Raw genomic sequence first — 54,975 nt, 5'->3', positions numbered from 1 at the left:
ACGACTGATCACCGCCTTCAGCTTCGAGACTCCGTACTGGCAGGGAGGCGAGGAACCCGACCTGCTGCTGCCCGCCCTCACAGCGGCGAACCTGACCGGTCCCCGGGCTGATCTTGACAGACATGACAACGAAGAGCGGATCGTGGAGGCAATCACCAGGTTCTTCCCCTTGCCCGAACTCCACATGCCTTGACCAAGGGGCCGGAGGGTACTCAGAGGCCGGATCGCCCGGAGGACTCTCACCCGCAGGCAACCCAGGTCTACTCGTCTGGTCGTGACCCGCACGCTCAGGCGCGGCGCGGAACCTGCCTGGCACAAGCAGGTCGTCGCCGCCTCTCTGACGCAGGAGCACGTGAACGAACGGCCCGGCGAGCCCGCGGACCCGTACAACTGCGCCGGCTTCCGATGACCGCCGACGAACGGCCCGAGCCGTGGAGCAGACGGGACCGCGGCATGTAGCCCTGCCGTGACAACACCCCGAGCAACCCGCCAAGCTGACGATCTCCCGCACATGTCCCGTTTCGGTGACGCTGTTCGGGGGGATCTTGCACACAGATGGATTTCTTGATCGGCGAGGCCATGGGGGAACGGAATGGGTGCGTTGGTGGGACTCTTCGTGGGGCTCGGGGTCGTTGCCGTGGGGCTGGTGGTCGTGGTGGCTCGTCGGGGACACCGTCGCCCGGCCGAGTACGGTGAGGGAGCACTCATCGAGCAGCAGGCGCGCCTTGAGTTGTCTCGGGTACGCAGCGAGGTGAGGTCACTGCGCACCCACGCGGGCTTGACCGGAAGCGTCAGCACGAGCCGTCTCACCCGCCGCCAGTGAAGGCTTCCCTGCTCGTCGGCGCTGGCGTCGCTGTGGCCGGTGGGGATCTACAGGACGTGGTGGGCTGGCCGCGACAGCTTGGGCTGCCAGGGGTGCGCGCCGACTGAGCCAGGCTGAGACCATGCCGAGGTCCAGCCGGTCCGGCTGTTCTACGAGCCCACGATGAGTGCGATGACGGGAAACAGAAGAGCGGCCGTGAGGGTGCCAGAGGCGATCAGGCAGCCAGTCCGTTTGTCCTTGTCGACGAAGAATGATGCGGCGATGGCGAAGACGGCTCCGAGGACGGCGATGAGCCAGATCGGCAGGAGGCCTGCGATGCCCATGGTGGACCTGCAATCTTCTTGTCGGCGGGGCCAAGTGAGGGAGGAGCCGAGGCGATTCAGAGGGCTCGCCTCCGGCGGGAATTACCGTTGGGCGTTCGGCGGGGCAGCGGTCACGCGTCGCAGGAGTTCGCGGGCCGTACAGGAGGAATCAGGATCCTCGACCAGACAGAGACTCAACCCCTTTTCATCGCGGAGCACGTGGGCTACAGCAAGCAAGCTCCCTCCCTGCTGTCAGCGATCAGGGCGATGGTGTCACCGCGGGTGGACGAGGCGTCGGCGATGACGGTGCCCGCCTCGTCCGCAGGGCCGTAGAAATCCCACCGCCCCGCGACGGAGCCTTGACAGGAGAATCCTCCTGGCATGGCAGCTTGCAGCCCGTTCCCGGCCATATGGCGGTCGGCTGCAAAGGCGAGGTGTGCTCCGCCAGGATTCGCCCACGTTCCCACCAGCGCCGACTCCTCAATCGCCACCGCCCGCCCGCGTCCGCACATCCGGCGCACACCGCCACGAGAACGGCCGCCAAGAGCACCCGCTTCCCTGTCGCCACCATCGAGCCCCTAATATTTGAACGCGTTCAGCATATCGGTGTGGTCGGGGTCCGCCGCAGCGGCTGCTCCGTTCTCCCTGCAGGGTGGGCCCCTCCGCCTGGACACCAACTGCTGGCGACCGACGGCTCCGGCCTGCTCTACGCCTACGCGGGCACCGGCCGGGCCAGCGACCCGTTCCGCACCCGGTACGTGATCGGGGGTGGCTGGCAGACGTACACCGCGCTCACCAAGCTCGCCCCCGTCACCGAAAGCCTCATCTACCGGTCCACCACGCCCGCGAGCGTCTACGCCGCGAACCCGGACGACCTCGTCGGACGCGACAGGGACGGCGTCCTGTGGTTCTACCAGCGAGATTTCCACCGGGCGGACATGTATGCGCCGCGCACCCGTGTCGGGGGTGGCTGGAACATCTACGACCAGCTGACGGGGGGCGGCGACCTCACCGCGGACGGCAAGGCTGACCTCGTGGCCCGCGACAAGGCCGGCGTCCTGTGGCTGTACCGCGGCACAGGAGGCCGCGCCCCGTTCGCCTCGCGCATCCGCATCGGCGGCGGGTGGAACGCCTACAACCTCCTCGCCGCCTCGGGGGACGTGACCGGGGACGGCACGCCAGACCTGACGGCCCGCGATGCTGCCGGGACTCTGTGGCTCTACACCAGCACCGGCAAGTACACCGCACCCTTTGCCACGCGCACGCGGATCGGCGGCGGCTGGAACGGCTACACGCAGATCTCTGTGGTGGGCGATGTCAACCGCGACGGCAACGCCGACCTGGTCGCTCGCGACTCCGCCGGCGTGCTGTGGCTCTACACCGCCACCGGCACGGCGAGCACACTGTTCGCCCCGCGTAAACGAATCGGGGGCGGCTGGAATACGTACACCCGCGTCCTGTGACAGCCGACCATCGTCCTGCCCTGCACGGCTGGAACTGTGGCTTCCATGGTCGTGTCATGGTGAGATCGCCGGATGCTCGGTTTCCTCCTTCGTCTCCTGCCCTTCTGGGTGCGCGAGCCGCTGCTCATCGCGGTCGGGTCCGCCCTCGGCGTGCGCCTCGGGTATCTCGCCGTCCGCGATCATGACCAGGGCGCGGCGGCTTTTGCTGTGGTGTTCCTGCTCTTCACCGCGATACGTGTCCACGTGGTCCTCCGGGCCCTGCGCGCACGCCGCAACACGCCTCCGGCGACCCCAGCCGAGGGGGCGGCGGCCGATGGTGGCGCCCAAGCCCAGGCGGCAGAGGGGCAGGTACTCGGCCCGGGCACTCCGCAGAAGGAGCCCCACGTCTGGGGGCAGGCCGTCGCGGCCGTGGCCGTGGTCGGGGCAATGGTGGCCGCGGTGTGGGTGGCTCCCCACGTCCTGCCGTCCTCCAACGGCAGCACAGCGCAGCCCGCCTCCTGCCCGGCCGGGGAACACAAGGAGCTGCCGCAGGCATACCAGCAGACGCCCCGGCCTGCGACCGGTGACGAGCTGTGCAAGGCGCTCAACCGGCCCGACCTGGCCCAGCTGCTGAGCACGCCCGGAGAGACCGCAACCACCGCCTCCGGGAGCAACAACACCGCTCCTCTGACGGGTGGGAAGGTCGCCCTGCCGGAGGCCGAAGTCAGGTTCGGCACGTACACCGTGCACCTTTCAGCCACCTACAACAAGCTGTCGACTGCCCAGTACGTGAAGCTGATGAAGTTCGGCAATGAGCAGGACATCAAGACCCTCACGGTCCTTGGCCGGCCAGCGATCATCGCCTCGGATCACACGATGAAGATCAACATCAGTCTCGGAACCAAGGGCGGATCGCCCAGACGAGTCGAGCAAGGCCCCCTGGCCAGGACACTGACCGTGGCTCTCGACCGAGAGGATCGAGGGGGCTACTACGAGATCACTGTCTGGAGCACGTCCGGCGCCCTCCCCGACGACAGCGTTCTCCTCGGCATCGCGGAAAGGGTTCTCCCGGCCATCGCCGACAGGCCTGCCCGGTGAGACACCAGGTCAACGCCTCCCCTGACGCTTGAACTCGCTCAAATATCAGGGAAGTCGCGACGGTGTGCAATTGCTTGCCACCTGCCCCACATCACCGCCGCGAGCCCAGGCTGGGAAGAGGACCTGATGCGCGGCCTGCACGCCCACGCAGGCAACTGCCGTAGTGCTGCTCCTCGGCAGGCGGCGTCTCGGCCAGCTGCGCCTCGTCCTGGGCTTGGCGTTCTTGCTGCCGTGTCCGAAGGTCCGCAGCGGCCTTCCTCGTACGGCGTGTCTCTTCCTGCTCGCGCAGCAAGTGTTGGCGCCGGAGCTCCTCGAGCCGTGCGTCTTCCATTTCGCGCGTCCTCTCGGGTGGGGTTTAGGGGGGCGGGCGCGGTGGTCAGCGCACGCCGACTCCGTCGGTCCGTGCAGCCTGCTGCGTTGCGCTGAGCCTCGTCCAACTCCCCGAGAATGGCGATGAGTTGCACGGCGCCGGTGCGGGCGGCGGCTGGTCGGGGTAGGGGTCCTCGCCCTCCCCCATGCCCTGGGTCGTGAAGGTGCCAGGCGGCCAGCGCGGCCGCCGGGACCGGAGCGCCGGGGGCCCCTTGCTGAGACGGGACATCCTGCGCCCGCTGCCCCGTGCGTATCCAGAATGGTCAAGCTCGGGACTCTGCCCCCTGCTGGATGGGACCTGTGTCCGGTTCCCGTGCCGCTCGGTCCCTCAGCGGGGGTTGTCAGCCGCCTCGTATGACTTCCCTGCCAACAGCAGCACCCAGAACCGCATCGCATCGAGACCCACCGTGACACGCACGCCGCTCCGCTCGTCTGCCGCGCCGGGACGAGGGGAGATGTCCATTCGGGCGCGCCGTCCCATCATGGCAGGACCGGGGCATTTCGGTGGCGGGCGGGGGCTTGTTTACCCATACCGTGTCCAAGTCGGTAAGGCGCAATTTGAAGCCTGGGCACGGCATGTGACGGGCCGTCGCAGAGGACACACGTGAGACCCGTGATCATCGCCGAGGCCGTCGGGCACCCCGACGCCTGGGCCCGGGGCCGGCTGGGACGCCCTGGTCGCGCTCGCCACCCTGGCTCTCGCCCTGGGCAGCGCGCCTCGCCTTGTACACCTCCCGCCTCGCCCGCGCCACGGTCGCGGATCAGCGGGCCCGGTCGCGCCCTGTCCCGCTGCCCATCACGAGTGATTTCGCGCGGCAGGGACCCGCCCTCGGAGGCCCTACCTGGTTGACGGTGAGCCAGCCGAGGGCCGCCGGATGCCTCAGGTGGGATGGCACGTAATAGAGCACCTCCACGGAGCCCCGGCGCCACGGAGCCCTGGCACCGCGGAGCCATGGCACCGCGTCCGAGGGCTGATCCCGGGTACTGGGCTGAGGTCACAGCATTCGGTCGACCAGCCCGTCAACGTAGTCCGGGGTGAGCTCCATGCCGAACAGGACGCGGATATACATCGGGGCCAGGATGTGGTCCAGCACGTCGAACGCGTCGGGTGCGCGTTCGCCGCGTTCGCGGGCGCGATCGAGCATGGACTGCAGTTGCCGGGTGCGTTCGGCGCGGAGGTCGTCACGGGCCTGCAGGCCCTGCTGACCGTTGCTGGACAGGGCGACGGCCAGGCGCACCAACAACAGGCCGTCGGGCCCGGTGATCTCGCGGGCTACGTTGGCCGCGTAAGTGCGCAGGTCGCCGGCCAGGCTTCCGGTGTCGGGCATCGGCGACCGCGCGTTGAGGCGGGTGAGCGCCACGTCGGTGAGCAGGGTTTCCAGGCCGCCCCACCGGCGGTAGATGCTGCTGTCGGCTACGCCCGCGCGGGCCGCGACCTCGCCGACGGTGAAGTTGCCGTAGCCGCGCTCATTGATCAGGTCGGTGACGGCCTGGTGCACCTGCGCGCCGACGCGGGCGCTGCGCCCGCCGGGCCGCCGGGCCCGCTCTCGCTCGTTCATACCTCCATCTTAACGCAGTCGTGACTTGCGTTTGCGTGGCAGCCCTTCTACAGTCGCCTAACGCAGCTAACGACTGCTTTAGAGTGCCCAGCGGCTGACCACGTCGGCCGTGGAGAGGCGCAACCAACCATTGAGAGGAAACCCATGACTGCATCGCCTGCGGCCGTAGGCAGTCGACCAAACCGGGCGGTGCTGCTCACGGTGACCTGCCTGGGCCAATTCATGGTCTTGCTCGACAACACGATTGTTGGAGCAGCGCTGCCCGATATGCAGCACCGGCTGCACACTCAGATGACCGGTCTGCAATGGATCGTCGACGCGTACGTACTGCTGGTCGCCATGCTGCTGCTGTCCGGCGGTATCTTCGCCGACCGGTTCGGCCGCAAGCGGGTGTACCTGACCGGCGTGGCGGTGTTCACCATCGCGTCGGTGCTGTGCAGCCTCGCGCCCTCGGTCGGCTGGCTGGTCGCCGGCCGAGTGCTGCAGGGCATCGGGGCCGCGGCGCTGAGCCCTGCCTCGCTCGCCCTGCTCGCCGCCGCCTATCCCGTGCCGCAAGAACGAATCAAGGCGATCGGGCTGTGGGCCGGACTCAGCGGAATCGGTCTGGCCGCAGGCCCCGTGGCCGGCGGCGTGCTGACAGAAGCCTTCGGCTGGCCCGCCATCTTCCTGGTCAATCTGCCCATCGGCGCACTCCTTCTGCTGGTCGGTCTGCGCAGCCTGGAAGAGACCCGCAATCCGAGCGCCCCCGCGATCGATATCCCGGGGACGGTGTTGTCCGTTCTGGGGGTGGGGGCGCTGACCTACGGGCTGATCGAAGGTGGTGCCCGCGGCTGGACGTCGCCGGTGATCCTGGGCAGCTTCACCGCCGCGGTGATCCTCCTCGCCGCCTTCGTCGCCGTCGAAGCGCGCCGTTCCGCTCCGATGCTGCCGCTGCGGCTGTTCCGGCAGCGCCTGTTCACCGTGTCCAACATCGCCATGGTCGTGGTGGGTTTCGCGCTCATGGGTTCGTCGTTCTTCTTCTCCCAGTTCTTCGTGTACGTCCAGGGCAGCTCGATCCTGCGCGCCGGCTTGCAGACCCTGCCGGTATCCCTCGCCATGGTGATCGTCAGCCCGTACGCGGGCCGGCTCGCCGCCCGGTACGGCTTCCGAATCGTGGTGACCACCGGCCTGGCCCTGGCCGGCTTGGGACTGCTGGCGCTCGGCATGGTGCACGCCGACACCGGCTACGGGAACGTGTGGTGGCGGCTGGGAGTCGTCGGCATCGGCTTCGCTCTGACCATGTCCCCCCTGACGGCGGCCGCCATCCAAGCAGTCAGCCCGCAGGAAGGCGGCCTCGCATCCGGCATCAGCAGCACCACGCGGCAGATCGGAGCGGTGCTCGGCGTGGCGGTACTCGGAGCCGTCGTCCGCACCCGGCAATCCGGCGGCGCCTCCTTCGAGGCCGGCCTCAACAGCGCCTTCCTCGCTGCCGGCGCCGTCACTTTGGCCACCGCCGTGTTCACCGGCCTATGGCTGGCGAGGTCCAAGCCCGCGGAAGGCCCCGCGGCGCCGCAACGTTCCACCGGCCCAGGTACGGTCACCACCTCGAACGCGGCATCCGCGAACAGCCGCTGACGCCGACACCGACCTTGGCCGGGAGGCGTCCCACCGAATCACCCCGGCGGGACACCTTCCGGCCAACAGGACGACGCTCCGCGCCTCTCACAAACGACCATCTGTGAGAGTTCTGAGAACGGCCCCCGGGTGATCACGTTTCCGCAGGTCGCCGTACGCAAAAGCCCCCTCAGAACCTGCGCGTTGCGCGGGGCACTTCTGAGAGGGCGTTCTGCGAGGTTCAGCGGTCCTGGTAAGTGCCGTGTACTACTACTCGGCCTGTGGCATGACGGGACTACCGAGACCATTCACGAGCTGCTGCGCTGTCCGGCCCGGGAGATGCGCCTCGCCCACAGCCACCCGCCACCGGCCCCATCCGCGCATCCACCGGCGCCGGTCGCCTACGTGCTGGTCCCGCCTACCGCGAGCAAGAGCAGCAGCTCCAAGCCCGCGCAGCCCCCGGCGGCGGCGAGCGGCAAGGCTCCCGGCCGCGAGGAGATCGTCGCTGAACTCGACCGGCTCGCCGAGCGCTGCACCTGTAAGCAGAACAAGAAGCAGTGGGGCCGGATCACCAACCAGCGCACTCCGGATCGGCAACCCGGTGGGCGCTCAGGCGCCGACCTCGAAGGAGCTGAAGGGCGAGCGGGATGCGGAGCTGAAGGCGAAGGCCATCCCCGGCAGTCCTCCTTGTACAGCGCAGAGCGTCAAAAGAGCCACTCACAACTCCACGCTGTCATGCCCGCACATCACGCCCTTGGTGTCGCGCTCCTCGACCAGCCGCGCCTCTCCCCCTCGTCGATCAGGCGTCGCCCCGCCGACCACAGCGATGATGACGCCTCCCCGATCACCGCCTTGCGGGCTCGCACATCGTCGGCGGTCACGCCCGGGGTGTGCCATGTGCCGCCGCGTGCCATCCAGTTGAGCAGCAGCGGCTGCAGCCGGTCCATGGCTTTGGCGAACCGTGCTTCGGGGGTGCGGCGCTCTTCGAATTCGTCCCAGAGGGCCCGCATACGCTCAGCTTGGTCCGCCGGCAGCAGGCTGAAGAGTTCCTCGGCCGCGACAACTTCCCGCTCCCGCTGGTCGATGCCCGCGGAGCTGTCGTACAGCGGCGTGTCGCCGGCGTAGATCTCCACGAGATCGTGCAGCAGGACGAGCTGAACGGTGTGCCCTACGTCGATGGGCTCATCGGAGTGTTCGGCGAGGATCACGACCATCATCGCCAGATGCCAGGAGTGTTCCGCGTCGTTCTCGCGACGGTCCGCTGCGGCGAGTGGTGACTGACGGAGGATCGTCTTGAGCTGATCCACCTCGACAAGAAAGGTGAGCTGCGCGCGCAATCTGTCGTCCAGATCGTCAGGGAAGGGCGTCTTCTCCGCGAGCAGGGTCCGGTGTTCGTCACTCATGCCTTCATCGTGGCACGCACGCACAGCCCCGGCCCCTGCCAGTTGGGCGTGATCGAAGAACCAGTTCATCATCGGGGACGGCGCCTTGGCGGTCGTCCCGATGCGCGAGCACGGCGAACGGAACCCGGCGGCCGGCCTGTGCGGGGCGTCCGCTTGGCTGACGTTCCGGGATTTTCAGCTGTTGCCACTTATGTCGCTGAGCACGATGGGCCTGGTGCGTCCGAGGAGCGCGAACAATGCTGGCGGCACCGGACCATCGGCTCGGTATGTCTCGTCGGGGCGAGTCCACAGAGTTGCGGCATCCAGTGGGTTGGTCAGAGCCTGGTACACCATCACCACCGTGTCCACCTGGTGGGCCGCGAACACCTGAGGAACTGGTGGGCAGAACTCGGACGGGCAAGTACGCGGGGGCGGCCGGGACCACTCCTCCGGGTGCGCGTGGGCGGCATGGAATGGATACTCGTAGTAAGTGCTGTCCCCACTTCCCCGGCCATGCGCACGGCGCACCGAAGCCGGAGCCGCCGCTCGCCGGGCCGGCGAACGTGGATGCGGTGAGGTGCGTTGCCCTGCGCGGCCGTCGCCCGGCTCATAGACCGCGACCGTGCGGCTCACCGCGGCGCCACTGTGTCTCCCGGTGATCAATGCCTCGGCGCGGTGCCTCGGGCACATCCCCGCGCATTCACACAAGATCACAAGAGCAACAGATGAGCAGGCGCTGCCGCCGCTCCTTCTCTCCGCGAGGTATCCCATGACCAGGACCCGTCGCCTCAACTGCATCATCCCCCCACACCTGCTCGAGAAGCTCCTGAGAAGTGACGACAGCGAGGTGCACCAGGCCGCCCTGGGCACGTTGCTGACCACCGCGGGACTACGCGGCGAGCGATCGGTCCGGGCGTCCTTCGCCGGCGCCGCCGCCCCCGCCAACGGCCGTCGCACCATCTTCGACTGCCAGAACGGCAGGTCACTGCCCCTTGCCGTACTGGCCCGGTCGGAGGACGGACCGCCGTCCGCGGATGACTCCGTCAACCGGGCGTTCGACGGACTCGGCACCACACACGACTTCTACCGCGAGGTGTTCGGTCGCGACTCGATCGACGACCGGGGAATGCGCCTGGACGGGCACGTCCACTTCAGCGCGAATTACAACAACGCGTTCTGGGACGGCCGGGAAATGGTCTTCGGCGACGGAGACGGCAAGGTGTTCACCGACTTCACCCAGTCCCCCGACGTCATCGGCCACGAGTTGACCCACGGAGTCACCGAGCATACGGCCGGACTCGCCTACCACAACCAGTCCGGCGCCCTGAACGAGTCCATCTCGGACGTCTTCGGTTCGCTGGCCAAACAGTGGTCACTGAAGCAGTCGGCAGAGGAGGCGGACTGGCTGATCGGGCCCGAAGTCTTCACCCCGGGGGTCGAGGCCGACGCCCTGCGATCGTTGAAGGCCCCCGGGCAGGCGTACGACAACGCCTTGTTCGGCAAGGACCCCCAGCCGGACCACATGAGCAAGTTCGTCAACCTCCCGGACACCGACAGGGGCGACAACGGTGGGGTGCACATCAACTCGGGCATACCGAACAAGGCGTTCTATCTGACCGCCGTGGGAATCGGCGGGTTCGCCTGGGAGGCCGCCGGACTCATCTGGTACGAGTCCCTCAAGGCTTCCAGCGTCGAGACGCAGTTCCAGAACTTCGCGGACACCACGTACCAGAAGGCCGAGGAGTTGTTCGGGGCGGGCGGCAACGAACAGCTCGCCGTGCTGGGCGCATGGCAGGAAGTGGGCATCCAGATCAGCGGAGTCCCGGCCGGGGTCAGCCGAGCGCGTAGCCGCGCGTCCAACCGAGCCGGCGGCGCGGGACGGCAGGACGGCTTGGCGGAGTTGACCAAGCAGATCGGGATGCTGACGTCCCAGGTGACAGCCCTGGCCAAGGACGTCGCCGCGCTGAAGGGGAAGAAGTGACCACTGGTGTGAGTGACCACCAGTCGTTGCTGGTCTCCCACCCGCGGACGATCGTATCGGCGGGGAACGCCGGTTGGCCGGCCGGAGGCTGGGGGCGATGAAGGTCACCCTGGCGACGGATGGCGGCCAGGCGGCCGCCATCCGTCTCGGCGCCCCACCCAAGGTGGTGAACACCGACACCCTGCCCGCGAATGCCGCCGCGGAACTGTCCCAGCTGGTGGCAGCCGCTGTTGCGGCACCCGAGGAGCGACGGCCGGGCCGCGCGCCCGACGCGATGAGCTACACGATCACGGTGGAAGACGGTGATCGCTCGACCGTTCTCACTCAGTCGGACGCGGCCATGTCCCCGGAGTTCGCGGACTTGCTCAGTTGGCTGGAGAAACACCTCGCGCAGCGGTGACGCACGATTATGGGTGCCGCGCTCCTCCGCGTGGGCCCGGACCGACGGTCACCCCCCCGGCGACCTCAGACAAATCAGAACAAGTCGTCAGTCAGCATGGGTGGAAAGGGCGAGCTCCTCCGCCCTCAGCTGCGGAACATGACGGGCACTGGGGGCGGGGGGACCCTCTCCCATCGTCCTCCCCTGCCGGACGGGGCATCAGCCAACAGAGGTCCGGCACCGCCACCTGCTCCGTGCCAGGGCCGAGGTCAGTGCAGCGCGTGGCCGTACGCGGTGACGAGGCGATCCAGATCCGGATCGCCGAAAACGGCCCGCAGTTCCTGGAAGGCCATGGTCTTGTCGGGACCGAAGCGGGAGACGCGGGCAGCGTAGCTGTCCGGGGTGAGGAACCTGGGCGGCGTGGTCTTGCTGTGGAACTTGTCCGCGTACATCACCAGCCGTTCCTCGGCGGTCTCGGCGAGGTAGTCGGCCGGCGGCAGCGGCAGCTGCTGGTGCTCGATGTCGTGCTTGGTCAGCCCGACACCGGTGTGGCAGGAGCAGAAGCGGCACAGGTGCTCGGGAAGTCCTTCCTCGGCGAGGAGATGGTGGCCGAGGACTCCGTGGCGCACGTAGTTCGCGTAGTCCAGGCGGCCGGTGCTGTCGTAGAGGCGGTAGACGCCGATGTCGTGCAGCAGACAGCCCGCCCGGACCAACTCACGGTCCAGCTCCGCCCCGGAGCGGTCGAGAAGTCCTTCGGCGATCTGCCACACGATCTCGCAGTGGGTCCAGACCAGCGCGTACGCCTCCTGGGTGGGGGCATGCTTCTCGTGCAGCTCGCGGATCTCGTCCACCGACAGAATGGCCATCGCCGCAGCCTAGCGCGGTGACCACGTCGGTTCGCCACGGTGTGCGGCCATCTGACGGTGGGCGGCCATCGCTGTTGGATGGGTGGTCGCTCAGAACCTGGACGACGCGTCGACTCGACCCGGCCAGTGTGAAATCAGGCTCGCTGGTGGGCATCACCACGCACTGGCCACGGCCGTGTGGCCGGTTGCCTTCAGCCCGGCTGGAAGAACGCGAGCATTTTCCGGCTGGCGTCCGGTGACGCCAGGATTTCCTGAACGTACGCGGACTGCCGACCGGCGGCGCTGGTGCGGTCGAACATCTCGCTTTCGTATTCCTTGACGGCGGCGGGCACGTCATCCGGGTGCGCGGCCAGGGCGAGGCCCAGCAGTGCGCCGTCGAGCAGGGCCAAGTTGGCGCCCTGTCCGACCGGCGGCATCAAGTGCGCGGCGTCGCCGAGCAGCGTGACGTCCGGCCTCGACGGCCAGGTCAGGCCGACCGGGAGAGTGGTGACCGACCGCGGCACGACCGTGTCGTCGCAGGCGGCGATCAGTGCGGTGATCCGTGGGTGCCAGCCGGTGAACAGGTCGATCAGCCGCGCCCGGGCGGCCGCGGGATCGTCGAACTGAACGCCGCTGGTGGCGAACCAGTCCTCGGCGGTGTTGTGGAAGCTGAGGTAAATGCGTACGCGGCCGTCGCCATTGCGCTGTGCCGACAGGGACTGTCCGTTGCCGAGCACCCAGTAGTTGCCGCGTCCGACCATTCTCGCGAGGTCCGGGTGGGTGTGGTCGATGTCGGGAATGCCGAGTTCGACGACGTTCTGGCCGGTGTGCGTGGGGCGGGCGTCGGTGAGGAGCGGGCGGACCTGGGAGTGTGCGCCGTCGGCTCCGACCAGCAGGTCGTACGCCGCAGCGCTGCCGTTGGCGAAGTGCATCAGGCCGTGGTCGGCGTACGCGAACGCGTGCCCCCAGTGCACCGTGTGCTCGGGGAGGGAGTCCAGCAGCAGGTTGCGCAGATCTGCGCGGTCCACCTCGGGCCGCTCCAGTGGGGCGTCGGCGGGAGTGTCCTCCTGCAGCAGCAGTGTGCCGTCCGGCTCCAGAAGGCGTAGGTCCTGGCCTTCCCCACGGGCGATCGCCTGGAACTGGTCGATCAGGCCCGCCTCACGCAGCGCCCGCTGGCCGGTGCCGGAGTGCAGGTCGAGCATGCCGCCCTGCCCGCGCGCGCCGCGTGAAGGTTCGCGTTCGTAGACGGCGGCGTCAATGCCGTTCACGTGCAGCACCCGGGCGAGAGCCAGGCCGCCGAGTCCCGCTCCGACGATGGCGATAGTCATGGTTGTCTCCTCGATACGCCGTACTGACCAATACACCGTATCGCCCGGTGCGATGTATCGTAAGGGCCATGTTGGTGTGGGAGAGACCAGAGCCACCGAATCGACCCGTGCCCGCCCCGCTGAGCCGGGTGCGGATCGTGCGAGCGGCGATCCAGTTGGCCGACGCGGACGGTCTGGAGGCGGTGTCGCTCCGCAAAGTCGCCACCGCGCTGGGCGTCGGGCCGATGCGGCTGTACGGCTACATCGACAGCAAGGAGGAGTTGCTCGACCTGATGGTCGACGCGATCCACTCCGAGATCCGGCCGGTCGGAGACGGCTGGCGCCAGGTGCTGCGGTCCCTTGCCGAAACCACCCGGCAGGCCGCTCACGAGCACGAATGGCTTGCCGATCTGCTCGGCGGGCGACCGCAGCTCGGTCCGCACGCGCTGGCCAGGGGGGAGGCTGTGGTGTCCGCGCTGGACGGCGTCGAGGTGGACGCGATCATGCCGGTGGTCACCGCAGTCGACGCGTACGTCATCGGCGCGGTGCGCCGGGAGATCGCCGAACGGCGTGCCACGCGGGCCACCGGAATGGACGAGAAGCGCTGGCAGGCCTCCCTCGGGCCCTACCTGGAGCGGACCTTCGCCACCGGCCGGTTCCCCGCGCTGGCCACGGTGGTACGCGATGCCGCCCACCTGGACGCCGACCACACCTTCCGCATCGGCCTCGACTTCCTGCTCGACGGCATCGAAGCCAGCATCTCAAGGTGACGCGCGGCCGATCCCGGATGGCCGACTCGCCGCTTCAGGCCGCCTGCGGCGGCTACGGCCTCGGCGACCACGGTGAATTCGTTGATGCGATGGACGATGTCGAGCCGCCGGTTCGCGGCGGTCGCGATGGCATCGATGGTCGCCATCAGGGGAAAGCCGTCGTGAACGGTGATCCAGGGTTGATCGGCTACGTCTCGCGGGGTGAGGCGTCGTTTGGCGGCAAGGGGGTGGTCGGCCGGCAGGGCGATGTCGAGCGGTTCACGCAGCAGGGTGCTGGCGGCCACCGAGGCCGGCCTACCAGCGTCTGATCAACGCCATCCGCACGCTGTTCACAGCCCGCTACGTCGGTCTCGGTGACGCAGCCACCGCCGAGCGACTGGCCCACGCCGTCCCCGGCACCGTCCTGCCCTTCAGCTGCGACCCCGAACTCAAACTCGTCGCCGACCCAGACGTCACCGCCCAGCCCTGCCTCTCCTTCATCGAGCCGTCAGAGCCGGCGCGGTCGACGGCATGCTCGCCGCGGTCCGGCACCCGCGCGCAACACGCTCAGATGCCGCGCCTGGCTGCGGCCAGGGCCTCCTTGACCTCCCGCGCCACACGGGCCGCGTCCTCGGGGTTGTTCACCACGTCGGTGTTGTTCATGTCGACCACGAGGACGTCGCTGGCCGAGTAGTGCTGGTGCACCCACTCGTCGTATCCGGACCACAGGGTGCGGTAGTACTCGACGAGGGTGTCGTCCTGCTCGAAATCGCGGCCCCGCAGCCCGATGCGGTGCAGTACCGTCTCGAAGTCCGCCTTCAGGTAGACCATGAGATCGGGTGCCTTGCGGTACGGCAGGCCGTCGATCTCGCGCATCATCTCGTCGAGCAATCCCTCGTACACCTGCATTTCGAGGGAGCTGATCCGGCCCAGATCGTGATTGACCTTGGCGAAATACCAGTCTTCGTAGATGGATCGGTCCAGAACGTTGTCACCCTGCTTGTACGCCTCCTTGATCGAGGCGAAGCGCGTCTGCAGGAAGTACAGCTGAAGGAGGAAGGGGTAGCGCTTCGCCTGGATCTCTTCGGGGCCCGCGGTGTAGAACAGCGGAAGGATCGGGTTGTCTTCCACGCTCTCGTAGAAGACCGTGCTGCCCAACTCCTTGGCGAGCAATTCGGCAACGCTCGTCTTGCCGATTCCGATCATGCCACCGACGCAGATCACTGCCATCCCTCACTTCTCCCCGTGGTTCATCTGTGCGCGGGCGCGTGGGCGGCCCACACCGCTGAGACGCATGCCCGCGGGGTCACCCGCTCCCCCACGACCTTCGTGCCCAGCACCATGTGGTCCGCGTCCAGGCCGAAGCCCGACACAGGCCGCGGTCCCCGTCCGGCCGGACCGGCCGTTGTGCGGGTGCCGCGCACGACGACGCGCCCACCCCCCGCGACCGCCTTGAAGCATAAACGGCCACGCGCCCCACGCTCGCCCGGGCGCCATCACCCGCCCCTGGCCGTCGCGAGGCGGGTCATTGCGAAGCTGACCGCCCGCGCATGACCAAAACCGCGCCGCTCCATGAGCGCGGCGGTCGCGGTCTGCGCGGTCACGGCGGCGCTGCCCGGAGCCGCATCGGCCGAGCCCACGGCGGTGGCGGGGGTCGCCGGCGGCCTCGGAGCCGACGTCGAGAAGATCAGTGTCGCGCCCGACGGCACGCAGAGTGACGACAACTCCGCCGGTGCCTCGATCACACCGGACGGCCGCCACATCTGGAGGACAGGGCAGCGGATGCAGGGTTCTCTGAACCAGCGTCCGTGCTGTTCTTCGTCGCTCAGTTTGCGTCGTTGATGGCCGTCCGAGCAGCACTCGTGGTCACCATGTCGGTGGCGATGCGTAGAGGTGTCTGTGCCCAACCGAGCAACGCCCGGGTGATCGCGATTGACTGGACGATGCTCATGCCGTGCTCGGCCAGCAGATTTTGAACGGCCTCCATCCCCTCGTTCGCGAGCACAGGCCGACACTGCTCGACAAGCGCGGTCCATCGCGCGGCTTCCTCGGGCCGCAACCCGGTGAGGTGGTCGAACATGGGTGGATCCTCCTTGATGCTGCATGGCGCGCGAACGGCGTCCTGAGTAGACCGCTTCGGGCATGACTTGGGAGAGCTTGGGTCGGTGGGCGCCTGGAGTTACTGGTCGTAGGCCCTGTCGTGGTTGGTGCGGAAGTCGAACCCGAGCACTGCTGGACCCTGCACGTACGAGATCGAAAGCGCCCTCCAAGTCGACGGGCTGGGCTGAACAGCTGGCCGTCGCGCTCGCTTTCGAGGGGGGATGCAGAGCTTGCTGTCAGTCCAGTATCCGGCCTGGCCGTCGAACAGCCGGTCCAGCGTTGCCGTAGTCGCAGCGATCTCGCCACCGGGGAAGAGATGGAGGCGGTCCGCATGGACGGAGAGTAGACGGTCTCAGGAACCTGTGGCCAGGTGGTTTCGTCCTGGTCACGACTTCTCACGACTGGCTTTGGCAGTGCGTGCGGAGGCTGTGGCACTCGGCATACTTCCTCCATCATTTGGGCGCCGGTGCAGCGATACCCCCAGATCATCCTGCGCGGCCGGATCGATGTCTCCGAGCCTGGCGCCGCCGCCCTCGAGGTGGGCGGCTCGCTGATCATGTTCGAACTCGCCGCACCACTTCCGGACAGTATCGCTGCCACCTGGGTGGAGATTCGCGTCGAGGCAGCAACTGTTTCCCTTTGGCCGTTTCAGGTCTGACCTCACAAGAACCACGGATGGTTCGGGGAGTCATGATCAGGCAACCACGGGCATGGCCGGGGGCGTCTGCCCCACCATCGGGCTGCGGCTCTCTCCCCACCACCGCGTCAAAACTCGCACCACCGCCGACGACGGGCCGGCAAGCCTCCGTCGTGCGGGCTCCGCCCGTGCGCCCGCGGTTCCGGTCATACGCGGCCGGATCAACGAACAAGCGACCGGTGCTTGCTCGGCAGCTTCAGCGAGACGAGACCGCCGGCCAGCGCGCCGCCCGCGACGAGCATCGCGGTCACGGAGATGGCGTGTGCCGACGCGTTCGCGCTGTGGTTGCCGACTGCGCCCAGATACACGCTGCCGTACACCGCGATGCCGAGCACCTGCGCGATCTGGGCCGAGGTGGTCATCACGCCACTGGCGTCCGCCACGTCGGCCGGCTCGACCTTGGCGAGCGAGACGGTCAGCAGCGGGCTGGTGATGTAACCCATGCCAATGCCGACGACCAACTGGAGCAGCGGCAGGGCGAAACCGCCGTGCCCGCTCCAGGACGTCGAGCGCATGTCGAAGCCGATGCCGACGTATCCGAGCGCCGCGACCGCGCACGCGGTGGCGATCAGCGGCCGGTGGAGCCGTTCCGGCACCTTTTGCCAGGTGAGGCTGCCGGTCGCCACGCCGAGGGCGAGCGGTGCGAAGGTGAGGCCGGTACGGGTCGCTGACTCGCCGAGCCCAGACTGCATGTGCTGGGAGAAGGAGAACAGGAAACCGGCGTACCCGGCCATCGCGAAGAACATCGCGGTCGCGGCGGGGACCAGCCCGGGTGTCTTCAGCACCCTGCCGGGCACCAGGGGCTCACCGCCCCGGCGTGCGACCGCCCGCTCGACGAGGGTGAAGACCACAAGCATAGGGACGGACGCGACGAGGGAGATCTGCATCCACAGGGGCCACCGCCGCTCGTGGCCCATCACCAGTGGGATGACCAGCAGAAGCAGGGTCATGGTCAAGGTGATCAGGCCGAGGACGTCCAACCCCTTGGAGTCGGCCGGCTTGCCCTGCGGCAGCAGACGCACTCCGGCGAAGACGAGCACGACGCCGATCGGCACGTTGATCAGGAACACCGGGCGCCACCCGCTGCCGAAAAGGTCGGCGCTGACCAGCAGACCGCCGGCGACCTGGCCGACGACCACGCCAAGGCTGATGGTCGCCGCATACAGACTCAACGCCCGGGCACGGGCGGCGCCTTCGAAATGGAGCTGGATCAAGCTGTAGATCTGCGGCATCGTCATGGCCGCGCCGATGCCCTGCACCAGGCGAGCGCCGATCAGGACGGCAGAGTTGGGGGCAAGACCGCAGGCGAGCGAGGCCGCGGTGAACGTGATGATCCCGAACAGGAACATGGCCCGGAAGCCGTTGCGGGCGCCGAGGCGGGCGCCAGTGACCAGCAGGGTGGCGTACGCGATGGTGTAGCCGGAGACGATCAGCTGGAGCGCCGAGCCGCTCGTGTGGAGGTCGGTGCGGATGGTTGGGGTCGCGATGTTGACGATGGTCGAGTCGAGCAGGGCCATGAAGACGGCGCCCAACATGACGACCAGCATGCGGTTGTTGTGACGGTCATGTGCCGCGGTTTCCAATGTCGGCGGCGGTTTGGCTCCGGATTCCGCCGTGGCGACCCGGTTCTGTGTCGTCTCATTCATGACGGCGATGTTCCTGGTGGTCACACCCTGGTACCAGATACCCAGTTATCCCGGTAGCGAGGGTATCTGGCTACGGTGTGAAAGCGTCCCGCACACTGGGGTGGTGACGCACGACGAACAGCCGGCCGCCGCAGGCAACGAGGCACGCAGACGCTCCGAACTGGGGGCGTTCCTCAGGCTCCGGCGTGAACGGATCACGCCGGAGGACGTGGGCATCTCGCACGTCACCCGGCGGCGCACGCCGGGGCTGCGGCGCGAGGAGGTCGCGCAGCTCTCCGGGATCGGCGTCGCCTGGTACACGTGGCTGGAGCAGGGGCGGCGGATCAACCCGAGCGTGCAGGTTCTGGACGCGATCGCGCGGACGCTGAAACTCGACCGGACGGAACGGGACCATCTGTACCGACTCGCGAACGTGCCCAGCGTGCCGTGGGACGCGCCGGTGCGGCATCCCCAGCCGCCGGAGAACCAGACGATCTTGGATGCGCTGACTCCGCTGCCGGCGAGCATCGTGAGCGCGCGATACGACCTGCTCGCCTTCAACGACGCGTACGCGGCGCTCGATCCGGCGATCGTGCTGTTGCCGGAGGCAGAGCGCAACATCATGTGGCATCTGTGCACGGTCGGGCAGCATCTGCAGCCGCTGGTGGAGTGGGAGCGGGAGACGTCCTTCATGGTGGCGCAGTTGCGGTCGGCCTCGGGGCGGCGGCTGGGGGATCCGCACTGGACCGAGTTCATCCGGAGGCTGTCGGAGACGAGCCCGCAGTTTGCCGAGATGTGGGCGAGGCACGAGGTGGCCGCCTCGGACACTCGGCGGAAGTCGTTCTGGACGGTGGACGGGGAGCTGCTCGAGGTGACCACGACGGCATTCGCGATCGCATCATCGCCGGACGTGAAGATGTGGATTCATACGCCGGATGACGCAAGGACGGAGCGGTTGCTGGGGGAACTGGTGGAGCGGTATCGGAAGGTTGGGGCGGCGGAGATGTTGCGGCGGGGGGCGCGGACGGGTCTGCCTGCCTGAGAGCCTTCCCCCGGCCCCTTCCCGAACCTTGGAGCGGCCCTCGGTACGAACCCGACGCCGCCGGCTGTCGATCCACGGGCGCCAGTGCTGCCGGACAACAACGGCGCGCGCGGGAACGCCAGGCGGCTCTGGAGAACTTCCGATACGGCCGGAGTCTCGTCATGGTGCCCACGCTGGACCTGGTCGCGCGGACCGCCCAGGCATGACGCCGGGGGTGGGCACACCGCGCCGGTGATCGTCGTGTGCTCCCTGGAGGCGGACCCCGTGCTGGACCAGCTCGGGGTGCGCACCACCACCCAACCCGGTCCAGCCCGCCCTCTGGGCGGGGCAGGGACCGGTCTGGTCGGCCGCGGAAGGGCGCGGACGGCCAGGAGCGTACAGAAACCGAGGCTGCTGCCGAGTCGGCAGACGCCGTGGCCTCAGACGACGGCATCAATCATGGGGGGGCGGATGAACTGGGCTTGTGTGGGCCCTCAATGGCAGGTCTGTCATCTGTGTGTCGACGCATCCGCGATGCGTTCGCCAAGCAGCAGTGCAGCGACCGCCTCCGGTGCCTCATGCATGGCGTCGTGGCCGGTCGGGAGGTCGTGGACCTGCCACTCGGGATCGGCTTGGAGTCGAGTGCGGAGGTCAGCGAACGGCGTCCGGTCTTCCCATCCCGAGCAATAGACGAACTCCCGACGGGGGGCCGGGGCGAGCGTGCCTGTGAGCCGAATCGTTTGCAGGAACGAAGCGAGGGGATGGGGACGGCGGCGGGGATCGCCGCCCTCCGGCGGTCGGACGGCGTACCCGGTGGCCGCAGCGCCGGCCGCGAACACTTCCCGGAAGTGCTCGTTCGTTGACGACCAGCAGGACTCGCCATCGCGCGGTACGTAGGCGTCGAGATGCACCAGTCGTGAGATCCGGCCGCCTGCGCGGTCGGCGGCAGCGGCGATCACCATCCCGGCGTAACTGTGGCCGACCAGGGTCGCGCTGGTGATGTGGTTGCGATCGAGGAGCCGCAGTACGTCCTCGGCGTGGGTGTCGAGGTTGGCGGTCGCGACCGTCGCGTTGTCGTCGTCTGGCCGCAGACCGGTCAGCGTCAGGGCGTGAACGGTGTGACCGGCACGCTCCAGCAGCGGAACCACCGCCTCGAACGACCAGGAGCCCTTCCAAGCACCGGGCACAAGGACGAACGTCGCCATGTGTCTCTCCTTCTCTCTCAAGCCGCGGCATCGAGGCGCGCTGCCTCGATGACCTGTGGTTCGGTCGGGCGCTCTGCACGACTGCAGCCCACTCCGCATGGAGGTAGTGTCACCAGATCAAGGTGTGGCTTGTTACCGTTAGGACGCCAACTGATGCCTGTTCGCGGCCAACCTCGCCGGATCGCCGATGTGACGTCACATGTGTGGCCGTCTGGAGGGCGCCACCTCTGGCCATCCGGCGGAGCAAGTGCAGCGCAGTCGCACGCACGGGGACACCTGGTGTACGCGGCCAGCGGCGTCTTGGCAGTTCACACCGAGCGCGGCACGTCGATCGTTCCCGCCAACCGGGTCGCCTGGACCCCTGCCGGGTTCACGCACTACCACCGCGCCCACGGCGACACCGATATGCGGGTCGTCTTCCTCGCCCCATCCCTCGCCCGGCTCATACCAGACCATCCCGCCGTGTTCCTGGCCTCCGGCCTCGCCCGCGAGGTCCTGCTCGCCCTGACAGGCCCCCGCAACTACGGCTCCGCGCCCGACTACAGCCGCTCCGCTCGCTCCCGCCTCCTTCGGGTCCTCGTCGAGGAACTCCGCGAAGCACCTGAACAGCCACTGCACCTGCCGGAGCCACGGGACGACCGACTGCAAGCCATTGCCCGAATGCTGTACGAGACGCCGGCAGACAACGCCACGCTGGCCGAACTCGGGAAGACGATCGGAGCCAGCACCCGCACCCTGAGCCGACTGCTGCGCAACGAACTCGGCATGACCTTCTATGAGTGGCGCACGCAGCTACGCGTCCACCACGCGCTCGTGCTCCTCGCCGACGGCCACGACACCACCCAAACCGCCTACGCCTGCGGATGGGCCAACCCCAGCAGCTTCATCGCGGCGTTCACCAACATCATCGGAACGACCCCGGGCCGCTACCGAACCAGTCGCCAGACCACCGCCCACGCATCTCAACTTCCCAGGGCGGTCAAGTCCTCGGGATGATTCGTATTTCGCGCTGGGAGCTTTCCAGCCCAGCCACCGTCCAAACAGCGCTGGTGGCACGGCCGGCGAAACGCCGATGAGCTTGTACGGCTGGACGCCCAGGACTCCGCCGACCTCGCGGAACTGGAGGCCATGGAAGCCGCGCTGCGCGCGGAGCACGGTCTGCCGCCGGCGGCGGAGCCCATGACCGCGCAGGCGCCGCCCGGAGGCCGGCTGCCCTGCCCGGCCTGCGGCCACCAGATGTTCAGCGAGTGGTGGTCCTCAGAAATCTGCGACGTCTGCTTCTGGGAGGAGGACCTCTTCCAGCTGCGCTACCCCTGGTCGCAGATCGGCGCCAACGGCGGCGTCAGCCTGATCGAGGCCCAGGCGAACGTCGAGCGGATCGGCGCGGTGCGCCAAGATCTGGTGCGCCATGTGCGGACTCGGGCCGACGACGAGCCCCTGGACCCGGGCTGGCGCCCCATCGACCCGCGGCGCGACCCGGTCGAGTGGCAGTGCGACGGGGACACGCCCTATCCGGAGGACCAGACGGTGCTGCCGCTCGGCACGCACGCTTTCGAAGTCGCGCTGCGGGCAGGGCTGGAACGGCCCTTTCCAGTAGACGGACGCACCGCAGTTCTTCCCACGGTTCCGCATGGCTACGCCGACCTCGCTCTCGTGGCAGCTGATCTGGCGGCCGCCGGGTTCGCGGTCGAGGAGGAGCAGGAGCTGACGCTTCAGGGCCGAGCCGCGTCGACCGCCGACCTTGCCACCGGATACGCGACCGGGACACCAGTGCGCGCGGTCGTCGAGGAGCGCGGCGACGGACCAGCTGTCCGGGCAACCGTCATCGAGGAGATGACGGCCCGTCTGGGGCCGGTGCCTGTCACCACCCCGATGGCGGCGTACGTCTTCCGCGCCGCCACCTGAACGCACGACGCCGCCGGACCAGAAACCCATACGCACGCGTGGCTGCGCATGCGCGCCCCCCGAGTACCCCGGTGCGCCGTGAGAAGAACGTAGTCGCCAGGTATCGACACCGCTATGGTCCCGGCATTCGGGGTGCAGGATGCCCGGGCGACACATCACGAGGGGGGCTCGTGTATTCAAGAGCGAGGCGAAGCAGAGCGTCCACGAGGCGGTACACGTATTCGCTGACCTTGGTCATGGCACTCGTCGCCGCGTTGCTCACCGGGTTGGCGGGCAGCGCGTCGGCAGCTCCGATCGGGACGGTCGGCGATTCCGATTTCGAAGGACAGACCAGCCGGACCATTTCCGCTCCATGGGCCGGTGAGGGGCCGGACTACAAGGGCATCGACATCGGCCTCGGCTACCAGAAGACCGGGCGGAACAACGCGTTCATACGCACCTCCAGCCGCAACTGGAATGCCGTCACCCAGAAGGTGACGGTCAAGCCCCAGACGGTGTACTACCTCGACGGCTGGGTGCGGACCTCCGGCAACTTCACGACCGGATACCTCGGAGCGCGTGGGACCAACGGCGCCACGATGGTGCAGAAGAACTACGGGAAAGTCCTCAGCAACGGGGCCTACCAGCTCCTGCACATGGCCTTCAACTCCGGCACCAACACCTTCGTCACGCTCTACGCGGGCTACTCCGCCCCGGGCGCCGACTCCTGGGCCCAGATCGACGACATCACCCTGACTGACAACCCGTACGCGAACTGGGCCGGCTACAAGGTATCCAGCAGCCCGGTCAACGCCGCGCCCCACGCGGTAACCGCTGTGTGGACCGAACCGCTCTTCAGCTGCCGTGAGCGGCATCCCGACAACCAGCTCGGTATCTGGGTAGGGCTCGACGGGGTTGCCGACAGTTCCACGGAAAGCCTCGTCCAGATCGGCGTCCTGGCCAGCTGCCGAGGCCAGGTGGGTGACCTGTACCCGCAGTACGAGGCCTTCTGGGAGGTCATCAACGCGGGCATCGACACCAACGCACAACCGGTGCCCATCGAGGCGGAGGCAGGGGACCGTATGTCGGCCTCGGTGGTCCGAAGCGCAGCCGATCCCGCCAACTTCACCCTCACCATCGACAACCTCTCCCGGCCCGGGCAACACCAGAGCCTGCCCAAGAGGGTTCCGGCGGCCCGGTCGGAGAGCGCGGAGGTCATCGCCGAACGGGGCTACAGCCAGCCCTTCGACGTGACATGGCCTGCGACAGTCAACGTTGCCTTTTCCTATGTCACCGTCGACGGCTCGCCCCTGTCGGCCTACGACGTACTGCCGGCCCATGCGCGCCAAGCCGACTCCGGCACGGTGTACGGCCCCACGCCGGCCACCACCGACAGCGGCGGTTACAGCAACTTCTCCGTCACCTCGCGCCCGGGATAACACGTGCGGGATCGGCGGACTCTCGCGACGGTTCGTGCAGCCCCCCTTCCGCGGAAGTCCGCCTCTGCACCTGACGGCAGTGCGGGCTGCTCCCGGTGATGACGACCGCGGTTGCCCGCTGCCCTCCCTACCGGGGGGGGCTGGCCGGCCAGGCGGGTTGCGGTCTCCAGCAGCAATGATTTGGCCCCGGCCACACCGACTTGGAGGGCCGCCGGAGAGCCCGGCGCTGGTGGTGACGGCGACGGCGTCGATGTCACCCCCAGCCGCAACCCCGCCCGGCCGAGGGCCTCCTGGACCACGGGGTCGAACGCCTGGAGGTGCGCCCGGGCCGCGATCTCCGGCACGACCCCGCCGAACCGGGCGTGCTCGTCCATGCTCGACGCCACGGCGTACGCGAGCAGCCGCCCGCCGGACACGATCCCGGCCCCGGTCTCGTCGCACGACGACTCGATGACCAGTACCACCGAAGCGCCCACGCCAGCCTCTTTCGCATATTGCTCGCTGTTGCATGATCTGTGCAATACAGCACCGGAAGGCGACCACGCCCGATGCGTTCGATCGGTGCGACGGCCATCCGATGACGAGTGTGCGCTGGGAACTCGAACGAGAGCGCGGGAACTTCCGGCACAGGCACCACGTTCCTCTCACATGCTGGCTATATGGGGCGCCATGCTTCCGGTGCTCGCCTTTCTCCTGTTCCTGTGCGGCGCGGCCGAGTTGATGATGCGGCGGTTCAAGCGGCGCAGCGTCCTCCAACGCGGCAGCGGTCCTGGGCAACGCCCCCTGACGGGATCCGCCTTCAACGAGTTCGACCTGATATTCAACGGCAACAAATCGGTCGAGATCGAGCAGCAACAACAAGAGGAGAACCGCCGCGACGACCAGGACGATGGCGCCCCACCGCACACGCGTATCGACCTCGCCAGCGGCACGGTCCGTATCGTCCTCCCACCCGGCCGCGGGGCCGTTCACCAACCTCGCGGGGGTGCGCAGCAATCGTGAGGAGCGCCGTGGCAGCTCCTCTGCCCGGCAGCTGTGAGACCGAGGCGGTGCTCCCTTCGCGGTGGCGTGCCACGGCAGTAACACCTCCTGGCCGTCATGAAGCATGCTTCTCGCTATGCATGAAGATCGGCAGGACGGGACAACGACGGGAGTGTGGGGGCGTGTCGCGGCGGCCTGGGCGGTCGCTTTCGCCATGCTTCACTTCTACTGGGCGCTGGGCGGCAGTTGGGGTCTGAGTGTCTCGGCGGGGCCTCTGGCTGAAGAACGCCCGACGTGGTTCGTAGTGGTGGGGCTATGGGGTGTGGGGGCGCTCTGCCTTGTCGGCGGTGTGCTGGGGTGGCTGCTCGCTCGGCTGCGGCCCGATGGCCTGGCCGGGCGGGTGATCAGGGTTCTGGGCTGGTGTGCCTGCGCGGCGCTGCTGGCACGCGGCTTCGCGGTCGAGGTGCTGCTGCTGACCGACACGGCGGGCCGGCAGGTGGACGTGAGCCCAGGTCAGCGGTGGTGGACGCTGGTGCTGTGGAATCCCTGGTTCCTCGTCGGCGGTCTCGCCTTCGGCCTGGCCGCACGCGGTGCACGCCCCGGCAGCGGAGATACCTGATGGCCGGTGAGGGAACGCGAGCGGGGTGTCCGAGATCGATGCGTCGCTGTCCGCCGCGCCCAGCGCATCCTGAGGCCGGGCGCGGCGCTCCGGCGCAACCACATGACCGGCCAGAATCAGCGGCAGTGGCTCCCCCGTGGCTTCACGGAACCCACCTGTTCCATGCGCCGGATCTCCTGCTCCGCTACTTCCAAGTGCCCGAGGTCGAGGGCCATCGCGGCACGCCCGGCGACGTAGTAGACGTCCTGGCGTATCCGGCAGTCCAGCCCTGGTTGGCGACACAAGGCCGCGAACCGCACCTCAAGGCTGAGTTCGATGCGGGCCATCTCGTGCCGGACATGGGCGGGGAGCACGGCATGCCGGAGATCCTTGGCGTAGTCACGCGTCTGCCGGTCGGCCTCGTCAGGCCGGGCTTCCGCGGGGCGATAGGGGTGATCGGCCCACTCCGTGTCAGCCCACCAGACGAGTTCGTCCAGGTACTCTGCGGCGACGGTCAAATCCGGGGGCGAGGCGGAGAGAGCCGCGCCCGCGCCGGCGACCAGACGGGCGAGACGGCGTCGCGCGTTGTCGTCCCCCGCCACGCACATCGCGACGAAGCCGGACAACACATCAAGCCTGCGCGACACTTCCGCCCGCTGCCAGATCTCGTACAGTCCCGCCATCCACCGTTCCCTATCCGCCGACCGTTTCTCCGCGCCCCGAACCCTACGACGCGCCCCCGTTAGCGGGCCCAACGATTTTCCCGTGCTCAGCGAACGAACCTCATGCCGGGTTGGTACGGCGCACGATCTCCTCCCACAGCTCGGGTGTCCGCGAGCGCGGGTGAACGGGTCGACCTAGGGCCTGTCGCAGCTGCAGTTCCAACGTCGCTGGCGCGATGGCCCTGTGGAGACCGTGGGCTGCTCAGGTGTGACGGCCTGGCGCCGGCTGCGGGCTGCGGGCTGGGCCGAAGCCGGTGTCTGGTCACGCCTGCTCACCGCCCCGCTGGCCGAGCTGCGCCACGCCGTCGTTTCCGGGACGGCGCCCGCCGCGGCGGGCGGAGTGCGGGAGCCGTCCCGAAAAGGCATCCGAAACCGATGGGCGCGGCGGAGAAGCGGGAGGGGTATTCGGGACGGGCCGCGTCGAGCGGCCGAGCGGGAGGGGGCCGTGTGAACGGTGACCTGTGTGAACGGTGACCTGGACGAGATCGCCCGCGGCGAGCTCGTCGAGTGCGAACCGTGCCCGCGGTGCGGGGCGGCGCCCGGGGCGGTGTGCCGGGCCAACTCCGTGGTTGTCGCCGTCGGTTACTACACCGGCCGGTACGCGAAGATCCCCGGCTGAAGTCCGGGCCCGCGAGCCGTATCCCCGCCACCCGCGCCCCGGCCGACCCTGGCAGCCCTGCCCCGAGCCCGACCTGGAGTGGGCAGGTCGAAGCCGGGTACGGGCGGTTGCGCGCGGGCGTCGTCAGAACCGCACGGGGCCGATGTCGCGGACGGTCTGGGCGAGGGCTCGGATGAGGTCGTTCTCGGCGTCCCTGCGCCACACCAGGGCGTACGGGATGGTCCCCATGTCGGGGAGGGGAACGAAGCGCACGTGGGACAACATGGACCAGTAGCGGGTGACGTGTGACGGGAAGGGATGGACGATCTCGCCTGTGATGACCAGGTGGATCAGTTCGTCGGCATTGGTGACCTGCTCGATACGTTCGATCACCTTGCCCCGGGGTGTGTAGAACGGCAGGTAGCCGTCTTCCCAGTAGTCGGGCAACCCTGGGGGCATGGCGTGGGCGAAGTCGGCCAGGGCCTCGCCCGGAACGTCGGGTCTGTCGGCGAGTTCGTGGACCGCGGAGACTGCCAGGACGCGACGGTCGTGGAAGAGAACCGGGCCGATGGTGAGATCGGGCTCGTCCACCGGTAGCCAGGTGATGAACACGTCCATGTCGCCCTCGCGGAGTCTCTCGAAGGGTTCGACGTAGGGCGCCCTGCGGATCTGCAGCTCCCACTCGGGATGGCGAGCCTGGAACGCCTTCCAGAAGTGGTGCAGGTCGAGGACGTTGAAGGGCATCATGCCGACGCGCAGCCGGCCGTTTTTGCCGCGGGCGGCCATGCGGGCGCGTTCGAGGCTGTCGCGCAGGTTCGCGTAGACCGGCAACAAGTCGGTACGCAGCTGTCGGCCGAGTGGGGTCAGGCGGATCTGACGGCGATTCGAGCGGTCGAACAACAGGCCCCCCAGCTTCCGTTCCTCACGGCCGATCACCTGACTGATACGCGCCTGCGTGAGGTGCAGCCGTGCGGCCGCCCGCCCGAAGTGCAGTTCCTCCGCCAGCGTCAGAAATATCTCGATGTCACGTACTTCCACGTGCAGCCGACCCCCGTCATAAGCCTGAGTTATCGGATCCTACTGATCTTCGACGTTGATGGGCGCGGCGGAAGGCTGAAAGATCGACAGCGGCCGGAACCGCTGCCCGGTGATCCATGAGCGGAGCGGTGCCCGTACCGGTGACACCGCACCGCCAACGGCCCGCATGCGGCCGCCCGAGCGTGCCGAACGGGAGACAAGCCGTCGTCCCGGGATACCGGCACGCCCACACCCAGGGGGGAGAAACTTCATGAATCCGCTCGTCACCGGCGTCGCCGTTCCGCAGGAGGACGTACGCGCCGTCGTCAGGCTCGTCGCCCAGGTCGAGTACGCCCAGCAGAACGGGCTTCCGGAAGCGTTCACGGAGCTGTTCCGCCAGGAGGCCCTGTGGACCCTCCCGCATGGCGACCCGCTGACCGGGTTGGAGGCGATCAACGCCTTCGCCCGCAGCTCGCTGCCCGGCACGGTCCACCGGCCGCTGACCGTCACCTGTGAAGCCGAGTCCATCGTGTTCATCCGGGCCGACCTCGCGGCGGTCAAGATCCGTCAGCGACCGATCACCCGTGACGGACTGCGCCTCGACGAGGTGCTCCGCGGTCACTACGGCCCGGGCCGGCGCAGCAGGCGGTGCGACAGCCCCAGCGCGGCACAGCGCCGATGGGCGTCCGTGGTGGCCGCCAACCCCGACGTGGCCCCCGGCGCCCCGGTGTACGTCCTGGCCAAGGACGACGGCCGATGGCGGATCGCCGTCGCCCAGAGCACCACGACCATCGACCACGACGCCTTCGAGGCGGACCATGCCCTCCCGATCGGAGCACACTCATGACCATCGCAGGTGTCGCGGAAACACCCACCACGCGCGTCGACGAGCGGGTGCCGCTCAGGAGATGGCTCGCGGTTGTCGCCATGGCGGTCGGGACGTTCGCGTTGGTGACCGTCGAATCACTGCCCGTCGGGCTGCTCCCCTTCATCGGAGACGCCCTCGACGTCTCTGAAGGGACCGCCGGGCTGATGGTGATGGTACCCGGCCTGGTCGCCTCCGTCGCGGCGCCGCTGCTCCCGGTGGTAATCGGCCGGCTCGACCGGCGGACCGCCCTGATCGGCCTGATCACCCTGATGGTGCTGGCCAATGGACTGTCGGCGGTGGCACCCGACTTCGCCGTCCTGCTGGGCTCGCGCTTCCTCGTCGGAATCAGCATCGGCGGCTTCTGGGCGCTCGCCGCAGGCCTCGCCGTGCGGCTGGTACCGGAACGCTCTGTCCCCCGGGCCGTCTCGCTCGTCTTCGGTGGCGCTACGGCAGCCAATGTCCTCGGCGTACCGGCCGGGACGCTGATCGGCGGCCTCGCGGACTGGCGCATAGCGTTCGTGGCCGCGGGCGCACTGGGTCTCGTCGTCCTGGTGGCCCTGCTCTTCCTGCTGCCTCCCATGCCCGCCCAACAGGTCGTTCAACTGCGCACGCTGCCGCGGCAGTTCCGCCACCCCGTGGTGCGCGCCGGCGTCCTCGCCACGTTCCTCCTGGTCGGCGGCCACTTCGCCGCCTTCACCTTCGTCAGCCCGATCCTGCACACCACGGCTGGGATCGACGAAGGTGTGATCGGCCCGCTCCTGCTCGGCTTCGGCGTCGCGGGCGTCCTCGGCAACTTCCTCGCCGGGGCGGCCGCGGAGCGGAACGTCCGCGCCACCATCCTCACCGTCAGCGTCCTGCTGACCGCGGTCCTCGCGGTCTTCCCCTTCGCCGGCCGTACTCCGGTCAGCGGGGCCCTGCTGCTGATGGGATGGGGGCTGGCCTTCGGCGGTGTACCGGTCACCGTCCAGACGTGGATCCTCAAGGCGGCACCCGCCTCGGCCGAGGCGGCCACCGCCCTGAACACCTCCGTCTACAACCTCGCCATCGCATTCGGCGCCCTCTTCGGAGGAATCGTCGCCACCCACCTCACCATCAACGGTGTCCTGACGACCGGGGCCGTCTTCACCTTCCTCACCTTCCTGGCCGTACGGAGCGCGCGCAGGCGTTGACCGGCGGGCCGGGCACGCCCACGCACGCACCCAGCCGGAAACCCACACCCCAAAGGCCGGCGGACCGAGCCCCGGAGCCTCACTTCAGACAGGAGCAGCACGCATGCCTACCTCAGCCGAAAGCACGAGCCGCCTCCGGTTCATCACCGGCGTCAGCCGGGGCCTCGGCGACCCGAAGCCCACCGCGGGCGCGCTACTCACCGACGGCCCCGGTGCCCTGGCCGGACCGGGCCCGGGCCACCGGAGGCGCCCGGCCGCCGGCACCAGGACGGCACGTGCCCCGTCGGGGAGGGCGGCCCAGCCGGCCGGGCCCGGACGGGAACCAACAGACCGATCATTCCACTCCCGAAAGGTTGCGGCGTGCCGTTCCGTACCACTGCAGAAGTCATCCACCGCTTCAACCGCGCCTTCATCGACCATGACGCCTCCTCGTTCGCCGACCTGATCGCCGAGGACTGCGTGATGGAGGCGAAGGAGCCGGCTCCCAACGGGGCCCGCTACGAAGGCCGCGCCGAGTGCCTGGAGTTCTGCCGGGCACTCGCCGAGGACCGCACGGGCCGGTTCGACCCGGAGGCTGTCGTCATCACCGGTGAACGGGCGACGGTCCGCTGGCGGTACCGCTTCGGCGACGGGCCGGCCGACTCGGTCCGCGGCGTGAACCTCGTGCTCGTACGGGACGGGTTGATCGTCGAGTCCCTCGGTTACGGCAAGACCGCGGGTGACGCCCGCCGGCCGGGGCCGGAATCCCAGGAAAGGCAAGGCAGTCCTGACATGCGTGTGTTGTTGGTGGCCTACGGTTCGCGTGGAGATGTGGAGCCGATGCTCGGACTCGCGGCGGCTCTACGAGCAGGCGGCGCGGAGGTGCAGGTGTGTGCCCCGCCGGACTTCGCGGAGCTGCTGGAGGGTGCCGGTCTCCCGCTGGTGCCGCTCGGCCGGTCGCTGCGCGCGATGGCGACCGAGGCGGTGACCGGGACGGGGAAGGCGCTGACTGCGGAGAGCCTGCCCGAGCGCGCGGCCCGGATGGTCGCCGCCACGTACGACTCGGTCGCCGCGGTGGCCAAGGGGTGTGACGTCGTGGTGGCGACCGGCTTGATCCCGGCGGCGGCCGCCGCGCGGGCGGTGGCCGATGAACTGGGCGTGCCCTACGTGTTCGTCGCCTACTTCCCGACCTTTCTGCCCTCACCGCACCACCCGCCGCTCGCGTGGCCGGGGCGGCCGCTCCCGCCGGAGGTGACGGACAACCGGGTGCTGTGGGAGCTGAACAGCGAGCACATGAACGCGTTGTTCGGCGAGGGGATCAACACTCACCGGGCGGCGATCGGCCTGCCGCCGGTGGATGACGTCCGCAAGCATGTCCTCACCAACCGCCCGTGGCTGGCGGCGGACCCGACCCTGAGCCCGTGGCTGTGGTCGGCGGACCTCGACGTGGTGCAGACCGGCGCCTGGATCCGGCGGGACGACCGCCCGCTCCCCGCCGACCTGGAGGCGTTCCTGGACGCCGGCACACCACCGGTATACGTGGGCTTCGGGAGCATGCCCGTGCGCGACGCGCGGGACACCGCCCGGGCTGCCGTCGAGGCGATCCGCGCGCAGGGCCGGCGCGTCGTCATCGGCCGCGGCTGGGCCGACCTGGCGGTGACCGACGACCAGGGCGACTGCTTCGCCATCGGCGAGGTCAACCAGCAGGCGCTCTTCGCCCGGGTGACCGCCGTCGTGCACCACGGGGGCGCGGGCACCACGACGACGGCCGCCCTGGCCGGCGCGCCGCAGGTGGTGGTGCCGCAGATGGCGGACCAGCCGTACTGGGCGAACCGGGTGGCCGACCTGGGCATCGGCGCAGCGCACGACGGGCCAACCCTGACCTACGCGTCCCTGTCGGCCGCACTCAGGACGGCCCTGAACCCCGGGACCCGCGCGCGAGCGGACGCCGTGGCGGTCACGATCCGCACCGACGGGGCGACGGTGGCCGGGAAGCTGCTACGCGACATGGTGGGCCGGGAAACGCCGCCGATGTCCGCGTGAAGCGGGGGCCTCTTCACCGCAGAGCCTGGTGTGTTCGAGGCGCCGAACGTACCGGGCGCGATCTGCGGCACCGCGTCGGGTAGCTCACTGAACCCGGCGGGGACCGGGAGCGACCTTCCCTGCCCCGAGGACAGAGCTCCGGACAAGCCGGAGACCTTCAGGTCCATCACGTCACAGTTCACGAAGACCCCATCGGATGAGTCATCAATATGTCTGTAGTTTCAGGAGATCGGATGTGGACACGTGCGTCCGGCCATGAGGTCCCGGTGGCCGACAGGTTCGAGTGGTTCACCGAGACGGTGTCCACGGACGTGATGCCCGTGGCAATCAACACCGATCGGGCGGGTGACTTCCACGCCGGCGTCGGGGCAATCGAGCTGGGCGCGCTCACGGTGTCGACGTTGGAGTTCTCGCCCGTATGGTCGCGCCGTACCCCGGCGCACATCAGGCGGGGCGACCCCGAGCAGTACCAACTCGCGCTCATCCAGGGGAACGCGATGAAGGCGTGCCAGCTCGGCCGGGACTCCGGCCTGGTCGTCGACGGCTTCATCGTCACCAACACCTCGGCCCCGTTGGAGTGCGACACCGACCGCGACGGCGGACCGATCCACGCGATCGTTCTCCAGATCCCGAGATCGGAGCTGCCCCTGCGCGCCGGGCGCGCCGACCACCTCGTCGCCCGCCGGCTTCCCCGGACCGGCCTCGGCGCGGTGATGGCCGACTTCCTGACGAGCCTTCGTGACAACGGCCCGGACTGCCGGAGCGAGGAGCTCCCGGCGCTCGGGCGGCTGGCTCTCGACCTGGCCACGGCCTTCCTGGCCGAGCAGCTCGGCACTGTCGGGGCGACGCCACCCGAGATCCGTACCCGCGCTCTCCTGGAGCGGGCCAAGGTCTTCATCGAACGCAACCTGGGTGACCCCGACCTCACCCCCCGGGCGGTCGCCGACCACCACAACATCTCGCTGCGCGGCCTCTACGCGCTGTTCCGGGACGAGCCCGAAGGCGTCGCCGCCCTCATCCGGACCCGGCGCCTCGAGCGCTGCCGCGCCGACCTCGCACGGCCGGAGCTGCGCGCGCTGCCCGTCCAGATGATCGCCGCCCGTTGGGGCCTTTCCAACGCCACCGTCTTCGGCCGCGCCTTCCGCCAGGCCTACGGCCTCAGCCCCGGCGAGTACCGCCGCCACGCGCTGGGCTCCGGCTCTGCACGCGTAGTCGAAGGATCCTGCACGCTGCGGCGACCGTCGCCGACCGGGCGCGCCTAGATTCTGTTTCCGCAGGTGAAGCAGCAAGCACCGCTTCAATTGGTCAACAAACGAAGGGGATTGGACGTGAAGGTACTCGTCCTGGGTTCCACCGGTTACATCGGGTCGGCCGTGGTGCGGCGGCTCACGGCGGAGGGCCACCAAGTGGTCCACCTCGCCAAGGACGCGGACCGGCTGCCGGCCGGGGCGCCGGGGCTGGTGGGCGACCTGGCCGACCCGGCCTCGCTGCGGGCCGCCGTCACGGATGACATCGACGCCGTGGTCAACCTCGCCACGCCGACCGGTGACGAGGCGGTGGACGCGGCGGCCGTGGACGCGCTGACCGAGCGGCTGCGCGGCTCCGGCCGGGCCTTCGTGTACACCAGCGGCGTCTGGGTGCTCGGTGCCACCGGCGACGCGCCGGTCGACGAGGACGCGCCGACGAACGCCATCGCCATCGTCGGCTACCGACCGCGGATCGAGCAGCGGGCGCTGGCCACCGGCGGGGACGACGTGCGAGCTGTGGTCGTGCGACCCGGCATCGTGTACGGCCGCGGCGGCGGCATTCCCGGCCTGATGACCGACTGGGCGCGCGAACACGGCGCCGGCCGGTACGTCGGTTCGGCGGCGACCCGCTGGCCGATGGTCCACGTGGATGACCTCGCCGAACTCTTCGTGCTGGCGGTGACCAAGGCCGACGCGGGCAGCGTGCTGCACGGGGTGGCGCACGAGGCGGTGCCGGTCGCGGCGCTGGCCGCGGCCGCCGACATCGCCGCGGGCGGCAGCGGCCGGGCCGAGCCCTGGCCGCTGGAGCAGGCCGCTGAGGCCGTGGGCAGCCCGTTCGCCGAGGCTCTCGGCCTGAACCAGGTGGTGTCCGGGCAGCGCGCCGTCGCCGAGCTCGGCTGGCTGCCCAGCCGCCCGTACGTCCTGACCGAGCTGACCGAGCCGGCCGGGGGCGACCGTGGCTGACCTCGCCGGTACGACATTGCCCGTCTGCCGCACCTGCGGCACCCAGTACGCCGCCCCGCGCCCCGACTGCCCGGTCTGCCTGGACGAGCGCCAGTACGTCGGGCGCGACGGCCAGCAGTGGACCAGCATCGCCGAGTTGCGCGCCGACGGTCATCAGGGCCGCTTCGAGGAACAGGGCCCGGACGTCCTCGGCATCGGCTGCACGCCGGAGTTCGCCATCGGCCAGCGCGCCCTGCTGCTGCGAACGGCCGCCGGCAACGTGCTGTGGGACTGCGTGCCCTACCTCGACGACGCGATGATCCGCGAGGTACGGGAGCTCGGCGGCATCACCGCGATCGCCATCAGCCACCCGCACTTCTACTCCGCCATGGTCGACTGGGCGCACGCCTTCGACGCCCCCGTGTACCTGCACGAGGCGGACCGCAGCTGGGTCGGCCGCCCCGACCCAGCCCTGCGCTTCTGGAGCGGGCAGACCCACCAGCTGACCGACGAGCTGACGCTGATCAACCCGGGCGTCCACTTCCCGGGCAGCACGGTCATGCACTGGACCGCCGGCCAGGGCGCCCTGTTCACCGGCGACATCGTCAACGTCGGCCCCGACCCCCGCTGGGTCAGCATCATGTACAGCTACGCCAACCACGTCCCCGAACGCCCCGACGCCGTCCGCGCCGCCGGCGAACTCCTCGCCGGCTACCACTTCGACCGGATCTACGGCGCCTGGTGGGACCGCGTCGTCACCGCGGGCGGTAACGAGGTCCTCGCCCGGTCCGTCGACCGCTATCTGCGCTTCGAGCAGGCCCTGCCCACAAGGAGCAACCCATGACCGGGCGGTGCCGGACGGGAGAGTGAACACCCAGGTCCGCCCGGCCCGCGAGGGCATGCGCGGCGTCAGGGGCGGGCCGCGCGGGGGCCGGTGACCTGGGCGCCCAGTACGGCGACGGTGCTTATCGTGACGAGGCTTCAGCTCATGGGCTGTGGCCTCGCCTCGTAGTGGCCGGCTCGGGCCCGGCCCCCCTCGACCCAGCCGCCTTGGCCCCCCACCCGGCGACCGCCGCGCTTCCAGGGCCGAGCTGCTCCGCCGGGCCGACACCCAGCGGCTGGTCCACCAGGCTCGCCGTGGAACACGCTGCACCTCCGGCGGAGACCGGCTCTGCGCCGCCGGTAGAGACCGGCTTCCCACAGGTCGCGGCCGTGGCAGGAGTGCGACCGCATAGGCATGCTCCGCACGGGGCCCCGCCCGCGTGGCGCCCGGCGTGGCCCGCCGCCGGAGCACTCCCCGCGCCGTAGGTTCGCACCGCGTCCTCCCAGTCCGGTGCGGGGATGCGAGCTCAGGAGAGGGAAGCCATGAACGGCAAGCGGATCGTCACGGTCTTCGGCGCGACAGGACACCAGGGCGGGTCACTGGCCCGGGCGATCCTGGAGGACCCGGACAGCGAGTTCACCGTCCGCGCGGTGACCCGCCGGCCGGATTCGGACGCCGCCCGGGAGCTGGAGCGCCTCGGGGCGCAGGTGGTCCGGGCCGACCTGGACGACGAGGAATCCCTGGCGCCCGCGCTGGAGGGCGCGTACGGGGCGTACCTCGTGACCAACTTCTGGGAGGACATGGACGCCGCTCACGAACAGGCACAGGCGGCGGCGCTCGCACGGGCCACCGGACACGCCGGGATTCAGCACGCGGTGTGGTCGACGCTGGAGGACACCCGGGAGTGCATTCCACTGGAGGACGAACGGATGCCCACGCTTCAGGGCAGGTTCAAAGTGCCGCACTTCGACGGCAAGGCGGAGGCCGACCACTTCTTCCTCGACGCCGGCGTCCCGGTGACGTTCCTGCGCACCACGTTCTACTGGGAGAACCTCTACGGAGCAATCGCACCGCAGCCCACGGAAGACGGCGCGTTGGAGTTCGTCTTCCCCATGGGCGACAAGAAGCTGTCGGGCATCGGGGTGGAGGACATCGGCCGGACCGCGTACACCCTGTTCAAGGGCGCTACGGACTACATCGGCGCGACGGTGAGCATCGCCGGCGAGCACCTCACTCTCACGGACATGGCCACGGCGATGACCGACGCCCTGGACCGCCCGGTGCGCTACCGCCCGTTGAGCCCGGACGCCTTCAGGGCCCTGGGGTTCCCCGGCGCGGACGAGGTGGGCAACATGTTCCAGTTCTACGCCGACTGCGAAGCCCGCTTCGTCGCCGCCCGCGACCTCGACGCGGTCCGCTCGCTCCATCCCGGTCTCCAGGACTTCGCCACGTGGCTGGCGAACCACCGGGACCACTTCACGTCCGCCTGACGCCCACACGGGTGCCCTCCGCCTCGTCCAGGCCCCCTCATCACCGGCACAGCCCAGCCAGCGTGAGCGCCACATCGCCCTTTCCGGCAGGTGGCCCGCGCCTCGGCGGCAGCGGCATCTACGGAGTGGCCGAGGCCGCGCTCGTCCACGCGGCGCGCAGCGCCTTCTTGTCCACCTTGCCGACCTTGGTCATCGGCAGCTGGTCGAGCAGGACCGTCTTCCGGGGCGTGTACAGGTCCCCCAACTCGGCGGTCACCGCGGCGCCGACCACGTCCGGATCGACATCAGCGCCCTCGGCCGTGGCCAGGAAGATCTGTACGGCCTCCCCGTACTCCTCGTCCGGCACGCCCAGCGCCGCCGCGTTGCGCACACCCGGCAGCGTGAGCAGGAAGTCCTCCAGGACCCGGGAGTAGACGTTGTCGCTGGTGCTGCCAGTGACGATGATGTCCTTGGCACGGTCAACGAGATAGAGGTACCCCTCGGCGTCGAGGTAGCCCATGTCCCCAGTGCGCAGCCAACCGCCGTAGAACGCCTCCGCGGTGCGCTGCGGGTCCTCGTAGTAACCGAGCATCACAGCCTTACCCCGGACGCACACCTCGCCAACCTGCCCGGCGGGCAGCGCCCCCGCACCCTCTTCACCACGGATCTCGATCTCGGTGTCGGATATCGCGCGACCGCAGCTGCGCCAGAGCTCGGGCCGTCGGGCCCCCTGCGAGGCGAGGTCCTCCGCATCGAACGCGGTGATGCCGAGCGCCTCCGACTGCCCGTAGCCCTGGCTGAGCACAGGCCCGAAAATCTCGACCACCTGCTGGAGCCGGCTGGGCGACGAAGCCGCGCCGCCGACGACGATCCGCCGCAGCGCGGGGAGTGCGCCCGGCTCGCACTGCGGGTGGTCGAGCAGCGCGTACAACATGGGTGGGACGAACATGGTGGCGGTGATCCGCTCCTCGCGCAGTACCGCCAGGGCCGCGCCCGCGTCGAACTCGGGCAGCACTACGAGGGCGGAACCCGTCACCAGCGCCTGAATCGACGTGAGGTGGCCACTGGCGTGAGTGAGCAGCGTGGAGACGAGCACCCGGTCCGTACGCGGGTCCATGGTCGGGAAGAAGCCTGTGGAAGGAGCGTCCCGCGGGTCGTCCTCCACGAAATCCAGCAGCACGTCGTACAGCCGGTGGCTGTGCGCGGCGAGCTTGGGCCGGCCCAAGGTACCGCCGGTGTAAAGGACGGTGACGGCCTCGTCCGCTCCCGGGGCGGGCACGCCGTCGGGGCGCACCACAGGGCACTCGGCCGCCACGGCCAGCAGGTCAGTACACCGCTGCTCACAGGGACCGACGCTGAGCAGCACGGGTGCGTGGACGCTGCGGCCGACCGCGTCGGCGGCGCGCGCCGCGAAGACCGGGTCGGTGACCACAGCGCGCGCCTTGGACTGCTCGACCAACGCGGCGAGTTCGCCAGGCCCTGGTTCGGGCGGCAGGAACACCACGCGGCAGCCGATGAGATGGACCGCGAGCTGCACCAGGACAGAGTCCACGCGGTTGGCCAGGAACAACCCCACACCGTCGCCCGGCGCGAGCCCCTGCCGCCTCAGAGCGTGCCCCAAACTGAACAGCCGCCGCCGGGCCTCCCCCCGGGTCAGCCGCTGCGCACCCTGGACGAGCGCCTCGGCGTCCTCGTCCTTTTGCCAGTGCTCCAGGACGTGGTCCAGGTACGTCCGCGGCCCGGAAGTTTCCTGCGCGTTAACGATCATGAACACATGCAAGCACGCCGCTCAGGAGCCGTGGCATCGCAGGGAACAACTTCAGCCATCAGCAACTGGAGCTCTATGTTCCGGTATGGGATGGTTGCTCGGTTCTCCGCAATCCATGCCCGCTCCGGCGTCCCCCAAGGACATAACGGCGTTCGAAGAGACCGTCGGGCACGGCACGCCGGGCCTGCTGCGGCGTCTGTATCTGGAGGTCCCCAACGGAGGGTTCGGCTCCTGCCAGGCCCCGCGACGGGGCGAGCTGCGGCACCGCCGCACGGCCTTCGTGCTGCGCACCGCGGCCCTCTCCGTCAGTGTCACCTCGACCATCGCCCGCACCGCACCGGGGGGGCCGCCGGGACGCCAGTGCCGCCGCCAGCGGCCCAGCGCTCCGACGTTCGGCCTGGTCTCAGGGCCCCAGCGGTGCGTCCTCGGCTCGCAGAGCTTCAACGAGCGCGACAGCCGGGTAGCCCTCCCGGCCGTGTCGCCGTACAGGGTGCGCCAGAGCGGGAACTCCTTGCCCGCGGGGTCGTGCTTGAGCTCCGGAGCGAGCGGCGCCGCGGGCGACGCCGCCCATCTCACGGACAGGCCGGTCGAGTTCCTCGGAGGCTGCGGCCAGTCCCAGCGGAGTAGGAAGGCCTAACAGAATGCGTCCTCTGCAGGGCGGCTGGTGCCTTCGCTGCCCAATGTCGCGGTGCCCTAGAGTCGCCGCATGCGACGAAGGGCAGGACTGGGGATAGCTGGGGCTGCAGTTCTGGCCTGGGGAGAGTGGTTGAACTGGCGCTGGTCTCGGGCCCTCGTAGGAAGCAGAGGGGGCGCATCCGAAGCCGTGGTCGTGTTGGGCTACCGGAACCCACAATCGACGGCAAACTTCATCAACCGTTGGCGAGTTCGTGCTGGAATCCGCTCCATTGCCGCTGACGGTGCGCGCAGCACTCGTGTGATCTTCAGCGGTGGTGGGACCAGCAACGGAGCTGCGGAGGCCCGGTTGATGGCCGACTACGCGAAGTCCGTGCTTGCGTTCGACGGCACGGTGCTTCTCGAAGACCAGAGCGCGACGACATGGGAGAACATCACTAACGTGATCCCGCTGCTCGAGGATGTCGACCGCATCAAGTTTGCCTCCCAACCAGCTCACGCACTCAAGGCCCGTGCGTACTTGCGGCGGCAACGCCCTGATCTTGCTGAGAGGCTCGTGCGAGCGGATGACTACCGCCCTGGCGAGTGGATGGTTGGTAAGCCACTGCTGGCTCTGTACGGGCTTTGGACACTCCGCGGCCTCAAGGCCGAAGAACGGAAGGTCTCGCTGTAGACAGCCGCTCTCGCGTCGGTGTCACAAACGGCGGTTCATGAGGCGGCACCAGCAGATGAGCGCGCAGGAGATTATCTGCACCTGTCAAGTGCTTGGGCTGGTCAGTGGCTTGCAGGTTCTGAAGGCATGTAAGGATTGCTGCATTTCAGTGCGGCACTTCACAACCCGGACCGCCAAGCAGCGCAGACATCAAGACGCTGGCAGACCCCGACGCCGCCCGGCAGCCCCACCCCCTGGCTGAACGCCAGGAGGCCGCATGACCTGATCGCCTCAGGCAAGGTCCGGGTTCCTTCACTGGTGCCGCGCTCGACGGATTCCCGGAGGACTTCTGCGACCCGCGCGGCTCCGGTGCCCGGACCGAGGAGGGGGGTCAGTCGCTGGTGGCGTCGTACGGGGGCCGGCGGTTGGCCTTCACTTTGCGTGGGAGGGACGCGACGGTGTTGTTCCGGTCTGTCACCGCCAGTCTCGTCGGCGGACGTCGATGACCTCCATGCCGGCGGCGGTGGCGGCGGTGATGCCTTCGTCGGTGTCCTCGTGGGCCAGGCAGTCGCGGGGTTCCACGCCCAGGAGACGGGCGGCGTGCAGGTAGGCGTCGGGGGCGGGTTTGGGGCGGGGGACGTCGTCGCGGCCGACGATGGTCCAGTCGAGGTCGTCGAGTCCCACGAGTGCGAGGCCGTGGTGGATGACGTCGTGGTAGTTGGCGGAGACCACCGCGAGCGCGGCGTGCTCGGCCGCCGCGCGCACGGTGGCGGTGGCGGTGGCGATCGGGCGGATCCGGTCGGTGTTGGCGAACCAGTAGGCGCGGGCGGCTTCGACGAAGCTGTTCTCGGGAAGGTCGGCCGGCCCGAGCTGGAGCCGGTCGCGGAGTCGGCCGGCGGTGAAGGCGGGGTCGGCGTGCAGCCAGGCCAGAGGGACGCTGATGCCGTGGGCGGCGAGCGAGGCCTGGACGGCTCGGTGGTTGAGGTCGGTGGTGTCGGCCAGGGTGCCGTCGAAGTCGAAGGCGTAGACCGCGTGACCGGTTCCTCGGCCAGCTCGGTCCGGGTGGCTCGCTGCGCGGGTCACGGGGTGAAGTCCACGGGCAGCCGGGCCACCCCGTACACGACCCGCTGGTGGTGGGTGGGAATCTCGGCGGGGTCGGTGGCCAGGCGCAGGTCGGGGAAGCGGCGCAGGGTGGTGGCCAGGAGGGTGCGCAGTTCGATGCGGGCGAGGTGGTCGCCGGGGCAGTGGTGGTGGCCGTGGCCGAAGCTGAGGTGTCGGGTGGCGTTGGGTCGTTCGGGGTTCATGTGGTCGGGGTCGGTGAACTGGGCGGGGTCGCGGTTGGCGGCGGGCAGGTGGAGGACGACCCGGTCCCCGGTCTTGATGGTCTGGCCGGCGATGGTGAGGTCCTGGCGGGCGACGCGCAGGAGCCCGAACTGCAGGACGGTGGCGTGGCGCAGGGATTCCTCGATGACGCCGTCGACGAGGTGGGGGCGGTTATGCAGGCTGTGCCACAGGCCGGGGGTGCGCAGCAGGTGCAGGACGGTGAGGGCGAAGGCGTTGGTGGTGGTCTCGTGGCCGGCGATGAGGATGAGCTGGGCCAGAGCGGCGATCTCGTCGTCGGTGAGCGGCGTTTCCATGGCGGGGGCGTGGACGAGGCCGGACAGCAGGTCCTCCCCGGGGGGTGCGGCTCGTTTGGCGTGGATGAGGCCGAGGAGGTAGCTCTTCATGTCCGCTTTGGAGGCCAGGAGCTGTTCGCGGCTGCGGTCGAGGGAGAGCAGTTCCCGGGTGAGGCGGTGGTAGAGGTCGCGGTCGGTGAAGGGGACGCCGAGCAGTTCGCTGATCACCAGCGCGGGGACGGGCAGCGCGAGGCTCTGGATGAGGTCGGCGGGCCGGGGGCCGTGGGCCATCGCCTCGAGGTGGTCGTCGACGATGGTCTGGATCCTGGGGGCCAGCTGGTTGATGCGGCGGGCGGTGAACTGGCCGGTGACGAGCCGGCGCAGTCGGGTGTGCTCGGGTGGGTCGCTGGTGAGCAGGTCCGAGGGGCGCAGTACGGCCATTTCCTGGGTGGAGATGAGGTTGGCCCGTACGTGGGAGTTCAGGTGAGGGCGGCGGGAGCTGAGCCGTGGGTCGGCCAGTGCGGCGCGTACGTCGTCGTAGCGGGTGACCAGCCAGCCCGGCGGCCCGTCGGGGAAGGCCAACGGCGCCACCGGCTGCTCGGCCTGCAGGCGCCGGAAGTCGCCGGGGATCTTCAGAGGATCGGGCCGGGCCACGGGCAGCGTGATCGGTGCCGGGGCGGTGCCCGCCGGGAGCGGGCTGGTGACCGCTTGGGTCTCGTTCTGTTGGGGGTCGGCCATTACCGGATCCAGTTGCGGTTGCAGCTGGACAGGGCGAGCAGGGCCCAGATGTCGGAGAAGACCGGTGCGTCGAACAGCAGGGGGCGGGGGGCGACCTGGTCGGGCAGCGCGGTGAACCCGCCGTCCGCATCCTGCCGCGAGATCAGGTGTGTCACGCCCGCGCGTACCACCGCGTCCTGGTCCGCGAGTCGGCCCATGGCGGAGAGGGCCAGCAGGGAGTAGCAGGTGCTGGCGATGTCGCTTCGGTCCCCGGGCCGGTATCCCCAGCCGCCGTCGGTGTTCTGCGCCGCGTCGAGGAAGCGCTCCGAGGCGGCGGTGGCGGCGGCGATACGCGCCTTCAGGGGGGTGCGGACCGGCTCGGGCAGCGAGTGCAGGGCCCACAGCGCCCGCCAGATCGTGTTGGCCTCGCTCAAGCTCCAACTGCGCTCGAAGGTGCCGTCAGGGTGCTGGGCATCCAGCAGCCAGCGAGCGCCGTTCGCCATCAGGTCGGCGTTGTGGGCACCGTCCCAGGCCAAGGCGCTGACCGCGCCCGCGGTCATGCCGACCTCCGAGGGATCGCCCTGCATGTAAGTGGGGTACCCGCCGTCGGGGCCGACGATGTTGCGGAAGTACCCGGCGGCGCGCACCAGCGCATCCCGGTGCCGGACCGGGTCCGCGGTGGCCAGGAACGCCGCGGCGTACGAGGTGTCATCGACGTCGCTGTGGAGCATGTCCTCTCCGAACGTCCAGCCGCCGTCCGGCATCTGCCGGCCGGTGAGGTAGTCACCCATCCGGTGCAGCAGGGCCGGATCGGCGTTCCCGCGTGCCAGGGCCAGCCCGGCGACCCCGGTGCTGAACACGGCCAGATTCGAGATGCTCGGCACACCGCCGTCGGGGTTCAGACAGTCCAGCAGCGCGGTGACACCGCTGTCCATCAGAGGGTGCCCCGGGTCGAACTCCTGGACCGCCAGCAGCGCCAGCAGGTGCGCGGCGGGGTAGTCCTCCCACACTGGCACCCGGCTGGAGGCGAGCAGCTCCAGCAGCCGCCCACGCTCCCCCTCGGTGACCTCCTGCGCCCGGCCCAGCCTGTGTGCGACCAGCACCCGTACGCTGAGCATGACCATCTCGACCCAGGCCACCGTGTTGTCCTCCCTCGCTGACGCCCTTGCGGCCGGGCGCAGCATCGAGGCCTCGAACTCGACGGCGCCCGCCGCGGCCAGGTAGACGTCGAAGAGCAGGCGCTTGCGTACCAGGGAGAAGTGGTCGAAGCCGGCCAGTAGCTCGTCGGCCACCACGTCACGGTCCGCCCGCTTGCCGTGCAGAACCGCCTGGACCAACGCCCCGTCGAATCCGCTGGCATGCGCCTCGCCACGGTTCAAGTGGGCCACCAAACGCTGTACCTGCTGCGGATGACCGCCACGCCGCCACAACAGCGCCAGCAGCAGCGCCGACTCCAGCGTCCGGCTGGTGCACGGCCGGCGGACCGCGCCGTCCCCATCGACGGCAGCGGCCAAGTGTGCGGACACTCGGGCCCGCGCGATCACCAGCCCGTCGGACAGCCGTGACACACCGGCGGTGCGGGGACCGGATGTGCCGACCTGATCCATTGCCATGTCCAAGTTCCTCTCCTCGTCATCGGTCCCCGTCGCTGTTCTCCCACGCTCGATAGACGGGGAGCATAAAAACGGGACGAGCGGACACTGAAAGAGTGAATACCTCAATGAAGAGGTGTATTTGGACTGCCGCTCCTGCGTGTTGGTGTCCGGTCAGGTGATCGCAGTGAACGATGCCGTGATCGACGACCCTGGGCTCCCTATTGCTGAGGACGACCTCTGTCAGGAATAGGCCGTTTTCTTCGGATCACCTCGCGCTCGGCTGCTGCGGGGTCTGCGGCGCGGCGGGGGCCTGCGGCTGGGTCGGTGTCGAGCTGGTGCTCGGCGCGGCGGGGCCTGAGGGTCGCCGGTCCGCGTGGTCTGGGCCGGTGTGCTGGGCGGAGCCGACACGGGGGTCCTCCTGGGACGGTGGCAGGGGCCGTGCGCGCCTCCAGTCCTCAGGCTCGATGCCGCGCAGGCGTGCCCGCTTACCAGTCCAAAACGATGTCATCCCCTATTCGATCACGCCGCAGCGCGCAAGATCCAGCCTTCGCGACCCCCTTTAGATGCCATCTGACCTGGCACTTTGAGGCTCCTAGACACTCATTACAGCCACTCAGAACCCATCCTTAGGCGTTGTCACGTTGTTGGCTGTGTGACTGCCTGACGGCGCGTCGGGGCAGGGTGGGCTTGGGAGCCGGGCCTGTGCTCAGGCCGCGGTGGCAAGGCCGACGACGCCGGTGATCTGACCGCTACGGCAGAAGAGCGGCGAATTGGTCCCACAACGGTTCGGTCAGCCATGATTGCAGCGCAGGCACAGGTCTCCCATGATCGCAGAGCGTAACAACTCCGTGATCGCGGAGCCTGTGCCTGTCCCGTCCGCCAGCTGACCCCGGCCGCCGCTGCGCGGCCTCTCAAAGGTCTACCACCTGATGTTCACCATGATGGATCCCGAGTTGTCGCCCAGGTGTTCGTCCCTGTCGCCATCATTGATCCGCAGCTCCAGATCCCCCATCGTGTTCAGCGGGTGAAACGGGAATGAGCCGGCGTTGTCGATGTCTTCGTTGCCTGACCTGACGCTGCTGTCTCCAATCAGAATGCCGTGGTTGATCGGGAACACGTCGTTCCCGATGCTGCCGATGAGCTGGCCGGCCACCGCTCCGGGGCCGTGGTACGCGTAGTCCGTGTTTCCCTCCACGTTTTGGAGCCCCGTGGGGGCGTTGCCGGCTCCTGTGAACTGCCCACCCGCATCTTTGGCGTGACCGGCCCGGTCACGCCACGTTGATCCCGCCTGGGGAGCGACCTTCACGAGCTCGTTGGGGTAGATCTTCACCCCCGTGTCCTGCCAGCTCTTGCTCGCGTGAACCTCGACAGTCTTGGATCCCATGACGCCACCTCACTTTGAGTGATCATTCCTAACTAACCGTAGTGATCTGGCAGACGTGAGTCGGTCGCCACGCCGAGATGGTCGCAAGCACGGACAATCTGCACCCCATGCGAGCGATGGCTGCCTCTTCGCCACCGGAGCCACCCTGAGCTGGGACGAGGCGCTGATCGCGCGTGACGAGGGTGCCGAGATGTGTGAGCAGTACGACCCGATGAAGGGTCCGCCGGAGTAGCCAAAGGACTATGCCTCGTTCCCCGGGAGGCTGAGGCAGGTCTTCCGGCGCCGGTGGCAGCCCAACGGGTGGGTCGGATCTAAATTGGGCCGCTGCGGCAGCAGAGCGGCGAATTGGCCCCACAGCGGTTCAGCCAGCCATGATGGCAAGCGCAGGCATAGGTCTCCCCGATGCCACAGAGCGTCAGCAACTCCACGATCACGAGACCTGCGCCTGCTCTGTCTGCCCGGCCCCAGCAGCCGCCTATCTGCGCGACCTCTTAGTTCACGATCTCGATCGTCTGCTGCTGTTCGCGGACCTTCTTGCGCAGTCGCTTGAGCTCCTCACGCTCGGCGCTGGTCAGCTCACCGGACTCGCCCCCTCGCCCCGGTCCGCCTCGCCCGGCGGTACCAGCCGCCAGAGCCTCAGAGCTGATGCCGAGCTCCCACTGGGCGACGGCGGTACCGTCTTGCCCGAGGTCAACGAGCGCGATCGCGTCCCGCTTGACTCCTCGGTGTACCGCTTCGTGTACTTGCTTCCCACCTGGTGCTATTTCCTCTGGAACCTCAAGATCCCAGTCTCCCAGGTGTCCACGATCAAGGGGAAGCTTCATGCGGGGCCTGAGCCGTCAAGTCGGTCAGAGCCTGGCGCCAGCGTTCGGGAAGGCTGTCGGCGTCGGGGAGGGCGGTGTCGATGCGGAAGCACACGCTGGTCGTGTCACCGTAGGTCGTGGCCGCGACAGCGAGGGGCACGCTGGGCGGGCAGCACATGATGGGGTCGATGCGGTGTACTGCCGCCTCGCCGTAGTGCAGCCGCTGGCGCATCACCAGGTTGGAGGCACAGACGGTGAGCCGGCCCGGGACCATGTTCACGTCCACAAGAAGTTGGAGCAGCCGCCGAGGGAGGCGGGTGATCGCGGCTCGCAGCACCGCCTTGTGCCCGGCGGATTTCAGCGCACGGGTGCGCTCTCGTGTCCGTGCCAGCCGCCGGCTGACCGGCATCGGGGCGCCGGGCAGGTCGATCCGTACCGGGAACATCCGGTTGCCGGGAGCTGCAACTTCGTCGGGCGTGCGCAGGTTGACGGGCACCAGCACCGGCAGGGCCGCTCCGGCAGCGCGGGGCCAGGCGTCCTTGGCCCACTGGGTGATCGCGTGGGCAAGAGCGGTGAGGTAGACGTCGTTGGTGCTGGCAGCGCCGGCGCGCGCTGCGGTGCGCAGGCGGTCGGAGGGCACGTGGGCCCACAGCAGATGGCGGCGGCTGGACAGCGGATGCGCCGCGGACTGCCACAGGCGGTGCTGGCGAGAGTGCCGCAGCAGACTCAGGGTGCTCCGCGCGACCTGGTGCGGACTGGGCCGGGCGGTAGACGAAGTGTCCCGGATGATCAGGGAGTATTCATCTCGCCGTAGCTGCGGCCCGAACAGCGTTTCCAGGACTGTGACGATGTTGGCGCCGTCCTGGACGGCGTGGTGGGTGAGATACAGCAGCGCGAACCCGTCGGGCACGTGACCGTGCACCAGAACCATGCGCCAGCCCCGGACATCCTCCGGCCACGGTTCTCGCAGCAGGAGGCCCACGGTTTCCTGAAGAGCGTGCGGTCCGCCCTCGATCTCCCTGGACCGGACGTGCCAGGTCATGCCCTGGACGGCGGGCTTCCACCGTGCGGTCGGCCCGTCGCCGGTTACGAGGTGTGTCAGACAGGGCAGGGTGTCAAGGCGAGCGGTGACGTGTTCGCGCAGGCCGGCGAGATCGGGCACGGCGCCGCCCAGGTGCAGCACCATCCCGATCCTCATGTTGGCGTCCGGGTGCTCCGCCATCTGTTCAGCCCTGATCATGACGAGATCAGCAGGGCTGGGATCTGCGAACCGGTTCATCTGTCTCATCCCAGGAGCGTGTAGAGGGGCGCCCTCACTGCAGGGTCGATCAGCATCCCGACGGCGACCTGGCCGATGGTGTGGCAGCGCAGCCGGACGCCGCGTAAGCATCCGGGGGCCGAAGACCGTCAGGAGAACGGCCAGGGCGCCGGAGGAGCTGTCGAGCCTGGACGGGGGCAGATTTGCGCGGTGAAAGTGCTGATCAGTAGGGGTGTTGGGCGAGGTTTGCGGCGTGTTGTTCCAGGGGGCGTCGCAGTAGTTTTCCGAGGGTGTTGCGTGGTAGTTCGTCGACGGGGATGAAGTGGGTGGGGCGTTTGTAGGGAGCGAGGTGGCGGATGCAGTGGGAGATCAGGGCGTGTTCGTCGAAGTCGGCGCCGGGGGTGTTTTGGATGAAGGCGGCGGGAGTCTGTCCTGTGGTGGGGCAGGGGGCGGGGACGACGGCGGCGTCGGTGACTGAGTCGAGGGTGCGCAGGACGTGTTCGATCTCGGCGGGGTAGACGTTCTGTCCTGCGCGCAGGATGAGGTCGTTGCGGCGGTTGACGATCCAGATATGTCCGGCGCTGTCTTGGTAGCCGAGGTCGCCGGTGTTGAGCCAGCCGTCGGTGATGGTCTGGGCGGTGGCGTCGGGCTGGTTCCAGTAGCCGCGCATGAGTCCGGGGCCGTGCAGGTGGAGGGTGGCTACCTCATAGGGTGCGGCTGTGGTGCCTTGGGGGGTCGTGATGCGTGCGGTGATGCCGGGCATCGGTGTGCCCGCACAGGTGGCGCCGGGCATGGCTGCGTCTTCTGGCGCGGCGTCTGGTGCCAGGGACAGGACGGGTCCTCCGCCTTCGGTGATGCCGAAGATGGTGCGGAGTTCGGCTCCGAGGGCCTGGCGTGCTTGGTGGGCGAGGTGAGGCGGGCAGGGTGCGCCGCCGTGTGTCACCAGGGTCAGGGAGGTCAGGTCGCTGTCGGGGAGCTGGCGGCTTTCGAGGAGCAGTTTCAGCATGGTCGGCACCACGAAGGTGTGGCCGATCTGCCAGGTCTCGACGGCCGTCAGGAATTCGTGCGGGGTGAACTGGTCCAGGACGCAGACCGGTGATGCGGTGGCGAGGTAGTTGACGGCGATGGTGATGCTGCCGTGGCACAGCGGGCTGGTATGCAGATACGTCGTCGTCGGCTGTTGTTCGACCTCGCTGCGCCAGGAGGTGGCCTGGGCCTGGAAGTAGTTGTGGTCGCAGATCACGCCTTTCGGGAAGCCGGTGGTGGCGGAGGTGTGCAGGATCATCACCGGGTCCGTGGGGCGGGCGCCGCCGGGGTGCGTGCGGGCTCCTTCCGGCAGGTTGGGGATGTCGTCGGCGGCCAGTAGAGGCAGTGCGGGGCGCAGGCGGGGCAGCCGGGCGAGGCCTCTGCCGTCGGCGACGGCGCAGTCAGGGGCGATGTCGCCCAGGATGCCGTCGATTTCGTGGTCGGTGAGTGCTGGATTGAGCGGCACCGCGATGGTTCCGGCCAGGGCGCAGGCGAAGACCGTTTCCAGGACTTCGACGCGGTTGGCGCTGAGCACGACGACGCGGCTGCCGGGTGTGGCGTGTGGATGCAGGGCGTGCGCCAGCGCGGTGGCATCCCGGTGCAGACGGCTCCAGGTGACGTCGCGGCGTGCGTCGCGCAGCGCGAGCGCGTGCGGGGTGTCCGCCTGCCGTTGGTGCAGCAGCTGCTGCAGCCACATCGTCAGTTCCCTTCTTCGAGGACAGTGCCGCCACCGGCACCGGTGGTGTCGGTGGCGCCGGTGTGCAGGAGCGCGGCGATGGCGGTGATGGAGTTGAGTCCGTGGGTCTCGTGGTGGGTGAGGGGGCGGCCTAGGAGGTCCTCGCAGCGGGCGATCAGCTGGATCGTGGCCAGGGAGTCGACGCCCGCATGGGCGAGGTTGTCGCTGTCGCTGATCAGGTCGGCCATCGCCGGTGGGCGCAGGCAGCCGCGCAGCAGGTGGCGGGCGTGGTCGAGTTGTTCGGTGGTGGGGGTCATGACATTTCTTTCCACAGTGTTCCGCTGGCCAGGCCGAACATGGCGCGGGGCTGGTCGTCGAGGGTGTCGTGGATGAGGGAGGCGGCGTCGGTGCCGGTGCAGGGCAGCAGGCGGTTGAGGCGGCTGCCGAAGCAGGCGTCGGTGAATTCGCGGGTGTCGGGGAAGTCCTGGCCGCCGGGGAAGCGGCGGGGAATGAACGCGAGGCCGACGTCGATGGGCTTCCACCGGCCGTCTTCGAACAGCTCGCACCAGGCGTGCTCGGTGCCGGTCACTCCGAGGAGGTAGCCGCGGCGGGCTCGTGCGGTCAGGCCGGCCGCGCGCAGCCGGTCGGTGATGAGGCGGCTGACGACGATGCAGTCGGCCATGCCTGCCTGCCATGCCTGCTGGTGGTTTAGGCGCAGTGGTTCGGCGACGCACTGGTAGATCACCCGGCGGGCGTGCAGATCGTCGAGCATCTGCAGGTAGATGTCGCGTGCCTGCGGATCGTGGACCTGGTGGTATGCGCCGGTGATGCGGACCGCTGCCTGGTGTCCGCGGGTGTCGAACTCCACGCCGCGCGGCGGCAGGCGCAGTCCGTCGGCGGGCAGAACGGCAATGCCTGGGGCAGTGAAGTCGGGTACACGCAGTCGGTAGCGGCCGCTGTCGGCCTCCGGCAGATGCACGGTGACCAGCCAGTCTTTGGCGTCCAGCCATTCACCGGACGGGTCGGCGGTGAAGGCGAGGAGGAAGCGCAGCGCCATCTCCAGGGTGGTGCGTTCGCTTGCCGACAGCAGTCCAACGTTGATCAGGTCGGCCCGCTCGAACAGCGGGCCGCGCACAGGGTCGACGAGGCACGGCAGACCACGTGCGGCGAGGCCGGCGACATGTTCGGGCAGGGTGCGCAACAAGGCTGCGGCCACCGCGGTGTCGGTGTCGTAGCGGGCGGCCCAGGCCGGGACCATGTGGAAGCGCTCCAGCGCCGCGGCCAGCGCGTCGAAGGGCACCGGCTCGTCCGCGGACGCCGGCACCTGTGCCAGTGCGCGCACCTGCGGGTCGGCAGACGCCCCAGCAGGAGTGTTGGCGGGGGTGGGGATGGCAGCCTCCGATGAGCTGAGGGGGCAGGCTCCAAGCCGACCTGCTGATGCATTTCGCCTGGCTGCCCTTTGAACGACACTCCTGCAGCTGCGTCACGGCCGCGCCCCGGCCGGAGCGGATGCGGCTGCACGATTGCTGTCAATCGGGCAGTGGGAGCGTGCGGTTTCACCACATGCACCCCTTTCGCGCTTGGTAGGCGATCTGTCACTCTTGGTGCATGGTGGATCGAGCGGGGGAAGCTGTGCCTGCGGGGCACGAGGCGGTGTTGCGGTGGGCGCGGGATACCGGCCTGGTCACCGGCGAGCACGAGGAGCGGCGCCTGGCCCGGATGCGGCTCACCATCCTGGCTAGTGGAGCGCTGCCTGGGGGTGATCTCGCGGATGTGGTGTTGACAGCTCAGTGGGCGGCGTTCATCTGCTGTCTGGATGACCACATCGACCGGCGCGACCTGGGCATGGCAGCCCGTGACCTCGAACAGCTCACCGCGCCCTTGCGCCGTGTCCTTGCGTCCGACGTGGACTTGCGCGAGGTGACCGGTCGGCACGCTCGGGTGCTTGCCGACCTGTTCGCGCGGACCGCCGCGGGGATGAGCGCCGCCTGGCGCCGGCGCCTGGTGCAGGACTACACCGACTTCCTGGATGCCACAGAGCAGGAGGTGACCATCCGCCAGAGCGCGACCCAGCTCACTACGGACGCCTACGTGCGGCTGCGGCGCCGCACGATCACCGTGCTGCCCATGCTCACGGTGCTGGAACGTACCGGGCATGCCCCGCTGCCCGAGGATCTGCCACCAGAGCTGGAGGCTGGCCTGGCGGCTCTGCGCCGGGCCGGAGCCGACATCGCCGGTTGGGTCAACGACCTGGCCTCCGCCTGCGACGACGCCACCGTCGGCCAGGACAACCTCGTCACCCTCATCGCCCGGGGAGACGGCTGCGACACGAGCACGGCACGCCGGCGAGTGAGCGCCAGGATCACCCAGCGCCAAAAGGACTTCCGCATCACCGCCGGCGAACTGCGCGAAACCTGCACACTGCCGCCGGATGAGGCGGCCGAGCTGGGGGCGTACGTGACCCAGGTGGAGCGCTACGTCACAGCCTCCCTTACCTGGATGGCCCGCACCAACCGCTACGCCGCCGATGCCACGCGTGTACGAGACCGCATGCAGTCCGGCGGATCTGCCCGTGACGACCAGCGGCGTTGTCACGTTGTTGGCTGTGTGACTGCCTGACGGCGCGTCGGGGCAGGGTGGGCCCGAGCGGGCCTCGTACGCGGTCGCGGACGGCGTCGGCGCCGGATTGCCGGCCGGTCAACGACGTGCTGGCGCATCGTCTCAACGGCCTTGCGACGCTTCTCCATGGACACTTTGAAATAACCCATGGTGGTATCTGCCGATTTGTGATCCATGAGATCACGCAGGGTGTTCAGTTCCGTGCCTGCGTCCGCGTGACGCTGGGCGTAAGTGTGGCGGAAGGCGTAGGCGAAGATGCGGCTGCGGTCGAACGGCAGGAGGTTGCCGTCCTTGTCCACGGTGTCGGTGAGCAGTTCCGGCAGGCCGTCGACCCAGCGCCGGAGCATCTTGGCGACGGTGTCGGAGTCGATGCACGCGTCGTAGCCGTGGCGTGCGGCTGGGAACAGGAAGGTCCTCGACCGGGCTGGGATCGTCAGGGTCCGGCGGATTGCGAGCCACTCCTGGATGGCGAAGGCCGTCTCCCTACCGATCTCCAGGCGGCGTCGGTTGCGGCGGGCCTTGTGGTTGTCCCAGATCAGGATGTACTCGTTGTCCTGCGCTTCGAGGCAGTCCATCCGGAGCCAGCGCACCTCCCAGGTGCGGCGGCCGGTGTCGCGCAGCAGGATGTAGACGGTGCGCAGCATGGCCTTGACCACGTCGGGCGCCATATCCGCGTAGGTGAAGCCGTCGCCGATCAGGTGGACGTGGGCATCGAGCTGAGCGCCACGTACTCCGGGATGGCCTTGCCGGCCATGTCCTCGGCCATGTCCTCGTACGGGATCTTGTGGTGCGGATGGCGGGCAAAGACAGAGGCGACGTGGTCGAGGATCTGAAGGCGCCGCCCGAAGTCGAGCAACTGGCAGAAATGGGCGAGGAGCTCGGCGCGGGAGCCGTAGGCGAGGGTGGCGGTGCCGTCCTGGCGTTTCCGGTCGCGGATCGCGGCGACGACCGCGTCCATGTCGGTGACCTTCAGTGCGCCGGGGTCATGCCCGCCGCCGGGCCGCGCGGACAGGGCCCGCGACGCGGACAAGCAGCCTTCGAAGGTGCGCCGGAAGTCGTCGTTGTCGGGGGTGGTCTCCTTGACCCAGTCGGCGAGCAGGCGGCGCAGCCACTCCTGGCGGATCTGTGTGACGTCCAGCCGGCGTGAAGACACGCGGACACCGGATCGTGTGCGGGAGCGCAGGCCCAGGTCGCCAAGTTCCCAGACCGGCCGCTCCAGCGGGTCGACGCCCCGGAAGCGGTCGAAAGCGCCCCGCACGACACGTACGACGTCGTTCCAGTGGGCCTCGCAGTTTCGGTCGAGGTATCCCAGGTCGCCGAGCTTGGTGTCCGTGAGCTCGGCGATGGAAGAGACGCCCTCCAGTCCCCGGACCATCAGCCGCATCGCGACAGGGCTGAGCGTCGGGCGCTGCTTGTCGCGTTCGGCCAGCGCGAAGAGAAGCTCGTGGCGGACCAGTTCGGGAAGCGGGACGAGCGAGAACTGGAAGCCGGTCAGCCAGGGCGGCTGTACGGCGGCCCATTCCTCCAGGCCCTCGTAGATCGTGCCCTCCATGCCGGCCTTGTTCCGGTGGCGGCGCCAGCGATCACGGTGGTACGCGCACAGCGGCACCCGGCCGTGGGCGCTGCCGGCGCAGGCTCCCACCAGGCACGGTGTGCCCGGCGGGAGCGGCTCGGCCTCGGCCTGGAGCCAGGTCTCCAGCGCAAGCGCCGTCTTCCCGCTGTTGCGATGGTAGCGCCATTTGACGTAGTGCGGGGTGCACGCGCCCCGCGACTGGGCCTCCAGGGCGCAGCGCACGCCGTCACGCTCGACCGAGCAACTCGCCCGCTCCCCAGGCAGGGAATGAACCAGGGTGCGGCGGCCGACGTCGACGAACTCCTCGCGGCTCAGCCCGCTTTCGAGGAACTGCTCGTAGCAGGACCGGCACAGGTGTCGTGTCGCGCGGACCGCGACGTGGCAGCCAGCGCTGTTGCACCGCCATATCGCGGTCTCGTCCTTGTCCGGATCGCCGGTGAACAGCCAGTTCGCCGCATCCCATTCGTCCGGGCGCCAGTCTTGTTCGGTGTTCTCGGTCAGCCAGGCCATCCACCCTGCGCGGTCGACGGGCAGCTTGGCAACGCGGGGCTCGGCCACGGCGGCCGCTATGTCGATGGTCATCGGGCCAGCTCCCGGCGTCGGGCGTCCGCCTTCTCGACCGCGGCCCGCCTCGATCCCTCGTCGACATGAACGTATGGGGCCATGGACGACTCGGACATGTGCCCGAGGAGGTCGGAGACCACCGACCGGTCGGTGCCCTGGCGGATCCACTCGGTGGCGGCGCTGTGACGGATCATGTGGGGCCGGGCGATCAGGTCCGCCCGCCGGGCGAGCCGGTCAAACAGTCCCTTGACTCCGGAGTACGTCATCGCCTGTCCGAGCGGTTCCCGGAAGAGGTTGACCAGGACCTGGTCGCTGAAGTCGGCCTGCGGGACCACCGAACGCTCGTGAAGGTAGTCGGCATAAGCGATGCCGAGGTCTGCGGTCACCGGGATGGCGCGCGGCTTCCGCGACTTCGCCCACGCGCCGTTGCTGTTCAAGCGGCGCCGTACGTGCACGTGCGGGCCTTTGACCTGGCAGCCGAAAGCCAGCGAGTCGGCCAGGAGGTGCATGTCCTCACGGCGCAGTCCGAGCGCCTCGCCGATCCTCATGCCGGTACACCACAGCAGGAGCACCAGGAAGCGGTCCCGCGCGTGCCGGGTCACGTCGATCAGGCGGGCGATCTGCTCGACCGTCAGCCACTCGATCCCCGAGTCGACGCCCCGGAGCTTGAGTATTCGCGTGCGGACCGTGCGGTGCTGGTCGTTCTCGCCCGGGTTGAAGCCCTTCGGTAGATACCGCAGGTAGCGGGGCTCGGTCAGCTGACCGGCGAGTTCAGGATCGACCCACTGCATGCGAACGCCGAAGCTCAGGAACTCGCAGACCGTGCCCACGATCGCATTCGCGGTGTTCTCGTCGCGGAATAGTTCCGGCCCGCCTCCCCCGCGGGCGCGCGATGGCAGCGGCTCCTCCACCAGCCAGTGCAGGAACCGCGCGAGCTGCCACACGGTGATCTGGGCCCATTCCAGGTGGTGGGACGTGCAGTACGTCAGGTACAGCGCCGCCCGCCCGGCGTAGGTCTTCTCCGTGTTGTAGGCCCTGCCGGCGTCTCGCAGACCTGCGAGGAACAGCGAGCCTTCACGGTGGAGGGCGTAGTCGTCAGCTCCGACGATCACCCACCCTGTCTTGTCCTGGGTCAGCGTCGCCCGCTCTGCGCGGAAGGACGTGACGAACGTGCCTGTGATGCCGAACACCCCTTGGATACCGTTGATCCGGCCAGTTCAGCATGCATGTGGCTGACGTGGCTGTTGGAAAGATCACGGTGAAGATAAAACCAAGAGTGAGGGAGGCTTCGTGGATGTCATCGCGAATCTCCCAGCGGATCCGTAGGCGGCTGTACTTGTCGTGGTTGTAGCCGCGGTCGGCCGACACCACGTCCGGGCGGCGGCGGAGCCGGCCACGTTTACCCCGGGACCTGCGGCATGGGAGCTGCCTCAGCAGCGGTGCCACCGGGATGCGGCTGGTCACCTTTGTCGATGCGTTTACGCAGGCAGGCGCGATGCTGGTGGCAGGTCTTCTCCACGGCCGGCCGCGAGGTTCTGGAGCAGGTGCCAACGGTCGGCGACTTCCACGGCGTCGGGCGCCGCTTCCTTGATCGCGCGAGTGTGGGCCGAGGCCCGGTTCGACTCGGGACCGGAGTTGCCAACTACCGGCTGACGTCATAGCTTCACGGAACTCCGGCCAGAGCCTTGAAATCAGCCAGAGCTGCTTCTCTTCCTCACATGTTCCGGTTTTGCACGATGTGGTGAGAGTGGGAAGTACGAGTACCTGTCTCTGAACGCTCTCTTATCTTGTTCGAGCCCTCGGGTAGGGTGACGCGACAGTTCGAAGGGGGAGAA

Annotated in this window: 52 protein-coding genes and 4 pseudogenes (1 of these 56 running past the window's edge); 29 read left to right on the top strand and 27 right to left on the bottom strand. The window is 69.0% G+C overall.

What is annotated here, in order from left to right; all coding sequences use genetic code 11:
- Together AB0G17_RS02050 and AB0G17_RS02045 are read left to right on the top strand one after the other, a co-directional pair.
- Positions 1-193 carry the end of a hypothetical protein gene (locus AB0G17_RS02050; RefSeq protein WP_361374498.1) on the top strand. 302 nt of this gene lie to the left of the window's left edge, so 193 of the gene's 495 nt are visible here — the last part of the coding sequence; its start codon lies beyond the left edge, outside the window; it ends in the stop codon at positions 191-193.
- Between the two features lie 81 nt (positions 194-274).
- Positions 275-409 carry a hypothetical protein gene (locus tag AB0G17_RS02045; RefSeq protein WP_361374496.1) on the top strand — a complete coding sequence of 45 codons (135 nt, stop codon included), beginning with the start codon at positions 275-277 and terminating at the stop codon, positions 407-409.
- 563 nt (positions 410-972) lie between these two features.
- Here AB0G17_RS02045 and AB0G17_RS02040 read toward each other — a convergent pair.
- Positions 973-1,146, bottom strand: coding sequence for a hypothetical protein (locus AB0G17_RS02040; RefSeq protein ID WP_361374494.1), 174 nt, complete (start codon positions 1,144-1,146; stop codon positions 973-975).
- A gap of 587 nt (positions 1,147-1,733) precedes the next feature.
- On the opposite strand from AB0G17_RS02040, the gene AB0G17_RS02035 reads away from it, so the two are divergent.
- Together AB0G17_RS02035 and AB0G17_RS02030 are read left to right on the top strand one after the other, a co-directional pair.
- A complete protein-coding gene (locus AB0G17_RS02035; RefSeq protein WP_361374492.1) occupies positions 1,734-2,588 on the top strand; it encodes a VCBS repeat-containing protein in 855 nt (284 codons plus the stop codon).
- Between the two features lie 72 nt (positions 2,589-2,660).
- Positions 2,661-3,665 (top strand): DUF6215 domain-containing protein, encoded by a 1,005-nt coding sequence (locus AB0G17_RS02030; protein ID WP_361374490.1) that lies wholly within the window; start codon positions 2,661-2,663, stop codon positions 3,663-3,665.
- Between the two features lie 1,364 nt (positions 3,666-5,029).
- On the opposite strand, the gene AB0G17_RS02025 is transcribed toward AB0G17_RS02030, so the two are convergent.
- Positions 5,030-5,593, bottom strand: a complete 564-nt coding sequence (locus AB0G17_RS02025) for a TetR/AcrR family transcriptional regulator (RefSeq protein WP_361374488.1) — start codon at positions 5,591-5,593, stop codon at positions 5,030-5,032.
- Between the two features lie 144 nt (positions 5,594-5,737).
- On the opposite strand from AB0G17_RS02025, the gene AB0G17_RS02020 reads away from it, so the two are divergent.
- Entirely contained in the window at positions 5,738-7,207 is a 1,470-nt protein-coding gene (locus tag AB0G17_RS02020) for an MFS transporter (protein WP_361374486.1), read from the top strand.
- A 725-nt stretch (positions 7,208-7,932) separates the two neighbouring features.
- Here the strand turns inward: AB0G17_RS02020 and AB0G17_RS02015 are convergent.
- Positions 7,933-8,589 carry an HD domain-containing protein gene (locus tag AB0G17_RS02015; RefSeq protein WP_361374484.1) on the bottom strand — a complete coding sequence of 219 codons (657 nt, stop codon included), beginning with the start codon at positions 8,587-8,589 and terminating at the stop codon, positions 7,933-7,935.
- A gap of 748 nt (positions 8,590-9,337) precedes the next feature.
- Here AB0G17_RS02015 and AB0G17_RS02010 point away from each other — a divergent pair.
- Both AB0G17_RS02010 and AB0G17_RS02005 read left to right on the top strand, forming a co-directional pair.
- Positions 9,338-10,549 (top strand): M4 family metallopeptidase, encoded by a 1,212-nt coding sequence (locus tag AB0G17_RS02010; RefSeq protein ID WP_361374482.1) that lies wholly within the window; start codon positions 9,338-9,340, stop codon positions 10,547-10,549.
- 97 nt (positions 10,550-10,646) lie between these two features.
- Positions 10,647-10,949: a protealysin inhibitor emfourin gene (locus AB0G17_RS02005; protein ID WP_361374480.1), complete on the top strand. Its 303-nt coding sequence runs from the start codon at positions 10,647-10,649 to the stop codon at positions 10,947-10,949.
- 248 nt (positions 10,950-11,197) lie between these two features.
- Here the strand turns inward: AB0G17_RS02005 and AB0G17_RS02000 are convergent, their stop codons facing one another.
- Positions 11,198-11,794: an HD domain-containing protein gene (locus AB0G17_RS02000; protein ID WP_361374478.1), complete on the bottom strand. Its 597-nt coding sequence runs from the start codon at positions 11,792-11,794 to the stop codon at positions 11,198-11,200.
- A gap of 191 nt (positions 11,795-11,985) precedes the next feature.
- Positions 11,986-13,101, bottom strand: a complete 1,116-nt coding sequence (locus AB0G17_RS01995; protein ID WP_361374476.1) for an FAD-dependent monooxygenase — start codon at positions 13,099-13,101, stop codon at positions 11,986-11,988.
- 68 nt (positions 13,102-13,169) lie between these two features.
- Here AB0G17_RS01995 and AB0G17_RS01990 point away from each other — a divergent pair, with 68 nt between their 5' ends.
- A complete protein-coding gene (locus tag AB0G17_RS01990; RefSeq protein WP_361374474.1) occupies positions 13,170-13,850 on the top strand; it encodes a TetR/AcrR family transcriptional regulator in 681 nt (226 codons plus the stop codon).
- A 35-nt stretch (positions 13,851-13,885) separates the two neighbouring features.
- On the opposite strand, the pseudogene AB0G17_RS01985 reads toward AB0G17_RS01990, so the two are convergent.
- Both AB0G17_RS01985 and AB0G17_RS01980 read right to left on the bottom strand, forming a co-directional pair.
- Positions 13,886-14,137: pseudogene (locus AB0G17_RS01985) on the bottom strand (LysR substrate-binding domain-containing protein); the annotation flags it as partial.
- 259 nt (positions 14,138-14,396) lie between these two features.
- Positions 14,397-15,059, bottom strand: a complete 663-nt coding sequence (locus AB0G17_RS01980; RefSeq protein WP_361374472.1) for a deoxynucleoside kinase — start codon at positions 15,057-15,059, stop codon at positions 14,397-14,399.
- A 342-nt stretch (positions 15,060-15,401) separates the two neighbouring features.
- Between AB0G17_RS01980 and AB0G17_RS01975 the strand changes: the two genes are divergently transcribed.
- Positions 15,402-15,671: a hypothetical protein gene (locus AB0G17_RS01975; protein ID WP_361374470.1), complete on the top strand. Its 270-nt coding sequence runs from the start codon at positions 15,402-15,404 to the stop codon at positions 15,669-15,671.
- On the opposite strand, the gene AB0G17_RS01970 is transcribed toward AB0G17_RS01975, so the two are convergent.
- Entirely contained in the window at positions 15,655-15,909 is a 255-nt protein-coding gene (locus tag AB0G17_RS01970; RefSeq protein ID WP_361374468.1) for a hypothetical protein, read from the bottom strand. The genes AB0G17_RS01975 and AB0G17_RS01970 overlap by 17 nt on opposite strands.
- A 486-nt stretch (positions 15,910-16,395) precedes the next feature.
- Here AB0G17_RS01970 and AB0G17_RS01965 point away from each other — a divergent pair, with 486 nt between their 5' ends.
- Positions 16,396-16,587, top strand: a complete 192-nt coding sequence (locus AB0G17_RS01965; protein ID WP_361374466.1) for a hypothetical protein — start codon at positions 16,396-16,398, stop codon at positions 16,585-16,587.
- 200 nt (positions 16,588-16,787) lie between these two features.
- Here the strand turns inward: AB0G17_RS01965 and AB0G17_RS01960 are convergent, their stop codons facing one another.
- Positions 16,788-18,272, bottom strand: a complete 1,485-nt coding sequence (locus AB0G17_RS01960) for an MFS transporter (protein ID WP_361374464.1) — start codon at positions 18,270-18,272, stop codon at positions 16,788-16,790.
- Positions 18,273-18,375: 103 nt separating this feature from the next.
- Here AB0G17_RS01960 and AB0G17_RS01955 point away from each other — a divergent pair, with 103 nt between their 5' ends.
- Complete coding sequence (locus AB0G17_RS01955) at positions 18,376-19,293, top strand: helix-turn-helix transcriptional regulator (RefSeq protein ID WP_361374462.1); 918 nt, start codon at positions 18,376-18,378, stop codon at positions 19,291-19,293.
- 488 nt (positions 19,294-19,781) lie between these two features.
- On the opposite strand, the gene AB0G17_RS01950 is transcribed toward AB0G17_RS01955, so the two are convergent.
- Positions 19,782-20,477: an alpha/beta hydrolase family protein gene (locus tag AB0G17_RS01950; protein ID WP_361374460.1), complete on the bottom strand. Its 696-nt coding sequence runs from the start codon at positions 20,475-20,477 to the stop codon at positions 19,782-19,784.
- A 300-nt stretch (positions 20,478-20,777) separates the two neighbouring features.
- Here AB0G17_RS01950 and AB0G17_RS01945 point away from each other — a divergent pair, with 300 nt between their 5' ends.
- The 3 genes from AB0G17_RS01945 (at position 20,778) to AB0G17_RS01935 (ending at position 23,800) form a co-directional block, all read left to right on the top strand.
- Entirely contained in the window at positions 20,778-21,473 is a 696-nt protein-coding gene (locus tag AB0G17_RS01945) for an AraC family transcriptional regulator (RefSeq protein ID WP_361374458.1), read from the top strand.
- 132 nt (positions 21,474-21,605) lie between these two features.
- Positions 21,606-22,382 carry a CPCC family cysteine-rich protein gene (locus AB0G17_RS01940; protein WP_361374456.1) on the top strand — a complete coding sequence of 259 codons (777 nt, stop codon included), beginning with the start codon at positions 21,606-21,608 and terminating at the stop codon, positions 22,380-22,382.
- Between the two features lie 236 nt (positions 22,383-22,618).
- The gene (locus AB0G17_RS01935) at positions 22,619-23,800 is read left to right on the top strand and encodes a hypothetical protein (RefSeq protein WP_361374454.1); all 1,182 of its coding nucleotides are present in this window, start codon (positions 22,619-22,621) and stop codon (positions 23,798-23,800) included.
- On the opposite strand, the gene AB0G17_RS01930 is transcribed toward AB0G17_RS01935, so the two are convergent.
- Entirely contained in the window at positions 23,764-24,216 is a 453-nt protein-coding gene (locus AB0G17_RS01930; RefSeq protein ID WP_361374581.1) for a hypothetical protein, read from the bottom strand. The two genes, AB0G17_RS01935 and AB0G17_RS01930, sit on opposite strands and share 37 nt — an antisense overlap.
- Before the next feature lie 253 nt (positions 24,217-24,469).
- Here AB0G17_RS01930 and AB0G17_RS01925 point away from each other — a divergent pair, with 253 nt between their 5' ends.
- Together AB0G17_RS01925 and AB0G17_RS01920 are read left to right on the top strand one after the other, a co-directional pair.
- Positions 24,470-24,802 (top strand): DUF6191 domain-containing protein, encoded by a 333-nt coding sequence (locus tag AB0G17_RS01925; RefSeq protein ID WP_361374452.1) that lies wholly within the window; start codon positions 24,470-24,472, stop codon positions 24,800-24,802.
- A 115-nt stretch (positions 24,803-24,917) separates the two neighbouring features.
- Positions 24,918-25,400, top strand: a complete 483-nt coding sequence (locus AB0G17_RS01920; protein WP_361374450.1) for a DUF3995 domain-containing protein — start codon at positions 24,918-24,920, stop codon at positions 25,398-25,400.
- Between the two features lie 116 nt (positions 25,401-25,516).
- On the opposite strand, the gene AB0G17_RS01915 is transcribed toward AB0G17_RS01920, so the two are convergent.
- Entirely contained in the window at positions 25,517-26,062 is a 546-nt protein-coding gene (locus AB0G17_RS01915) for a hypothetical protein (protein ID WP_361374448.1), read from the bottom strand.
- A gap of 232 nt (positions 26,063-26,294) precedes the next feature.
- Here AB0G17_RS01915 and AB0G17_RS01910 point away from each other — a divergent pair.
- Together AB0G17_RS01910 and AB0G17_RS01905 are read left to right on the top strand one after the other, a co-directional pair.
- Positions 26,295-26,399 (top strand): annotated as a pseudogene (locus tag AB0G17_RS01910) (IS5/IS1182 family transposase); the annotation flags it as partial.
- Between the two features lie 165 nt (positions 26,400-26,564).
- Positions 26,565-26,720 (top strand): hypothetical protein, encoded by a 156-nt coding sequence (locus tag AB0G17_RS01905; RefSeq protein ID WP_361374446.1) that lies wholly within the window; start codon positions 26,565-26,567, stop codon positions 26,718-26,720.
- Between the two features lie 123 nt (positions 26,721-26,843).
- Here AB0G17_RS01905 and AB0G17_RS01900 read toward each other — a convergent pair whose 3' ends face one another.
- Positions 26,844-27,737, bottom strand: coding sequence for a LysR family transcriptional regulator (locus tag AB0G17_RS01900; RefSeq protein ID WP_361374444.1), 894 nt, complete (start codon positions 27,735-27,737; stop codon positions 26,844-26,846).
- Positions 27,738-27,987: 250 nt separating this feature from the next.
- Here AB0G17_RS01900 and AB0G17_RS01895 point away from each other — a divergent pair, with 250 nt between their 5' ends.
- The 8 genes and pseudogenes from AB0G17_RS01895 to AB0G17_RS01860 all read left to right on the top strand — a co-directional run bounded on the left by AB0G17_RS01895 (position 27,988) and on the right by AB0G17_RS01860 (position 36,277).
- On the top strand, positions 27,988-28,563 hold the full coding sequence (locus AB0G17_RS01895) for an SgcJ/EcaC family oxidoreductase (RefSeq protein ID WP_361374442.1): 576 nt from the start codon (positions 27,988-27,990) through the stop codon (positions 28,561-28,563).
- Positions 28,560-29,753, top strand: a complete 1,194-nt coding sequence (locus tag AB0G17_RS01890) for an MFS transporter (RefSeq protein ID WP_361374440.1) — start codon at positions 28,560-28,562, stop codon at positions 29,751-29,753. The genes AB0G17_RS01895 and AB0G17_RS01890 overlap by 4 nt, the downstream gene beginning before the upstream one ends.
- Positions 29,754-30,113: 360 nt before the next feature.
- A pseudogene (locus AB0G17_RS01885) lies at positions 30,114-30,434 on the top strand (nuclear transport factor 2 family protein); the annotation flags it as partial.
- A gap of 90 nt (positions 30,435-30,524) precedes the next feature.
- Complete coding sequence (locus tag AB0G17_RS01880; protein WP_361374579.1) at positions 30,525-31,775, top strand: glycosyltransferase; 1,251 nt, start codon at positions 30,525-30,527, stop codon at positions 31,773-31,775.
- 233 nt (positions 31,776-32,008) lie between these two features.
- The gene (locus AB0G17_RS01875; protein ID WP_361374438.1) at positions 32,009-33,037 is read left to right on the top strand and encodes a helix-turn-helix domain-containing protein; all 1,029 of its coding nucleotides are present in this window, start codon (positions 32,009-32,011) and stop codon (positions 33,035-33,037) included.
- A 66-nt stretch (positions 33,038-33,103) separates the two neighbouring features.
- Entirely contained in the window at positions 33,104-33,985 is an 882-nt protein-coding gene (locus AB0G17_RS01870) for an NAD-dependent epimerase/dehydratase family protein (protein WP_361374436.1), read from the top strand.
- Positions 33,978-34,808, top strand: a complete 831-nt coding sequence (locus tag AB0G17_RS01865; RefSeq protein ID WP_361374434.1) for an MBL fold metallo-hydrolase — start codon at positions 33,978-33,980, stop codon at positions 34,806-34,808. Before AB0G17_RS01870 ends, AB0G17_RS01865 begins: the two co-directional genes overlap by 8 nt.
- 521 nt (positions 34,809-35,329) lie before the next feature.
- A complete protein-coding gene (locus AB0G17_RS01860) occupies positions 35,330-36,277 on the top strand; it encodes an NmrA/HSCARG family protein (RefSeq protein WP_361374432.1) in 948 nt (315 codons plus the stop codon).
- A gap of 118 nt (positions 36,278-36,395) precedes the next feature.
- On the opposite strand, the gene AB0G17_RS01855 is transcribed toward AB0G17_RS01860, so the two are convergent.
- Positions 36,396-38,024, bottom strand: a complete 1,629-nt coding sequence (locus tag AB0G17_RS01855; protein WP_361374430.1) for an AMP-binding protein — start codon at positions 38,022-38,024, stop codon at positions 36,396-36,398.
- 115 nt (positions 38,025-38,139) lie between these two features.
- Between AB0G17_RS01855 and AB0G17_RS01850 the strand changes: the two genes are divergently transcribed.
- The gene (locus AB0G17_RS01850; protein ID WP_361374428.1) at positions 38,140-38,661 is read left to right on the top strand and encodes a hypothetical protein; all 522 of its coding nucleotides are present in this window, start codon (positions 38,140-38,142) and stop codon (positions 38,659-38,661) included.
- A 69-nt stretch (positions 38,662-38,730) separates the two neighbouring features.
- On the top strand, positions 38,731-39,330 hold the full coding sequence (locus AB0G17_RS01845) for a YdcF family protein (RefSeq protein ID WP_361374426.1): 600 nt from the start codon (positions 38,731-38,733) through the stop codon (positions 39,328-39,330).
- Between the two features lie 453 nt (positions 39,331-39,783).
- Here the strand turns inward: AB0G17_RS01845 and AB0G17_RS01840 are convergent, their stop codons facing one another.
- The 10 genes and pseudogenes from AB0G17_RS01840 to AB0G17_RS01795 form a co-directional block, all read right to left on the bottom strand.
- Positions 39,784-40,392 carry an HAD family phosphatase gene (locus AB0G17_RS01840; protein WP_361374424.1) on the bottom strand — a complete coding sequence of 203 codons (609 nt, stop codon included), beginning with the start codon at positions 40,390-40,392 and terminating at the stop codon, positions 39,784-39,786.
- Positions 40,389-41,663 (bottom strand): cytochrome P450, encoded by a 1,275-nt coding sequence (locus tag AB0G17_RS01835; protein WP_361374422.1) that lies wholly within the window; start codon positions 41,661-41,663, stop codon positions 40,389-40,391. The genes AB0G17_RS01840 and AB0G17_RS01835 overlap by 4 nt, the downstream gene beginning before the upstream one ends.
- Entirely contained in the window at positions 41,663-43,255 is a 1,593-nt protein-coding gene (locus tag AB0G17_RS01830; protein WP_361374420.1) for a prenyltransferase/squalene oxidase repeat-containing protein, read from the bottom strand. The genes AB0G17_RS01835 and AB0G17_RS01830 overlap by 1 nt, the downstream gene beginning before the upstream one ends.
- Positions 43,256-44,156: 901 nt before the next feature.
- Positions 44,157-44,621 (bottom strand): hypothetical protein, encoded by a 465-nt coding sequence (locus AB0G17_RS01825; RefSeq protein WP_361374418.1) that lies wholly within the window; start codon positions 44,619-44,621, stop codon positions 44,157-44,159.
- Between the two features lie 276 nt (positions 44,622-44,897).
- Positions 44,898-45,008, bottom strand: a pseudogene (locus AB0G17_RS01820) (IS5/IS1182 family transposase); the annotation flags it as partial.
- Positions 45,009-45,112: 104 nt separating this feature from the next.
- Entirely contained in the window at positions 45,113-45,445 is a 333-nt protein-coding gene (locus AB0G17_RS01815) for a hypothetical protein (RefSeq protein WP_361374416.1), read from the bottom strand.
- Positions 45,429-46,712 (bottom strand): WS/DGAT domain-containing protein, encoded by a 1,284-nt coding sequence (locus AB0G17_RS01810; RefSeq protein ID WP_361374414.1) that lies wholly within the window; start codon positions 46,710-46,712, stop codon positions 45,429-45,431. The genes AB0G17_RS01815 and AB0G17_RS01810 overlap by 17 nt, the downstream gene beginning before the upstream one ends.
- Positions 46,713-46,905: 193 nt before the next feature.
- Positions 46,906-48,405, bottom strand: coding sequence for an AMP-binding protein (locus AB0G17_RS01805; protein WP_361374412.1), 1,500 nt, complete (start codon positions 48,403-48,405; stop codon positions 46,906-46,908).
- 2 nt (positions 48,406-48,407) lie between these two features.
- Positions 48,408-48,701 carry an acyl carrier protein gene (locus AB0G17_RS01800; protein WP_361374410.1) on the bottom strand — a complete coding sequence of 98 codons (294 nt, stop codon included), beginning with the start codon at positions 48,699-48,701 and terminating at the stop codon, positions 48,408-48,410.
- Positions 48,698-49,726, bottom strand: a complete 1,029-nt coding sequence (locus AB0G17_RS01795; RefSeq protein WP_361374408.1) for a transglutaminase domain-containing protein — start codon at positions 49,724-49,726, stop codon at positions 48,698-48,700. The genes AB0G17_RS01800 and AB0G17_RS01795 overlap by 4 nt, the downstream gene beginning before the upstream one ends.
- A gap of 266 nt (positions 49,727-49,992) precedes the next feature.
- Here AB0G17_RS01795 and AB0G17_RS01790 point away from each other — a divergent pair, with 266 nt between their 5' ends.
- A complete protein-coding gene (locus AB0G17_RS01790) occupies positions 49,993-51,003 on the top strand; it encodes a terpene synthase family protein (protein WP_361374406.1) in 1,011 nt (336 codons plus the stop codon).
- Here the strand turns inward: AB0G17_RS01790 and AB0G17_RS01785 are convergent.
- From AB0G17_RS01785 to AB0G17_RS01775, 3 genes are read right to left on the bottom strand one after another with little or no spacing between them, the layout of a single operon-like run.
- On the bottom strand, positions 50,976-51,671 hold the full coding sequence (locus AB0G17_RS01785; RefSeq protein WP_361374404.1) for a tyrosine-type recombinase/integrase: 696 nt from the start codon (positions 51,669-51,671) through the stop codon (positions 50,976-50,978). The two genes, AB0G17_RS01790 and AB0G17_RS01785, sit on opposite strands and share 28 nt — an antisense overlap.
- A 26-nt stretch (positions 51,672-51,697) precedes the next feature.
- Positions 51,698-53,158, bottom strand: coding sequence for a hypothetical protein (locus tag AB0G17_RS01780; protein ID WP_361374402.1), 1,461 nt, complete (start codon positions 53,156-53,158; stop codon positions 51,698-51,700).
- The gene (locus AB0G17_RS01775; protein ID WP_361374400.1) at positions 53,155-54,330 is read right to left on the bottom strand and encodes a tyrosine-type recombinase/integrase; all 1,176 of its coding nucleotides are present in this window, start codon (positions 54,328-54,330) and stop codon (positions 53,155-53,157) included. Before AB0G17_RS01775 ends, AB0G17_RS01780 begins: the two co-directional genes overlap by 4 nt.
- Positions 54,331-54,975: the final 645 nt, after the last annotated feature.

Origin of the sequence: Streptomyces sp. NPDC023838 (assembly GCF_040639555.1) — a bacterium.
GTDB lineage: Bacteria > Actinomycetota > Actinomycetes > Streptomycetales > Streptomycetaceae > Streptomyces.
The sequence above is the reverse complement of the archived record's forward strand: the minus strand, read 5'-3'. Positions and strand labels throughout refer to the sequence as shown.

What these genes read in the sequence shown, in the direction of transcription:
- AB0G17_RS02040 (WP_361374494.1), bottom strand. Translation starts at nt 1,146, where the DNA reads ATGGGCATCGCAGGCCTCCTGCCGATCTGGCTCATCGCCGTCCTCGGA.
- AB0G17_RS02030 (WP_361374490.1), top strand. Translation starts at nt 2,661, where the DNA reads ATGCTCGGTTTCCTCCTTCGTCTCCTGCCCTTCTGGGTGCGCGAGCCG.
- AB0G17_RS02025 (WP_361374488.1), bottom strand. Translation starts at nt 5,593, where the DNA reads ATGAACGAGCGAGAGCGGGCCCGGCGGCCCGGCGGGCGCAGCGCCCGC.
- AB0G17_RS02020 (WP_361374486.1), top strand. Translation starts at nt 5,738, where the DNA reads ATGACTGCATCGCCTGCGGCCGTAGGCAGTCGACCAAACCGGGCGGTG.
- AB0G17_RS02015 (WP_361374484.1), bottom strand. Translation starts at nt 8,589, where the DNA reads ATGAGTGACGAACACCGGACCCTGCTCGCGGAGAAGACGCCCTTCCCT.
- AB0G17_RS02010 (WP_361374482.1), top strand. Translation starts at nt 9,338, where the DNA reads ATGACCAGGACCCGTCGCCTCAACTGCATCATCCCCCCACACCTGCTC.
- AB0G17_RS02005 (WP_361374480.1), top strand. Translation starts at nt 10,647, where the DNA reads ATGAAGGTCACCCTGGCGACGGATGGCGGCCAGGCGGCCGCCATCCGT.
- AB0G17_RS02000 (WP_361374478.1), bottom strand. Translation starts at nt 11,794, where the DNA reads ATGGCCATTCTGTCGGTGGACGAGATCCGCGAGCTGCACGAGAAGCAT.
- AB0G17_RS01995 (WP_361374476.1), bottom strand. Translation starts at nt 13,101, where the DNA reads ATGACTATCGCCATCGTCGGAGCGGGACTCGGCGGCCTGGCTCTCGCC.
- AB0G17_RS01990 (WP_361374474.1), top strand. Translation starts at nt 13,170, where the DNA reads ATGTTGGTGTGGGAGAGACCAGAGCCACCGAATCGACCCGTGCCCGCC.
- AB0G17_RS01980 (WP_361374472.1), bottom strand. Translation starts at nt 15,059, where the DNA reads ATGGCAGTGATCTGCGTCGGTGGCATGATCGGAATCGGCAAGACGAGC.
- AB0G17_RS01975 (WP_361374470.1), top strand. Translation starts at nt 15,402, where the DNA reads ATGAGCGCGGCGGTCGCGGTCTGCGCGGTCACGGCGGCGCTGCCCGGA.
- AB0G17_RS01970 (WP_361374468.1), bottom strand. Translation starts at nt 15,909, where the DNA reads ATGTTCGACCACCTCACCGGGTTGCGGCCCGAGGAAGCCGCGCGATGG.
- AB0G17_RS01960 (WP_361374464.1), bottom strand. Translation starts at nt 18,272, where the DNA reads ATGAATGAGACGACACAGAACCGGGTCGCCACGGCGGAATCCGGAGCC.
- AB0G17_RS01950 (WP_361374460.1), bottom strand. Translation starts at nt 20,477, where the DNA reads ATGGCGACGTTCGTCCTTGTGCCCGGTGCTTGGAAGGGCTCCTGGTCG.
- AB0G17_RS01940 (WP_361374456.1), top strand. Translation starts at nt 21,606, where the DNA reads ATGGAAGCCGCGCTGCGCGCGGAGCACGGTCTGCCGCCGGCGGCGGAG.
- AB0G17_RS01935 (WP_361374454.1), top strand. Translation starts at nt 22,619, where the DNA reads ATGGCACTCGTCGCCGCGTTGCTCACCGGGTTGGCGGGCAGCGCGTCG.
- AB0G17_RS01925 (WP_361374452.1), top strand. Translation starts at nt 24,470, where the DNA reads ATGCTTCCGGTGCTCGCCTTTCTCCTGTTCCTGTGCGGCGCGGCCGAG.
- AB0G17_RS01920 (WP_361374450.1), top strand. Translation starts at nt 24,918, where the DNA reads ATGCATGAAGATCGGCAGGACGGGACAACGACGGGAGTGTGGGGGCGT.
- AB0G17_RS01915 (WP_361374448.1), bottom strand. Translation starts at nt 26,062, where the DNA reads ATGGCGGGACTGTACGAGATCTGGCAGCGGGCGGAAGTGTCGCGCAGG.
- AB0G17_RS01895 (WP_361374442.1), top strand. Translation starts at nt 27,988, where the DNA reads ATGAATCCGCTCGTCACCGGCGTCGCCGTTCCGCAGGAGGACGTACGC.
- AB0G17_RS01890 (WP_361374440.1), top strand. Translation starts at nt 28,560, where the DNA reads ATGACCATCGCAGGTGTCGCGGAAACACCCACCACGCGCGTCGACGAG.
- AB0G17_RS01880 (WP_361374579.1), top strand. Translation starts at nt 30,525, where the DNA reads ATGCGTGTGTTGTTGGTGGCCTACGGTTCGCGTGGAGATGTGGAGCCG.
- AB0G17_RS01875 (WP_361374438.1), top strand. Translation starts at nt 32,009, where the DNA reads ATGTGGACACGTGCGTCCGGCCATGAGGTCCCGGTGGCCGACAGGTTC.
- AB0G17_RS01860 (WP_361374432.1), top strand. Translation starts at nt 35,330, where the DNA reads ATGAACGGCAAGCGGATCGTCACGGTCTTCGGCGCGACAGGACACCAG.
- AB0G17_RS01855 (WP_361374430.1), bottom strand. Translation starts at nt 38,024, where the DNA reads ATGATCGTTAACGCGCAGGAAACTTCCGGGCCGCGGACGTACCTGGAC.
- AB0G17_RS01850 (WP_361374428.1), top strand. Translation starts at nt 38,140, where the DNA reads ATGCCCGCTCCGGCGTCCCCCAAGGACATAACGGCGTTCGAAGAGACC.
- AB0G17_RS01845 (WP_361374426.1), top strand. Translation starts at nt 38,731, where the DNA reads ATGCGACGAAGGGCAGGACTGGGGATAGCTGGGGCTGCAGTTCTGGCC.
- AB0G17_RS01835 (WP_361374422.1), bottom strand. Translation starts at nt 41,663, where the DNA reads ATGGCCGACCCCCAACAGAACGAGACCCAAGCGGTCACCAGCCCGCTC.
- AB0G17_RS01830 (WP_361374420.1), bottom strand. Translation starts at nt 43,255, where the DNA reads ATGGCAATGGATCAGGTCGGCACATCCGGTCCCCGCACCGCCGGTGTG.
- AB0G17_RS01825 (WP_361374418.1), bottom strand. Translation starts at nt 44,621, where the DNA reads ATGGGATCCAAGACTGTCGAGGTTCACGCGAGCAAGAGCTGGCAGGAC.
- AB0G17_RS01815 (WP_361374416.1), bottom strand. Translation starts at nt 45,445, where the DNA reads ATGAAGCTTCCCCTTGATCGTGGACACCTGGGAGACTGGGATCTTGAG.
- AB0G17_RS01810 (WP_361374414.1), bottom strand. Translation starts at nt 46,712, where the DNA reads ATGAGACAGATGAACCGGTTCGCAGATCCCAGCCCTGCTGATCTCGTC.
- AB0G17_RS01805 (WP_361374412.1), bottom strand. Translation starts at nt 48,405, where the DNA reads ATGTGGCTGCAGCAGCTGCTGCACCAACGGCAGGCGGACACCCCGCAC.
- AB0G17_RS01800 (WP_361374410.1), bottom strand. Translation starts at nt 48,701, where the DNA reads ATGACCCCCACCACCGAACAACTCGACCACGCCCGCCACCTGCTGCGC.
- AB0G17_RS01790 (WP_361374406.1), top strand. Translation starts at nt 49,993, where the DNA reads ATGGTGGATCGAGCGGGGGAAGCTGTGCCTGCGGGGCACGAGGCGGTG.
- AB0G17_RS01785 (WP_361374404.1), bottom strand. Translation starts at nt 51,671, where the DNA reads ATGGCGCCCGACGTGGTCAAGGCCATGCTGCGCACCGTCTACATCCTG.
- AB0G17_RS01780 (WP_361374402.1), bottom strand. Translation starts at nt 53,158, where the DNA reads ATGACCATCGACATAGCGGCCGCCGTGGCCGAGCCCCGCGTTGCCAAG.